Genomic DNA, 57,329 nt, shown 5'->3' on the forward strand with positions numbered 1-57,329 from the left:
TGTCGGTCGAACAAATCAGTCTCTAGGTCTTGACTTCATATAGCTGGTCTCCGTTTCCCCTTCGCGTGGCCTCACGTCGCTAGCGTCCACAGTATATGTGGTCACAGAGGTTACCGTTGACCGAGGAGGGAAACGCCTTGCCGTCCCCCTGCCCGCGCAGGCCGTCGTCGCCGACCCTCCGAACCTCAAAACGTGTACATCTATATTCATGTGGCAGAGGGCTCCCGCATACCGGGGCATTCCAGCATGTCCAATCCCACCGCGCTCATGGCGCTCCCGGATAAGCTTGGGAGCGATTATCCCGTTGCCCGCGTCATGGGCACGGTCGTTTGTGTGTGTCGCGCGTCTTGCTTGCGGCCTCGGGGGCCTTGCTTGGGGACAAGGCGTATCCTCTTCATCGACTTGGCGCAGGTAAGGCTGGGGATGGGGGAGAGGACGTTGGCGCTTCTCGGTGCGATGATGAACGGCCTTCCGGGCATCCGTGTGGTCGAAGTGACCGAGTCGACAAACGATGACGCCATGCACCTTGGCCGTGCGGGCGCGCCGCACGGCTCCACCGTGGTCGCACGCCGCCAGACTCTGGGGCGAGGCCGTCGCGGACACGTATGGGTCTCCCCTGCAGGAGGGCTGTACCTCTCCGTGCTCGTGCGGCCACAGGTCCCCAGGGAGGCGCTCGCGGCCATCTCGGTGGCGACGGCTTTGGGGGCATTCGACGCCTGCTTGAGCCTGGGCGCCTCGGGCGTCGCGCTCAAATGGCCAAACGACCTCGTAGTCCCTATGGGGGCCAAGAACCCCTTTGGCGCTAAACTCGCCGGTATTCTCGTGGAGGTGGGGGAGGGCCCGGAGGGTGCCTTCGCCGTCTGCGGCATAGGGGTGAATCTCGTCCGGGGCGATCGTGGGGCCATATGCCCTCCTGCGGTCCGCGACGGAATGGCGGCGCCCCTGCCACCCGCCTACCTTGAGGACCTGCTGCCGGAGGCAGCCCGCCACAGGCTGCGGGATGGCCTGTGCGCCACAGCCACCGTATTCCGAGACGCTATGGTCTCGCGCGTGGACGCCTGGGCGTGCGCCCTTGGTCAGGAGCCCCCATGCGCGGGGCCGCTGTCCCCCCTTCTGCCTGACTACCTCTCCCACCTGGCCGCGCGGGGCCGTTCCGTCCTGGCCGTGTCCGCAGATGGCACCCCCATCTGCCAGGGCACGCTCGTCTCTGTTGATGCCTTCGGCAAGGCACACGTGATTGGCGGGGACGGCCATGTCACCGTACTCTCCAGCGAGCTCTGCTCCCTAAGGCCGGCGGTTCCGGGGGCGTAGGGAGGGGAACGTGCAGATTCTCTGAGTGTGCGCTTGTCGTGACAATTGCCGGCGACTTCGCTACACTGTCATTAGTTAGTTAGCCTAACTAATGACAGGTTCTGCGTCGCCTGACAGGGCGGGCCTGACAGGGCGGGCCTGACAGGGCGGCTCGCCACGACACTGCGGGGGGAGGCTTGTGTCTAAGTCGTACGAGAGACATGCGCAAGACCTGGGCCCCAGCCTCGAGGCCGGCGGTTCGAGCGTCTCTGGCGTCGACGTGAGCGACAGCGTCGCCTTCGTGTCAGAGATCTCGCGCCTCCTGAGCAACACCTACGACTCAATCGACCGCTTGGAGGAGCTCACTCGTCGCTCGCACGGCATCGACCTCTCGGTGAGCGAGCTCAACCTCATCGAAGTCGTGGGGAGGAGAACCCTCCACAGGGACGAGACAATCGGCATGTCTGACATCGCGCGGGCCCTCGACATCAAGGTGCCTTCCGCGACCTCTTCGGTGAGCAGGCTCGTGCGCAAGGGCTATGTCGAGAGACACCGCGACTCCTCGGACGCCCGCCGCGTCAACGTGGCTCTCACGCGCCGCGGCGAGAAGGTCTACCGCCTTCATGCCGTTTTCAACTGCCGCATGGCACAGGAGGTCTCGGGCGGTCTCACCATCTCGGAGCGTGAGGTGCTCCTCGATGGCATCAGGCGACTGGAGCACTTCTACGCCGAGGCGCAGCGGGCGCAGCTCGACTACCTGAACGACGTCTTCGCAAAGAGGGGTGGCGAGCGCTAGTGCCCTACACCATCATCGGGACCGGGTCGGCCCTGCCCGAGTGCGTGGTCACCAACGACGAGCTCTCGCAGTTCCTCGACACGAGCGACGAGTGGATCCGCGTGCGCACAGGCATCCGCGAGCGCCGCATATGCACCACTGAGTCGCTCGATGACCTCGCCGAGCAGGCCTCGCTCCGCGCGCTCGCCTCCGCAGGGATCGATGCCGCCGACCTCGACCTCATCGTCTGCTCCACCACCACGGGCGACCATCTCATGCCCGCCGAGGCATGCGCGGTCGCCGAGCGCTTGGGGGCCAGCTGCCCCGCGTTCGACGTCTCCGCCGCGTGCTCCGGGTTCGTCTTCGCGCTCGACGTCGCCGACGGGTACCTCGCCCGCGGCCGCGCCAGGCGCGCGCTCGTGCTCTCCGCCGAGAAGTGCTCGCGCATCATGGACTGGACCGACCGCTCGACCTGCGTGCTCTTCGGGGACGCCGCCGCGGCAGTCGTCGTGGAGTCGGGTGGTGCAAGCCCGCTCTGGACGCGTCTGCGCACCATCCCCAACGTCGCCGCGCTGGACGTTTCGGGCATCGTGGGGACGAGCCCCTTCGACCGCACGCACGACGCCGCCGGGCCCAGCGCGCTCTCGATGAGGGGCAGGAGCGTCTATCGCTTCGCCGTCACCGAGGTCTCGCGCGAACTGCGCGACATGGCGGGCGAGACGGGCGTCGCCCTCTCGGGCATCGATCACTTTGTGCTCCACCAGGCCAACGAGCGCATCATCGACGCGGTCTGCGCGCGCCTCGGACTCGACCGCTCTCGCGTGGCCGTGAACATGGCCACCACCGGCAACGTCTCGAGTGCCTGCATCCCGCTCGCGCTCGACGGCATGAGCCGCAGGGGCGAGCTGGCCCCCGGCGAGCTCGTGGCCCTCGTGGGCTTTGGCGCCGGCCTCGACGTCGCCTCGACCCTCGTGCGCTGGGAGGCCAGCCCAAGCTAGCTCCCCTCGCCAGTCCCGCGCCGCATCCCGCGGCGGCCCAAGGTATTCCGGGCGCCACCAGGCGCCCTCGTCCGCGCCGGCAGTCCCGGTGCCAGAAGAAGGAGAAGAACCATGGCAGAGTCCACCTTCGATCGCGTCGTCGCCATCCTCAAGGACCAGGAGGGCCTCGATGACGTCGAGCTTGCCCGTGACACCAACCTCGCGAGCGTCGGCCTCGACTCCATGGCCACCGTCGAGGCGGTCATGGCCTGTGAGGACGAGTTCGGCATCGAAATCGACCCCGAGGCCAACCCCAAGACCGTGGGCGAGTTCGTCGACCTCGTCGACGGGCTGCTCGCCAAGTAGCGCGGGCGCGAGCGCGGGAGAAACGCAGGAGAGCCGGGAGCAGCCGGAGCCAAGACTAAGGATCAACCTCACATGATCAAGACACCCCTCTGCGACCTGGTGGGCATTGAGAGGCCCATCTTCCAGGGCGGCATGGCGTGGATCGCAGACGCAAGCCTCGCCGCCGCCGTCTCCGAGGCAGGCGGCCTCGGCATCATCTCGGCCATGAACGCCGGTCCCGACTGGGTCCGGGACCAGATCCGTGAGTGCCGCGGACGCACGGAGAGGCCCTTCGGCGTCAACGTGATGCTCCAGAGCCCCTTCGCGGCGGACGTCGCGAAGGTCGTGGCCGAGGAGCGCGTGCCCGTCGTGGTCACGGGAGCGGGCAACCCCAGCAGGTACATGGCGGACTGGAAGGCCGCGGGCGTCAAGGTCATCCCTGTGGTCTCGTCCGTCGCGCTCGCCCGCCTGCTTGAGCGTGCCGGGGCCGATGCACTCGTCGCCGAGGGAGGGGAGTCCGGGGGCCACATCGGCGACCTCTCGACGATGGTCCTCGTGCCGCAGGTCGTGGATGCCGTCACGGTTCCGGTCCTCGCCGCCGGCGGCATCGCTGACGGCCGCCAGGTCGCTGCCGCCCTCATGCTGGGCGCGCAGGGCGTCCAGGTGGGGACGCGCTTCCTCGTCGCCCGCGAGTGCACCGTGAGCCAGGAGTACAAGGACCGCATCATCAAGGCCAAGGACCTCTCGACCATCGTGACGGGGCGCACCCTGAACGGCGCGGTGCGCTGCCTCAAGACGCCCTTCTCGCAGGAGTTCGCCCGCCGCGAGCGCGCTGGCGCGACCCCAGAGGAGCTGGGCAGGTTCGGCGCGGGGTCGCTTCGCAAGGCCGCCAAGGACGGCAACTACGAGGAGGGCTCCTTCATGGCCGGCGAGGTCGCCGCGATGGTCCACGAGGAGCAGACGGCCCGGGAGATCGTCGATGACCTCATGGGCGGTGCCGAGAGGTGCCTGGGGGAGGCCACGAGATGGATCGCGTAGACACCGCCGGCGCGCCCGCGCGCCCAAACATCGCCTTCCTCTTCGCCGGCCAAGGCTCCCAGAGACCCGGCATGGGGCAGGCGCTCTACGAGGCCAGTCCCGCCGCCCGCGTCATCCTCGACGCCGTGGAGGCGGTCCGCCCCGGCACGCGCGAGCAGTGCTTCACGGGCACCGGGGAGGAGCTCTCCCTCACCGAGAACACGCAGCCCTGCGTCTTTGCCGTCGACCTCGCCTGCGCCTGCGCGCTGCGCGAGCGCGGCATCGTGCCGGCGACCGTGGCGGGCCACTCGCTCGGCGAGGTCGCGGCCCTCGCCTTCGCGGGCGCGTTCGACGTCGCCGCGGCCACGCGCCTCGTCTGCGAGCGGGCACGCCTCATGACCGCCTGCTGCGAGGAGCACCCCGGGGCCATGCGCGCCGTCCTCAAGCTCGAGCCTGCAAAGGTCGAGGAGCTTGCGGCCAAGGCCGGCGAGGCGTGGCCCGTGAACTACAACAGCCCGCTCCAGACCGTGGTCGCCGGCTCGCCCGTCGCCTGCGAGGCCCTTGACGTCCTCGTACGTGACGCCCGAGGACGCTCTATGAAGGTTGCCGTCTCCGGTGCCTTCCACAGCCCCTACATGGCAGATGCGTCCACAGGTCTGGAGGGCTTCCTCCAGAGGGTGCCGCCCAGCGCGCCCGCGATCACCTGCTGGGCAAACCTCACGGGCGCGTCCTACGGCACTACTGCCGAGGAGGTCTCCCACACCTTGGCCGAGCAGGTCTCCCATCCGGTGCGTTGGGTGGACGAGCTTCGCGGGATGCGCGCGGCAGGCATCGACACCTTCGTGGAGGTGGGGCCGGGCCATACGCTCACGGGGCTCGTGGGTCGCACGCTCGAGGGCGTCACCACCTATAACGTCGAGAGCCCCAGCCAGCTCGAAGAGGCCGTGCGGGCGCTTGGGGGAGAGGAGTAGCCATGGCAGGGGAAAACGCTGCGAGGCGCGTGGCCATCGTCACCGGGGGGTCGCGCGGCATCGGACGGGCCTGCGCCGAGAGGCTCGCCAGAGACGGCTTCGACGTCGCCATCGTCTATGCCGGCAACCGGGGGGCGGCCGAGGAGTGCGTGGCCGCGCTCGAGGGGCTCGGCGCCCGCGCCGCCTGCTACTGCTGCGACGTATCTGATGCCGAGGCCGTGAAGGCCACGGTTGGGCAGGTGACTGACGACTTTGGTCCCGTCTGGGCCCTCGTGAACGACGCCGGCATCACCCGCGACGGCCTCTTCGCCCGCATGCGCGACGAGGACTTCGACCGCGTAATCGACGTCAACCTCAAGGGCACGTTCAACATGGTGCGCGCCCTGGCAAGGAACTTCGTGCGCCAGAGGGGCGGACGCATTGTGAACGTGAGCTCCGTCGTGGGACTCCACGGCAATGTCGGCCAGGTCAACTATGCCGCCTCCAAGGCCGGCGTCGTGGGCCTCACCAAGTCCGTGGCCCAGGAGCTCGCCGGCCGCGGCGTCACCGCGAACGCCGTCGCCCCCGGCTTCATAGAGACCGACATGACGAGAGGGCTCTCCCAGGAGGCGCGTGACAGCTATGCCGCGCGCATCCCCCTGGGCAGGCTCGGGACGACCGAGGAGGTCGCCAGCGTGGTGGCGTTTCTCGTCTCCGACGCCGCGGGCTACGTTACGGGCGAGGTCATCCAAGTAGACGGCGGGCTCTGCATGTAGGTGCCCGGCAGCCACGCCACGAGAGGGGATTAGATGAATCGCAGAGTTGTCATCACGGGCATGGGGGCCATCACCCCCGTGGGGAACACCGCACCCCAGAGCTGGGATGCGCTCGTCCACGGCAAAAGCGGCATCGGCAAGATCTCGGCCTTCGACACCACGGGCTTCCGCGTGAGCGTAGCCGCTGAGGTCAAGGGCTTCGACGCCGCCCAGGCCTTGGGCAAGTCCGAGGCGCTGCACAACGACCGCAACGTCCAGTTTGCCCTCGTGGCCTCCGACGAGGCCATGGCGTCTTCTGGCCTTGACGCCGAGGGCGCCATCGATCCGGAGCGCTTGGGCGTCTACGTGGGCTCGGGCGTGGGGGGGATTGGCACCGCCGAGGCACAGGTGGGCCGTCTCGACGCAGGCGGGGCTCGCAAGGTCTCGCCCTTCTTCGTGCCCATGATGATTGCGAACATGGCCACAGGGCAGATCTCCATTCGCCACCATGCCCTTGGTCCCACGCTTCCCATTGTCACCGCCTGTGCCACAAGCACCAACGCCATAGGCGAGGCCTATCGTGCCATCCGTCACGGCTATGCAGACGCCATCCTCGCTGGAGGTACCGAGGCGGCTATCGTGCCCGTCTCCATTGCCGGCTTCACCAACTGCCGCGCCCTCACCACCAACCCCGATCCCGCCTGCGCCTGCCGTCCCTTCGACGCCAACCGCGACGGCTTTGTCATGGGCGAGGGTGCCTGCGTCCTCGTCCTGGAGGAGCTTGGTCATGCCCTTGCCCGCGGCGCGAGCATCGTGGCCGAGGTTAGGGGCTACGGCAACACTGCTGACGCCTACCACATCACGAGCCCGGATCCAACGGCCGCAGGCATCACGCGTGCCATCAGGCGGGCCGTGGAGGAGTCCGGGCTCGACGCCGCTCAGGGTCTCTATGTGAACGCCCATGGCACGTCTACCAAGCTCAACGACAAGACCGAGACCCAGGGCCTGAAGCAGGCGTTGGGCGATGCCACCGCTCATGCCGCGCACATCTCGTCCACCAAGTCCATGACCGGCCACATGCTGGGCGCCACCGGCGCCGTCGAGGCTATGGCCTGCGCCTGCGCCCTGCGCGACTCCGTCGTGCCGCCCACGATTGGCCTTGCGACTCCGGATGTGGACTGCGACCTCGACTACACGCCTGGTCACTCCGTGCCCTTCGACGGGGCTTGGGCCATGTCGACGTCCCTCGGCTTCGGCGGCCACAACGCTGTGATTGTGCTTCGTCGCTTCGAGGGGGAGTAGCCATGGACACCACAAGCAGCCGCATAGATGCACTGGCCAAGGTCATGCAGGAGCGCGGGCTTGCCCGCGTGAGGGTCGAGGAGGGTGGCGACTCCATCGAGATGGAGCGCCCCGAAGCCTTCCCGGTGGCAGCACCGCTCGCAGCCCCCGTGGCCCCTGCGGCTCCCGCGCCCTCCCGTCCGGAGGAGGTCCCATCCGCGCCAGACGCCAAGCCTCCGGAGGCACCGGTGGAGGCCTCCGAAGCCACAGGCCCTGCCGAGAGGCCCCTTGACATGACCAGGGTCATCGCGGTGAAGGCACCCATGGTCGGCGTCTTCTATGCTGCGCCCGCGCCCGGTGCCGAGCCCTTCGTGCACGTGGGCTCAAAGGTCAAGAAGGGTGACACGCTCTGCGTCATCGAGGCCATGAAGGCCATGAACGAGGTCACGTCCGAGGCCGATGGCGAGATCGTGGACATCTGCGTGAGCGACGGCGAGCTCGTCGAGTTTGGCTGCGTGCTCATGAAGGTCTACTAGGGGGGCTCATGAACCGAGAAGATATCGAGGCCATCCTGCCGCACCGCCCGCCCATGCTCCTCGTCGACGACTGCGAGCTCGTGGGTGGCCATGCCATTGGCCACACCCATGTCACGGGCGACGAGTTCTTCGTCCGGGGGCACTTCCCCGGAAACCCCGTTGTCCCTGGCGTCATCCTCTGCGAGATGCTTGCCCAGAACTGCTGCGTCCTTCTCGCCCAAGACGGCTCTACCCAGGGTGCCACGCCCTATTACACGAGCCTCGACAAGGTGCGCTTCAAGCACCCCGTGTGCCCTGGCGACACCGTGGAGCTCGACTGCACGGTCACGCGCTCGCACGGCATGTTCCACTTCGCCCATGGCGAGGCTCGCGTGGGGCAGACCATCTGCTGCATCGCGGACATGTCGTTCGCGCTGGTGCCAGAGAAAGACGTGTAGGCCATGTTCCAGAAGGTCCTCATCGCAAACAGGGGAGAGGTCGCGGTCCGCGTCATCCGCGCATGCAAGGAGATGGGCGTCAGGACCGTGGCCGTCTACTCCACGGCCGACAGCGAGGCGCTGCACGCCACGCTCGCTGACGAGGCCTACTGCATAGGCGGCCCCCGCGCGAGCGAGTCCTACCTCAACACCGAGGCCATCCTCACGGTTGCTCTGGCCTCCGGGGCGTCCGCCATACACCCCGGCTATGGGTTTCTCTCGGAAAACGTCGAGTTCGCGCGAGCCTGCTGCGAGCACGGCCTTGTCTTCGTGGGCCCCAGCCCCGAGGTCATGCAGCTCATGGGCGACAAGGACGAGGCGCGCCGCACCGCGCGGGCCGCGGGCGTTCCGGTAGTCCCCGGCTGCGACCTTCTGGAGTCTGCTGAGCAGGCCGAGAAGGAGGCGTGCCGCATTGGCTGCCCCGTGCTGGTGAAGGCGCGCGCGGGTGGCGGCGGGCGCGGCATCCGCAAGGTCGAGCGCCCCGAGGAGGCGCGAGCCGCCTTCGAGACCGCAAGCGCAGAGGCAAAGGCTGCCTTCGGCGACGGTATGTGCTACATGGAGAGGTTCGTCTCGCCCTCCCACCACGTCGAGGTGCAGGTTATTGCCGACAAGTACGGCCACGTGCTCTCCCTGGGCGAGCGCGAGTGCTCCGTTCAGCGCAGGAACCAGAAGCTCCTCGAGGAGAGCCCGAGCCCCTGCCCCGCGCTCACAGACGACGTGCGCCTGCGCATGGAGAAGTGCGCCCGCGACCTCGCCCGCTTGGTGGGCTACGAGGGCCTGGGCACCATCGAGTTCCTCCTGGAGGATGACGGCAGCTTCTGGTTCATGGAGATGAACACCCGCCTGCAGGTGGAGCACCCCGTGACGGAGTTCGTGACCGGCGCGGACCTCGTGAAGTGGCAGCTCCGCGTGGCTGCGGGTGTCCCCCTGGACGCCACCCAGGAGGACGTCGGCGTGACGGGGCACGCCATCGAGTGCCGCATCAACGCCGAGACGGCGGACTTCCTGCCCTCCTGCGGCGGCATCACGATGCTCCATGTGCCCAACGGCCCCTGGGTGCGCTTCGACTCCGCGCTCTACGTGGGCTGCGTCGTGCCCCCCTACTATGACTCGCTCTTGGGCAAGCTCATCGTGTACAGCCCCACGCGCGAGGAGGCCATCCGCAAGATGCGCTCGGCCCTGGGCGAGCTTGTGATCGACGGCGTCGAGTGCAACGCGGACCTCCAGCTTGACATCCTTTCCAACGAGGAGTTCCTCTCGGGGAACTACCACACGAGCCTGATGGAGCATCTCTATGACTAACCCGCGCGAGAAGAGCGCAAACGAGCTCGAGGGGCCCGTCACCGAGGTCCCCATAGACGTACCGCCCCGCATGGTGCTCGTGCGTTGCCCCCACTGCCGCCACGTGGTCGAGGCGGAGCTGCTCTCCCAGAACCTCGACGTGTGTCCGCGCTGCGGCCACCACATGCGCCTCTCTGCGCGCCAGCGCATCAAGATCACCGTGGACGACGACAGCTTCGTCGAGTGGGACGCCGAGCTTGCCCCCCATGACCCCCTTGCGTTTCCCGGCTACCGGGAAAAGATAGATGAGGCGCACGCAAAGTCGCACGAGCGCGAGGCTGTGGTATGCGGCGAGTGCGCGATTGGCGGCGAGCGCTGCGCCATCTTCGTCATGGACTCCGGCTTCATGATGGGCTCCATGGGAAGCGCCGTGGGCGAGAAGATCTGTCGCTGCTTCGAGCGGGCCGCCGAACGCGGCCTGCCGGTTGCGGGCTTCACCGTCTCCGGCGGCGCCCGCATGCAGGAGGGTGTGACCTCGCTCATGCAGATGGCCAAGATCTCTGCAGCGGTAAGGCGCCATGGCGAGAGGGGCCTCCTCTACGTGGCCGTCCTCACCGACCCAACCACGGGCGGCGTTACGGCGAGCTTTGCCATGGAGGCCGACATCTGCCTTGCCGAGCCGGACGCGCTCGTTGCTTTCGCGGGCCCGCGCGTGGTGGAGCAGACCACGCACAAGCGGCTGCCCGCCGGCTTCCAGCGGGCCGAGTTCCTTCTCGCACACGGCTTCCTCGACATGGTGGTGGAGCGCAAAGACGTCCCTTCAGCCCTTGCCTACCTGCTCTTCCTTCACAACCGTGATGCCTGGGGAGATCCCTCTCACGAGGTCCCGCGCTGCAGTGCGGCCTTCCCCGAGACCCCGCGCTGGCCGGTGCCCAAGCACCTGCAGAAGCCTCTGCCCCAGGATGGCGTCACGCCCTATGACCTTGTGCGGCGAGTGCGCGACACAAATCGTGCCAGCGTGCCCGCCGTGGCCGAGCAGGCCTTCTACGGCCTCGTCGAGCTCCATGGCGACCACGCCTTTGGCGACGACCCCGCCATTGTAGGCGGCATCGCGCTTCTGGGCGGACGCCCCGTGACCGTCATCTGCACGGACCGTGGCCGCACCACGAAAGAGCGCGTGGCCAGGAACTTCGGGTCGCCGGAGCCCGAGGGCTACCGCAAGGCCCTGCGCCTCATGCGCCAGGCCGAGAAGTTCGGACGACCCGTGGTATGTCTCGTCGACACCTCCGGGGCATTCCCGGGCATGGAGGCTGAGGAGCGCGGGCAGGGCGCGGCCATCGCCGACGACATCGTGGCCATGAGCGGCCTTGCCGTCCCCGAGGTGAGCGTCATCATGGGGGAGGGTGGCTCCGGCGGTGCCATCGCACTTGCGACTGCCGACTGCGTGCTCATGCTCTCTGACGCGGTCTACTCCGTGGTGAGCCCGGAGGGTTGCGCTACCATACTGTGGAAGACGGCTCGCCGCGCCCCCGAGGCTGCGGAGGCCTTGGGCATTACGGCGCCAACGCTCGAGCGCCTGGGCATCGTGGACGGCTCGATAGACGCCCAGGGCCTGGGGACGCCGGAGTTCGCCTTCCGGCTCGCCGAGCGTCTCCAGACGGAGCTTGAGCCGCTCGTGCAGATGGATGCCAAGGAACTTGTGGAGAGCCGCTACGAGAGGTTCAGGAGGATGGGGAGGTTCGATGCATGAGCGAGGCCAACGCTATGAGTTCCAACGAGTGCAAGGTCAGGCCCATAGGCATCGTCTGTGACTCCACTGCGCCGCTCACGCGCAAGGAGGCCGCTGCCCTGGGCTGTGCGCTCGTCTCGATGCACTACCTTGTGGACGGCGTAAGGCGCGCCGAGGTCTACGAGGGGGAGAACGGCGACTATGATACCCTCTACAAGAACGCGAAGGTCTTGGGCACGGAGGCTGTCTTCCCCTCAGTCTTCGTGGGGGAGTTCAGGCGCCTTCTGGACGGGGGCTCGGACGTCTTGTGCATCACGATGTCCTCGCGCCTCTCGGGTACGTACAGGAGCGCCGTCGAGGCCAAGACCCAGCTCGTTGCCGAGGGTGTTGATCCCGGGAGGATTGCCGTCATCGACTCCTGGACCACCTCTGGCGGGCTTGACTTCCTCATCAGCCGCGCACGCCGCCTCATCGTGGGCGGCTCCACGCTTGCCGAGGTCGTCTCGCAGCTGGAGGGAGCCCGCGCGCGCCAGGGCATCGTGTTCACCGTACCCCGGCTTGACGTGCTGCGCCGCTCTGGCAGGCTCGGCGCCACGAGGAGGGCGGTCGCCGGCAAGCTCGATCGCTACCTCATCATGATCCTCGACCAGGGCGGCATTCGTGACGTGGACGTGGCACACGGTACCGTTGCCGTTGCCCGCTCGCTCGTGAGGCAGGTCCCGGAGGGCGCGCGCACGGGACCTCTCATTGTGACGGGCTACGGGAGCTCGGACGCGACGCGGGCCGTGGTCGGCTGCATCCACCGGCGCCTTCCCAAGGCCGAGGTCACCGTGCGCGACGGTGGGCCGGTGGTCTCGCTCCATCTGGGCGTGGGCTCCGTGAGCCTGGCGTGGGACGTGCCGGCCGAGTAGGGTGCCTGGCGCTTTGCGCCGGGCGGTGGCGGATGGTACCGCCCCTATGTGGAGTTTGGCGAGAGTTCGGGAAGTGGTCCCGCGCCTGCCCAGTCGGCAGAAGTCTCACCTGCAAGAACCTGCTAGGCTACGACGGGTGCTGGCCAGGGGAGGCTGGGCTACACCGTAGGCAGGCATCGCAGGAAACAGGGGTGGCGCATGGACTTCTATAACCTCGATTACATCGTATCGCACCAGTCGGCAGACTCGGCCGTTCGCGTGGTGATGATTCTCGTCCTGCTTCTGGCTGGCGTCATCTCCAACGTGCTCTACCTGCGTGGCAGGATGCGGACTCGCTGGAGGGACGCGGGGATAGGCGCCCTCGTCCTCTCACTGGTCCTGGTGGGCGTTCAGGTCGAGCAGTACCTCCAGGTGAGCGACCAGATGTCCCAGTCCCAGCTACTGGTGAGCTTCATCGAGGGGGTTGCCGTAGACCAGGGCGTTTCGGTAGACGAGGTGCTGGTCAATTCGACATCCCTGCGTGACGGCATCATCGTGCGCTTCAACGAGGAGGACTACCTCGTCCACCTCAATGATGACGACAACTCCTACACGCTCGAGCGGACGCACATCATCGACCACAACGTCTACGTGAACGGGAGGCGCTGACATGGGCTTCTACACGCTGACGGCCGTCAAGTTCGCGCTTGGCATGCTCGTGATGATTCTTCAGATAAACATCCTCGGGAAGCACGAGTTCTCGCTCAACACCCCGCTCAACCAGGTGCAGAACTATGTGCTGGGCGGCATCATAGGTGGCGTGATCTACAACACGTCGGTCTCGGTGCTTCAGTTCCTGATCGTGCTTCTCATATGGTCGCTTGTCGTGGTGGTGGCGAAGCTTCTCTTCGAGAGCAGCAAGGCGCTCAGACACGTCGTCGCCTTCCAGCCCGAACTCCTCGTCTGCGACGGGAAGGTGGATGTCTCGCGCTGCGAGAAGGTGGGCCTCGCGGCGGAGCAGCTCAGCCGGAGGCTACGCGAGGAGGGCATCCCCCGCATAAGAGATGTGGAGGCGGCCGTCATGGAGACCGACGGCAGGCTCACCGTCCGCGCGCGCGGTACGCAGAGCAGGGGGCCGCTGCTGCCCCTGGTGAGCGACGGCTGGTTGGTGGATGACGGGCTTCGGCTCGCAGGCAAGGACGAGGCCTGGGTGATGGGGCAGCTCAGGGCACAGGGGTATGTCTCGGTGCGGCAGGTCTTCTTGGGCGAGCTCGTGGACGGGAACCTTGAGGTGGTGCCATTCGCAAAGGCCAGGGGCCGCAGGGGGTAGTAGTGCCGGACGTGGGCCAGGTGGGTCCTATGTCGACAACAATTTCGAGGTTCTGGCGGTTTCCAGTTGATGTGCCGTCGGCCCCGTGTTAGAGTATCTACTCGTGTGGGAGATGGCTCGCACGAAACGGGTGGTGGCGCAGCTTGGTAGCGCACTTGACTGGGGGTCAAGGGGTCGCTGGTTCGAATCCAGTCCACCCGACCACGAGACAGCAGGTCAGACGGGGTGTTTTCCGCCTGGCCTTTTCTTTTGCACCACCTCAACCTGTGGGCAATCTCCAAATGCCGCATGCCAGTACACCAAACGCGATTCAGCGAGCGGCAGTTCGAATTAACGTGCGCCTTGCAGTTATACGAACCTCACATTCGAGTGTGAACCGTACGTCACCGATTGCCGCGATGCCACTTACCGCGGCTTGAACGGAAGGTCGGAATGGCTCTTCGTTCAGTCGATGGAAAGAAGAAGGAGTCACTTTGCACGAAATGGCCCTATCGCCGGGAAATCTGGACTCCGCTGCACAAAACGGACCTACCGCTGGGTGCTTTTTGCGCATCGGTTTCGATATTGATGGAATGTATCCATATATTTGATAGTTTTAGCTAAGATATACATAACCATGAAAATGTAGTTGCGTAATTTATATTAATCCCATTAAACGCCCCGCGATAGCGCGGTTTTGTGCAGTGGTATCACAATCTCCCAGCGATAGCACCGTTTTATGCGTCCCATGAGTCCTCTAGAGCAACTTGCGGACACCCCACAGCAACGACCTTTCCCAGTACCGCTTGCCCCCATTGTTACCGCAGCAAAATCTATGTGCCGGCGCAAAGCCCATCGAGACAGACGCCAGCCCGGGAACTGGCTGTTCAGGCATCTCATCCCCGAGCCAAATACCAGGATGGGCATCAGGTCGTACGAGCAGAGCTTCCTAAGCTTGTGAGGTGCGCTCTTCTTTTGCTCTGGTATTGCCGTGAACGGTACTTCGAACGTGACTCCGATGGGCCATTACTCCTCAAAACCTTCAACATAGTATTGACATTACCGTATATATACGATATATACGGTAATAACAGTAGAGTGGAGATGAGCCCATGGTAGACATTCTGCTTTCGAACACATCGGGAAAGCCCATTTATGAGCAGGTCGCCGATGGAATCAGGGCTCAGATCATGTCAGGGGACTTAAAGGCGGGGGAGCAGCTACCATCCATCCGCCAGCTCGCGGCGAATCTGAGAATATCGGCAATCACGACAAAGCGAGCCTACTCGGACCTCGAAGCCCAGGGCTTTATTGCAACGGTACCCGGCAAGGGCTCCTTCGTAGCGGAGGACACCCTTGGCCTCATCCGCGAAGAGCAGCTGCGGCTCGTTGAGACAAACCTTGCGACGGCCGTAAAAGAGGCGCACACGATAGGGCTTTCCCTGGAAGAGCTCCGTGACATGCTCAATTTGGAATGGGAGGAATCATGAGTACGACGTCTGCATCCTTGGCATTCGACAGACTCGTGAAGCGCTACTCCGGCTTCACGGCCGGCCCCATTACACTGGACGTGCCCAAAGGCACTGTCTGCGGCCTTATCGGCCAGAATGGCGCCGGCAAGACGACCCTCATTCGATCTGCGCTCGGCCTCGTGAGGCCCGACTCTGGACGTATCTTCCTGTTCGGCAGAAATCCGGCAGAAGCGCCTTCGCAAGAGACGCTCGCTCTGAAGCAGAGGGTCGCCTCCGTCGCAGCCGTTTGCCCCTATCCCGGCGAGTACACGACGGAAGACATTGTGCGCGTCGAATGTGGTCTCTACCCTTGCTTCGACATCGCCTATTTCGATGCGCTTCTCGGCCGCTTTGGGCTTGCTGAGAAAGACAGGGATTTCCGGCATGCCAGCATCAAGACCTTCTCGCGCGGACAGGGCATGAAGCTCCAGATTGCGCTTGCCCTGGCCACGGGGGCAGAGCTCCTTCTCCTCGATGAGCCGACGGCCGGACTCGATCCCGTCGTGCGCGAGGAGGTGCTGTGCGCCTTGCGCGAGCACCTGGCCCAGGCCCCGGAGACCTCGGTTCTCATCTCCTCTCACATCACGTCTGACCTCGAGTCCCTTGCCGACCGCATCCTCCTTATGGACAAAGGCCTGATCTGCTTTGCCGAGGACACCGACGTTCTCGAGGAACGTTTCGCCACGCTTGCTATGAGAACTGCCGACTTCGAGCAGGAGCGGGGTGCGCTGAGAGAGGCGGGGGTCACTCGCTGCCTTGCGGAAGGCGGGCATGTGCTTCTCCTGGTAGAGGACCGTAGGCGTCTTGAGCGCGCCTTCCCGAGTCTTTCCCTCGACACGCTTTCCCTCGACGTTCTTCTTCGCCTTGCCGTGAAAGGAGAGGATCTGTGATGATGAAAAGTCTGCTTCTCAACGAATGGTTCTCGTTTCGCCACTCCCTGAAGGCCCTCGCCACCATGCTTATGTTTGCTGCGGTGATTTTCATCCCTAGCTTTATGGAGGGAAGCGCGACGCAGCTCATTGTTCCTGTCTGCCTCGTCTCTTCCCTCCTCGGAGGCACGATTCCGTTCTATTTTTGCATCCAGGTCTTTGCGGCTGACGAGAAGAGCCAATGGAGGGAGGCCCTGCTTGCACTTCCCACCACGCCTCAAGGTGTGGTGCTAGCCCGCTATCTTTTCTGCCTCATGCTGCTTGCCATCTGCCTTTCTCTTTCGCTCGTGGTAGATGCTGTGGTATTGGCCGCCTCTGGGAGTGGGCCTGACCTCTTCATATCGGAGCAGCTCTTCCTGATTCCCATGTCCATTCTCTTCATTTTCCTCGCAATCCTCGCCCTTCTTGTACCCCTGCTCTATGCCTTTGGCCAGAGAGGGTACGTGGCGGTTCTCGTCTTTCCTCTTGCCCTTGGTGTTGCCGCTCCCATGTTGAAGCCCAGTATCGAGCCCGTCGTGATCTATTTGGTTCAGGAGAACCTGTCGGGTCTGCTTGTTGCCATCCTCGTCGTCATAGGCCTTGTGCTCTACGTAATCTCCTACCTCATCTCAACCCGAATCATGAAGCGCCGCTCGTTCTAAGCGCCATTGCAGGCGTGGGCGCGTGGTTGCCTTTTTGGTCAGAATTGGCGGTTGGTGGCAGTTTTCGGGGATACCCCGAGTACAAAGAGATTTAGTAATTGATAAAATGCAGGTCAGAGATTTGCGCCTGTGTCTATGTCATATAAGGTGTTGTACAAATTCTGCCACCAACCGTCAAAGTAGGTTTTGGCCTTCGACACCGGCCTTTGTCAACTGCGGGGTTCTCGGCCGTTACGCCGTCTCGCCCACAGCCATGCAGTGGAACCGACGAAAACCGCAGCCACCCATAATGATGATAGCGACAACCAGGCCGGCAGACGGTACCCATTTCCTAGATTGACGGTTGGTGGCAGCTTCGAGCAAATTCTTGATATGTTATGTTTTTAGTCATAATTTGTCTACCTGGTATTTATCAGAAATGCAATTAGTTAATACTCAGGGGCATCCCCTAAAACTGCCACCAACCGTCAACTCATGCCATCAGCTACGCTTGAAGCGACGGGCGCAGGCAACCAGGCCGCCTCGACTACCCCTGGAGCGACGCCTCGCCCCACTCCCTGAGTTCCATGAGGATGGGAATCAACGATTGGGCGCGCGGCGTGAGGCTGTACTCCACGCGAACGGGCATTTCCGGGTACTGCCTGCGCTTGACGAGGCCGTCGGTCTCGAGCTCCTTGAGCGATGAGGCTAGCATGGTGTTGGTAATCCCATGGACAAGTCTCTTGAGTTCGCCGTAGCGTAGCTCCTCGGACTGCGAGAGGGCAACCAGCAGTAAGATCTTCCACTTGCCGCCGATGGCGTCTAACACGCGACGTAGTGCGCATCCGGATCCCGTGATGCTGGGGTCGGCGCTGCCCAGGCAAGGGGAGACTGCCTTCTGCTGGTCTGTGGTCATGGTCAGATATTCCTTACCACCTAAATATAAATTGCGTACTTGCTCAGCATTTTATACCACCTATGCTGGTACTCAAGAAACGGATGCGTCCCCAAGGGGCGCTCACGTGGCCAGCGCCGCAAAGCCAGGGCGGTCACGTGACAGCGGAGAAGGAGTTTTGTCATGGAGTACCAGTTCACGTCCAGAAACTTCCAGCAGGAGGTTCTCGACAGCAAACGGCCCGTCCTCGTCGACTTCTACGCAAACTGGTGCGGTCCGTGCCGCTCGATGATGCCTACGATTGCCCAGCTTGCAGACGAGTACAACGGCCGCGTGAAGGTCGGCAAGGTCAACTCCGACGAGGAGCCGGAGCTTGCGCGGCAGTTTGGGGTCATGAGCATCCCCGCGTTCTTCATCCTGAAGGACGGCAAGATCGTTGACCAGATGGTTGGCGCCATGCCCAAGCCTGCGCTTGAACAGCGCCTCAACGCGCAGCTCTAAACGATGTGGCTGCATTCGGGGGAATCCCGAGTGCATGATGCTGGGGAAGCGAGCATTGCCAGCCCGTCCACGGCCGCATCAACCGCACGCTGGAATGGGACGCTGTCCAGCCCTGTCTCGACGGTCACGCGAAGCGCTCCGCCGCCGCCCTCGACCTGTCTCACACGGGAGAGGGGCATGCCGTCTATTGCTGCAATGACCTGCTGCCTGCTTGCGCTGGCGGCAAGGGAGAGTGGAAGCGTGACGGTGGAGCTCCAGGGCTCGGAGGCAGCCCAGAACCCATCTAGGGCCTGAGCCATGCCGGCAACGTCGTGGACGCGCAGGATGCGTGCCCCGCGAGCGACCGCCGCAAGCGAGATTCCAATGGTTGCATCGTCACGATCTGCTGCCGCGACAACGCCGCTTACGGTGCCAACGAAGCGCTTGCGCGAAACAGCGCACATGAGGGGGTATCCAAGGCTTGCCAGCTCACTGGTGGCGCGGAGAATGACGATGTTGTCCTCGGGGCTCTTGCCAAAGCCCACGCCCGGGTCAAGGCAGATGCGAGATGCCGCGACGCCATGTGCCTCGAGGTCGTGAGCGCGGTCGAGAAGATACCCCCCAAGTAGCTTCATGACGTGGGCGGAGTCGGGGAGAAGCGGACTGCCCTTCTCGGCCTCCCAAGATCTATCGCCCGCGGAGGCGCCACCCATGAGGGCGGACAGATCGTCCTTGTCGGCTGATGCCATGACCGCGGAGCTGCTGGTGGCCGCACCAGACACGGGACCCGAGTGCATGACCACGCATCCGCAGCCGGAGCTTGCGGCAACGTTGGACATCCTGGGGTCCGAGAAGCCCGTCACGTCGTTGATGATTTGGGCGCCAAGGTCAACGCATCGGCGCGCGACCTCGGGATGGCGCGTGTCAATCGAGACGAGCGCACCCTCCTTCACAAGCCAGCGCACCGTGGGCTCCAGGCGGCGGAGCTCCTCGTCTGGCTCAACGGGAGTGAATCCCGGGCGCGTGGACTCGCCCCCGACGTCGATAAGGTCCGCACCATCTGCCAACATGCGCTCGGCCGTCGCGATTGCCGCCTCGGGGGCGTTATGCGTCCCTCCGTCGGAGAAAGAATCGGGGGTCACGTTGAGGACCCCCATCACGCGGGGGCGTGACAGGTCGAGAGTAACGTCCGAGCAGTTCCAGATCGGTGAAATCGGCATAACGGTCTCCCTGGGCACATGGTCGGACCGCCCCGAGCCAGCGTTGTTCGGCGTCGCTGCCGGTTGGGCGCGGTAGGCCCAACGATTGAAATGATACAGAACATCAGTAGTGGGGTGAAGCGGGAGTCGGCTGGGTGGGGTATTGGTGCCGTTGGGGAGTGCCGTTCGCATCTGGTCGCGAGAAAAAAGTTCAAAATGACGGTTGCATCCCTCGAGGCAACCCGTATACTTATTTCTCACATTGAACATTCCCCGGTGGCGCAGTGGTAGCGCAGCTGACTGTTAATCAGCGTGTCGCAGGTTCGAATCCTGCCCGGGGAGCCAGAATTTGATGAGTGGGGCGGCATCAGCCGCCCCACTTTTTGCATCGCTTGGCCTTGGGCGCTGCCTGCTAAGCCCTCTGCCGTTTATGTGACAGCTGAGCCCCTGTGCTAGCATTTTTGCAAACACATGGCACCCGGGGGGCACATATGCCCCAATAATTCCTTCGACGGGAGGAACCTTGGCATCAGACATCGAGTCCGCGGAGAGGGACGCGAATCAGGCAGCAGTGACAGCTCCTGTCGCCGCGGTCCCAGTGCATGTAACCTCCGCGCGCGACGCGTGGTATCCTGCGGGTAAACGCGACCTCTTCATCCTGCGCGAACTTGTCTCGAAGGACTTCAAGCTCAAGTATCGCCGCAGCGTCCTCGGCGTCATCTGGAGCGTGCTCAACCCACTCTTGATGATGCTTGTGATGTCGCTGGTCTTCTCGTTCTTCCTTCGCTACGACAACATCGAGCACTACCCGCTATACCTCATCGTGGCCAACATCACGTGGCAGGTCTTCTCGGATTCAACCAATTCCGGCATGATGTCAATCATCGATGCGGCGCCGCTGCTCAAAAAGGTGCGTGTCAAGAAGGCCGTCTTCCCGGTCGAGAAGGTCCTGTTCTCTCTGGTCAACTTCCTCTTCTCGCTTATCGCCGTCTTTGTCGTCATGTTATGGGAGGGCGTGGCGCCTACGCCCCTGATCCTTTTGGCCCCCGTCTGCATCGCACTGCTCATGCTGTTCTGCGTGGGACTCTCGCTTCTCCTCTCGGCACTCGCCGTCTTCTTCCGTGACCTCGTGCACCTGTGGGGCGTTCTTCTCATGGCGTGGATGTATGCGACGCCGCTCTTCTGGCCCGTCTCGATGATCGAGCAGGTCCCTTACCATGCCGTTCGCGTTCTCATGTACGCAAACCCCATGTACAACTTCGTCACCTTCATGCGTGACACGGTGATTTACGCGACCATACCTCCCACCGAGGTGATTGTGAGCTGCGTTGTGTGGGCGCTGGTCTCGCTTGCCTTGGGCTACCTGGTATTTCGCACCAAGGAGCATCGCTTCATCCTCTTCATCTAGCATCCAGGCCGGGCGGTCGCTTCAAGCGACCGCCCACAGGCCCAAACCGTAAGGTCAGGTGGCACAAAGTGCAGGACACGCTCAAACTGGACGGCGGCGGAAGCGTCTTTCTCGGCCTCTCCTCCACATCCATCCGCGTGGGTGACACGCTCCAGGTCACACCGCATTTTCGTGGGGTCGAGAGGGAGAGCTACCTCTGCAACTACGTCTGGAACCTGGACGGCAGCTGGGAGAAGGGCGACTTCGATTCCACCATTGAGCGCATGGGGCATACCATTCCCCAGTACACCTGGGAGTTTGTGCCAAAGCGACCTGGACGCTACCGCATCGCCGTGGACATCGAGGACTCCAACAGGCGCTTCCTCGGTAACGTCGAGCGTTGGATCATTGTGGCGGGCAAGAACAGCTTCATGCGTCCGTCCGTCCCGTCACCAGACGCCCCCACGGCGGTTCTCGCTGACGATGTCTCGATGATCTTCAACATCGCTTCCGAGCAGTACAACTCCCTCAAGGAGTACTTCATTGCGGCCGCCAGGCACGAGCTCACGTTCAAGGAGTTCCGCGCGCTTGACCACGTTTCTTTCGAGGTCAAGCGTGGCGAGGCGTTTGGCCTGGTAGGGACCAACGGCTCCGGCAAGTCGACCATGCTCAAGATCATCGCGGGAGTGCTCGAGCCCTCGTCCGGCAAGGTCAACGTGGCGGGCACCATCGCGCCCCTCATCGAACTTGGCGCAGGCTTTGACATGGAGCTTACCGCCAAGGAGAACATCTATCTCAACGGCGCACTCCTCGGCTACCGGAAGGACTTCATCGAGGAGCACTTCCAGGACATCGTCGACTTTGCCGAGCTCGATGGCTTCATGGACATGCCCCTCAAGAACTACTCCTCGGGCATGGTCGCGCGCATCGCCTTTGCCATCGCCACGGTGACCGAGCCCGACATCCTCATCGTGGACGAGACCCTCTCTGTGGGCGACTTCCTCTTCCAGCAGAAGTGCGAGTGCCGCATTAAGGAGCTGGTCGAGTCCAACAACGTGACCGTGCTTCTCGTGAGCCACGACATCAGTCTTGTTGAGCGCATCTGCGACCGCGTGTGCTGGATCGAGAAGGGCCACATGCGCATGCTGGGCGAGACGGACGAGGTCTGCGAGGCGTATCGCTCACTCGAACGGGAGTAGGGGCTGGGCCTTTGCGAGTCCGGGCCCCGCTGTGCGCAATTTCGGCGGTCCGGCTCCAACGCCTGTCAACAATCCGCGGTCGTGCGTACGCACGATGGTGGGAATTTGACGATTTCGACCTTCTGAAGAGGCCATTAGGCAGAATTGCTCGGTCATGCGTACGCACAATCGACGCTTTCTGACATTGCGCTGACATTTGTCCAGTTGGCTGAGAAGGGCATGGCAGCAGGCGGTCATCGTGCGTACGCACGATAATGGTTTTCTGCCCTGTGGCCTCCCGTGCCAGAACTTCGTGGTAAAGTGTCCACGACCTTTAAGCGCGCACGAGATGCCCGCAAGGCTCAGGGGAGTTCGCATCGCCATTCGTATGCGAGCAAACCAGACACATGGCCTTCCATCATGGGATGTCTCGTGCCGGCTTGCGTCGGTTCGGGCATCTTTTTTGAAGGGAGTCCCATGGGAGAGCCAAGGCTCAAGGCCGTCATCATGGATGGGCAGGCCATGGAGCGCGCAATAACGCGCATCGCTCACGAAATCATCGAGCACAACGAAGGCTCAGCAAACATCCAGGTGATTGGCATCATCCGTCGCGGGGAGACCCTTGCCAACCGTCTCGCTGACGAGATCGAGAAGATCGAGGGCATACGTCCCCCCGTCGGTTCGCTCGACATCAGCTTCTACCGCGATGACGTCATGCGCCACATCCAGCCCGTCGTCCACGGCACCCACATCCCCTTCGAGATCGACGGCAAGGACATCGTCCTCGTCGACGACGTCCTCTATACGGGTCGTACCGTGCGCTCCGCGCTCGACGCCCTCATGGATTACGGCAGGCCCAAATCCGTCCAGCTTGCCGTGATGGTCGACCGCGGCCATCGCGAGCTGCCCATACGTGCCGATTATGTCGGAAAGAACGTCCCCTCCTCGCACGAGGAGGATGTGCGCGTCTGCGCGCGTCCGCTCGACGACCACAACGGCGTCGAGATCTGGGGCATCGAGGGAGGGGAGAGGTAATGCTCTCGGTCAAGAACCTCATTGACACCTACAGCCTCACGGCAGATGACATCACCCAGATTCTGGATACCGCCGCGTCGTTCGAGTCGGTAAACAACCGCGCCATCAAGAAGGTCCCCGCGTTGCGTGGCCGTACCGTCGTGAACCTGTTCCTCGAGCCCTCCACGCGCACGAAGAGCTCCTTCGAGCTGGCCGAGAAGCGCCTCTCGGCAGACTCGCTTTCCATGGGTGGCAACACGTCATCCGTCGTTAAGGGCGAGAGCCTCGCCGATACCATCCAGACCATCTCGGCCATGAACGTTGACATGTTCGTCTGCCGCGCAAAGCTCGCCGGCACGCCGCAGCGCATCACCGAGAACACCGACGCGGTGGTCATCAACGCCGGAGACGGCAAGCACCAGCACCCCACCCAGGCCATGCTTGACCTCTACACCATCCGCAAGAACTTCGGCCACCTGGACGGCCTCAAGGTCGCCGTCGTGGGCGACCTCGCGCATAGCCGCGTGTGCGGCTCGCTGGCACCAGCGCTCAAGACCATGGGTGCCGAGGTCACGCTCGTGGGCCCCCCTACCTTCCAGGTGGATGACCCGGACTGGTTTGGCTGCCCCCAGACGGCAAGCCTCGACGACGTGATCGAGGACATGGACGTGGTCTACATGCTCCGCGTGCAGCTCGAGCGCATGGAGGGCGCGGCCATCCCGTCTCGCCGTGAGTACAACCGCCTTTACGGCCTCGACGTGACCCGCGTGAACCGCATGAAGCCTTCCGCCATCATCTGCCACCCGGGCCCCATGAACCGTGGCATGGAGATTAACGCCGACGTGGCCGACTGCGCCCACTCGCGCATCCTGGACCAGGTCAACGCGGGCGTCCTCACGCGTATGGCCGAGATGTACCTGCTTTTGGGAGGAGAGAACAATGGCCTTTCTGCTTAGGGGTGCGCACGCGGTCGATCCTCAGATCGACCTCGATGACGCCTGTGACGTGCTCGTCGATGACGGCAAGGTCGCTGCCGTGGGGGAGGGCCTCGAGCCTCCCGAGGGCTGTGAGGTTATCGACGCCCGCGGCAAGTACCTCGTACCTGGCCTTGTGGACATGCACGTGCACTTCCGCGATCCCGGCTTTGAGTACAAGGAGACCATCGAGACCGGTGCCCGCGCGGCAACGCATGGTGGCTTCACCGACGTCGCGACCATGCCCAATACCGATCCCGTGACCGACACCGGCGCCGAGATTCGCTACCAGCTCGACCACGCCCGTCAGGCGGGCCTCTGCCACGTGCGTCCCATCGGTGCGCTTACGGTCGGCGAGAAGGGCGAGCAGCTCGCCGAGATTGGCGACATGGTCATGGAGGGCGCCTGCGCCTTCTCCGATGACGGCCACGGCGTCCAGAGCGCCGGCATGATGCGTACCTGCATGGAGTACGTCTCCCAGTTCGACCGCGTGGTCTCGGCACACTGCGAGATCGAGACGCTCACCACGCACGGCGTTATCAACGAGGGCAAGGCCTCCACGCGCCTGGGTATGTTTGGCTGGCCCGCGCTTGGCGAGGAGCTCGAGATCTACCGCGACATCGAGCTGTGCCGACTCACCGGCTGCCCCCTGCACATCGCCCACATCTCCACGGCTAAGGGCTTGGGCCTCGTGCGCAAGGCAAAGGCCGAGGGCCTGCCGGTGACCTGCGAGGTCACCCCGCACCACCTCTTCTTGAACGAGGGCGACATCACCCCCGCCTACAACACCAACCTCAAGATGAATCCGCCCCTACGTACCCCCAAGGACATGGCGGCGCTCGTCGAGGGCGTCCTCGATGGCTCCATCGACTGCGTGGTCACCGACCACGCACCGCATGCGCCGCACGAGAAGGACTGCGAGTGGGAGATCGCCTTCTTTGGCACCGTTGGCCTCGAGACCTCGCTGCCGCTCATGCTCACCAAGCTCGTGAACACGGGCCGCATGAGCTGGAAGCGCCTGGTCGAGGTCATGGCCGTGAACCCCAGGCAGATTCTGCGCCTTGCGCCCGTGTGCATCGAGCGCGGATCGGCCGCAGACCTCACCCTTGTCGACCCCACTGCCGAGTTCGAGGTCACGCCCGATTATCTGGTGGGCAAGTCCAAGAACTCCGCCTTCATGGGCTGGCACCTCACCGGCCAGGTCTCTGACGTCTTCGTGGACGGCCGTCGCACACTGGCCAACGGCGTGGTGGCCTAGGTGAAGGCGGCAAGGGACAGCGCACGTGCGCGGCTCTTCGACTTCGAGGTTGTCTCGAACGAGAGGGTTGCCGAGGACGCGTGGTGCATGGTCTTTACCAGCGGGGTCGCGGGGCTTCTCGCCCCCGGCCAGTTCGTCGAGGTTTCCGTTCCCGGCGATGCCTCGCAGGTCCTGAGGGTGCCGCTGTCATTTTCCAAGGCAGATGCGGCTGCGGATGCCGTGCGCATCGAGTATGCCGTCGTGGGCGACGGCACGCGCCGGCTCTCCCTCATGCGTCGCGGTGACGCATCCACGCTGGTGGGCCCCTGTGGGAACGGCTGGTGGCTGCCTGGTGGAGAGGGCCGCTCGCTTCTCGTGGCAGGAGGCATTGGCCTTCCACCCGTGCTCGCCGCAGCCGAGATGCTCATGCGTGCGGGGCTGCCGTTCGACGCCGTGGTGGGTGCCCAGCGTGGCTCCAAGCTGGTAGGCGTTGACGTTGACCTCCTGTGCGGGGCAGCATCCGGGGACCCGGAAGGCCGTGTGGTCGTGTGTACCGATGACGGCAGCCTGGGGCGTGCCGGCTTCACCACAGGCGCCATGGCGGACCTTCTCGCCGAGCGCATCTACGAGACCGTGTTTGCCTGTGGTCCTACGGTCATGATGGCGGGGGTTTCCCGCCTCGCCGAGGAGGCTAGTGTGGCCTGTCAGGTCTCGCTCGAACGCATGATGGGCTGCGGCTTTGGTGCCTGCAGCTGCTGCAACGTGGCGATGCGCGATGGCAGCAGCCGCTCGTGCTGCATGGACGGTCCCGTCTTCGACGCTAGGGAGGTGGCCTGGTGAGCAAGGTGAACATGGCTGTCGACCTTGGCGGCATTCGCATGAAGAACCCCGTCAACACTGCGTCGGGCACCTACGGCCACGCCTGGCAGTTCGAGGGATTCTACGACGTGGCGCGCCTTGGGGCCGTGACCTGCAAGGGCGTGGCAGCCGAGCCCTGGCCCGGCAATCCCGCGCCCCGCGTGTGCGAGGTCTCCTCTGGCATACTCAACTCCGTGGGCCTCGAGAATCCCGGTGCGCGCGCCTTTGCCGAGCAGTACGGCGCCTACCTTGCCGAGCTTGCGTCTCGCGGCTGTGCGGTTATCGTGCAGGCCGTGGGTCACTCCGTTGACGAGTGCCGCCGCTCGGTGGAGCTTCTCGACGAGGTGGCCCCATGGGCCGCGGGCATTGAGGTCAACGTCTCGTGCCCCAATCTTTCACGCGGCGGGCGCCTCCTCGGCGGCACGCCAGCCGACGCGGCCGAGGTCGTGTCAGCCGTGCGTCCGTTGACGAGAAGGCCACTGCTCGTCAAGCTGGCCCCCGTGCGTGTGGCCGAGATAGCTCGCGCCTGCGAGGCTTCCGGCGCAGACGCGCTCTCGCTGGTGAACACTGTGAACGCCATGTCCATTGACGTCCACACCCGTCGCTCGAGGCTCTCGCGACCCACGGGTGGCCTTTCCGGTCCCGCGATACACCCCATCGCCGTGCGGATGGTGTGGGATGCGGCGCAGGCCGTGAGCATCCCCATCAACGGCATCGGCGGCATTGCCACGGCCGAGGACGCGGCTGAGATGATTCTTGCGGGAGCCACCACGGTATCGGTGGGAACTGCTAGCCTGTACGACCCTGCCGCTGCTTCCCGTGTTGTCGACGAGCTTGAGGCCTGGGCTGTCGAGCAGGGTGTACCTGATATCAACGAGCTGATAGGAGCCTTCGAATGCTAAGCGAGAACGAAGCGCGCGACGCCGTTATCGTCGCACTGGACTGCGACCACGACCGTGCCATCGAGCTTGCGGACGCCCTCTCTGGCATTGCCTCGTGGGTCAAGGTCGGGATGATGCTCTTCTTCCGAGAGGGACCCTCCATCGTGCATGCGATGCAGGAGCGCGGTCTCTCAGTCTTTCTCGATCTCAAGGTGTTCGACATCCCGTTCCAGGTGAGAGGTGCTGTTGAGTCTGCGTCGCTCTCCGGTGCGGACATCCTGTCCATCCACGCCCTGGGCTCTTCTGCCATGGTCGCTGCTGCCCGTGAGGGGGTAGAGGCTGCGGCCAAGGGACGAGGCGGAAAGCGCACCCAGCTCGTCTCCATCTCGGTCCTTACGAGCATGGACCAGTCCCTGCTCGAGGAGATCGGCATCGAGCGCCCGCTTGAGGAGGAGGTCGCCCGTCTCGCAAGCCTTGCCGTAGGTGCGGGCTCCGATGGCATTGTGTGCTCCCCGCAGGAGGCTGCCGAGATGCGCACGCTTCTCGGTCCGGAGGCCCTGATCGTGACGCCCGGTGTGCGCCCTGCCGGTGCTGTCGCAGGCGACCAGCGCCGCATCGCCACACCTGCTGCCGCCATTGCCGCCGGTGCCTCGAAGCTCGTGGTGGGCAGGCCCATCACGCAGGCAGGGGACCCCGCTGCCGCGATGGAGGCCATCGTAGGCGAACTCTGCCACTAGCAGGGGCGTTTCTGTGCATCCCAGATGTGCAATTTGTGCCTTTGGATGTGCGCTCATTTCGATCTGATTGTGTATACGCTGCATTCCTGCTGCTAGTAGTGATAAAAGACTTGTAAACTGGTCGAGGAATTGGCAAACTAGCTAATTGTGTCGCTGGGGCGGTCCTGTGGTTCCCTCCCAGCCCCTCATAGCAGTTTGTCTCGATGTTTGGAGGAACAATGGCTCTACCCCAGCTTACCGATGAGCAGCGCAAGGAAGCACTCGAGAAGGCCGCCAAGGCTCGTCATGAGCGTGCCGAGCTTCGCGAGAAGATCAAGAGTGGCAAGGTCACCCTCGAGGAGGTCCTCGATTCCGATGACCCCATCGCCAACCGCATGAAGGTCTCTGCGCTCATCGAGTCCCTCCCTGGCTATGGCAAGGCCAAGGCCGCCAAGATCATGGACGAGCTTGGCATCTCCGCCACCCGTCGCGTCAAGGGGCTTGGTGCCCGTCAGCGCGAACAGCTCATCGAGGCGCTTTCCAAGTAGTGGAGCGCTCCGCTAGGCTCTTCGTCGTATCTGGACCGTCAGGCGTGGGCAAGGGGACCCTGGTCGCAAAGGTTCGTGGCGACCGCCCCTCGCTTGGCCTGACGGTTTCGGCTACAACGCGACCTCCTAGGCCCGGGGAGGTTGATGGCGTCTCGTACTATTTTCTCGATGACGCCGAGTTCTCTCGCCGGGTGGGCCAGGGCGAGTTCCTTGAGTGGGCCAACGTGCACGGGCACCGCTATGGCACACTGCTCTCCGAGGTGAGGAGGAACCTCTCCGAGGGGAGGTCGCTCATCTTGGAGATTGATGTCCAGGGCGGCCTTAACGTGCGCCGCATTCATCCTGATGCGGTTCTCGTGTTTGTCGAGCCGCCATCTATGGATGAGCTCGAGCGTCGCTTGCGTGGCCGCGGTACCGAGGATGAGGCGTCCATCGAGTGCCGACTCGAGAATGCGCGGCGCGAGATGGCTATGGCTGAGTCCTACGACGAGAGGATTGTGAACGATGACCTCGAGCGTGCCGCTGGTGAGCTCGAGCGAACCATCGACCTGTACGAGTCAAATGGAGGATCTACCAAAGATGTCAGTGATTAAGCCCGAGATCGATACCCTGCTCGAGAGTACCGAGCACAACCCGTTCCTGCTCTGCTCGGTTGCTTCCAAGCGCGCATGCGACATCAACAACATGCTGCGTGGCCAGCACCTTCGCGTTACGGCCATCCAGGACTTCGACGATATCACCACCATCGCGTCTGGCAAGGACTCGGTCTCCATCGCGATGGGCGAGATCGCTGACGGCACCCTTAGCTTTGTCCAGGATGACTTCGACGAGGCCATTCGCGGCGAGAATGCGGGCATTCAGTAGGCCATGACCGAGAGACTCTGCCTGGTCCACTACCACGAGATTGGCCTCAAGGGAAAGAATCGCTCGACCTTCGAGAACCAGCTCGTGACCAACCTGCATCGCGCCCTCAAGGCGTTTCCCGTCTCGAACGTTCAGCGCATCTCTGGCTACATTGTGGTCGAGACCGAGGACCGCATGGCTACGCCAGAGATGGCCCATGCTATCGCCAAGGTGCCTGGCGTCGCACGCGTCTCGCTTGCCTATAAGTGCGGGCTTGACGAGGGGGAGTACAGCGCTGCCGCCATTCGCGCACTGCGCGAGGCGGGGGAGTTCTCCACCTTCAAGGTGCATGCGCGGCGCAGCTCGACCACCTATGCAGTGCATAGCATCGACATGAACCACATTGTGGGGTCTGCGCTTTGCGAGGCATTCCCTGGCAAGCTCGTCCAGATGCATGACCCCGACGTTACCGTGGTGGTGCATGTGGTACAGGGCTCGAGTTTTGTCTATGCGGCTTCGATGCCGGGTGTGGGCGGGCTTCCCGTGGGCACGGCAGGCAAGGTCGTGACGCTGCTCTCGAGTGGCTTTGACTCGCCTGTGGCCACGTGGATGGTCGGAAGGCGTGGCGCAACCTGCATTCCCGTGCACTTCTCGGGCAGGCCCATGACATCCGATACCAGCGAGTACCTGTGCCATGACATTGTCGAGGCACTGGCGCCCTCGGGCGTGGTGGGCCGCATGTACGTGGTGCCGTTTGGCGAGTGCCAGCGCCAGATTTCGCTTGTAGTGCCGCAGAGCCTGCGCATCATCATGTATAGACGCGTCATGTACCAGGTGTCCGAGAGGGTCGCACGGCTCGAGGGCGCAAAGGCCATCGTTACGGGCGAGTCTTTGGGACAGGTGGCCTCGCAGACGCTCGACAACATCGCTGCCGTGAACCAGGCCGTTACGATTCCCGTACTGCGGCCTCTTATCGGCTCGGATAAGCAGGAGATCATCCGGCGTGCCCAAGAGCTGGGGACTTATGACATTTCCTCGCAGACGGCTCCCGACTGCTGCACGCTGTTCATGCCGCGCCGTCCCGAGACGCACGCGCGCATGCGCGAGGTGCTCGACGCGTGGGAGCTCTTCGACCATGAGGCCATGGTGAACTCGCTGGTGGATTCCATCGAGTACGAGGACTTCTCTCAATGCCCGAGCTACCATGCACCCAAGGGGCCGCTGCGCACGCACCACTCGTCGCTTGTTCCCTGCGACGGTGAGGGGATGCGGTAGTGCGGCGGCTCTCCTCGAGCGGTGCCCGTCGCAAGGCACGTTTACGTAGATATCGCGTACGCAGCAACGCCCCTATGGTGCCAACCTGCGCCATAGGGGCGTTCTCTGCAGGTAACGCCTGCGGAATTGACGCCTGCGGCGTCATTTTGCAAGAAGCCCCTCGGCGACATCAGGGGACACTCCAGAGCGCCTCATTGCCGCTCGGGAGAAATCCTGCCATTCGCGCCTGCGAAAACGCTGCGAGCGGTTGTGCGCGATAACAGGAAAAGCATCTCTCACATACCTTTTTTCCTGCAATAACAATGCTTTCTGACAGTAACGTGCCAGCATGCTGCCAGCATCCTGCCGGGCTTTCTGAGAAGGATGGCCGGACAACTCGATTGCACCCCCATCATTGGCGTATGGAGGTGGTAGTGATGGCACAGGAATCAAGAGTGCATGAAGGCATGGGCGCACGGGCTCGGTGCAGGGCGCGCGCTCTGGCGAGAAGGGCGGGGCTCTCGCCGGCGCTGATGGCTGGGATTGCGGGAACCGTGCTCGTTGTGGCTCTTGTGGCAATTGCCGGAATCAGCTTTCTCTTGCGCCAGCCAGCGGAGTCCTTTGCCATTGAGCGAGGCGAGGCCGCTGTGGCCGAGGTTGGGCCGGTGGGGGAACCCGTCCAGGACGAGGACGGCAACGCTGCTAACGCTGCGCCCACAGATGAGACGCCCACCATAGTGGTGCACGTCGATGGCATGGTGGCAAACCCCGGGGTTTACAGCCTCCAAGGTGACGCTTTGCGCATGAACGACGCAGTTGAAGCGGCAGGTGGGCTAGCGGAAGGGTCTGATACATCGCGGCTGAACCTTGCCGAGCCTCTCACTGATGGCGAGAAGGTACATGTACCCGCCGTAGGAGAGACCGTAGCAACGGAGGGAGGCAATGGCTCGGCATCGTCCTCTGGCGTTGTGGCGTCGCCTGATGGCAGCGTCTCAAGCGCTTCGGCCGACGCCCTTGTGAACATCAACACCGCGACGGCAGCGGAGCTCACGACGCTTCCTGGCATCGGTGAGGCAACCGCCACAGAGATTATCCGTGACCGAGAGGCCAATGGAGCCTTCACCAGCACGGAAGACCTTATGCGGGTCTCGGGCATAGGCGAGAAGAAATTCGCCAAGATCAAGGACAAGATTCGTGTCTGAGATTGCGAAGCGGGCCGTCATCGAGAGACGCGACGCTCGAATGCCCGCGCGTCCGACGATTCCCATGACGCTTTGGGGCTTGGTGGCCACCATCGCTGCAGAGCGCATGGTCCTATGCTATGGAATGGCGCCGAAAGAGAACTCCACGGCCTTTCTCGTGGGTGCTCTGGTTGCACTTGGAGCGGTCGGCGTCCCTCTCGCGCTCTTCCGCGGGGCGATGCGTGGCGGCAAGCAGGTGCCACAGGTACCGGTTGCCTTCGCCTTTGTTGCCACTACGGCGCTTGCCGGCGCTCTTCTCGGGTGGCTTGCACTCGGGCGGGTCCTTGATGCCGCGCAGTCGCTCTCGACGACTCCTGTCTCTGCATGGGAGCTGCAAGTGGAGGGGGACATGACCGAGGGCGGGCACGGGTGGTGGGGACGCGCCCGCGCGAGGGGAAGCGAAGGGACGGAGGTGGGGATGGTCTGGCTCAGCTCCTCCGTCGAGCTCGAGTGTGGCTCGCGTGTGCGCTGCGTGGGGAGGTTTGAGCCCAACGGTGATGATGAATGGGGCATCTCCTCGCGCATGCAGGGCATCGCGGGTACGGTGTCGGTTATCCGCGTGACGTCTGTGCGCGGGGCGGAAGGTCCTCTGGGCACCGTGCTGTGCATGAGGCGGGCTGTGCTTGCATCCTTCTCGCCCTACTCGTGCGATGCCGCGGCCGTGCTTGCCGGCAGCGTCTGCGGCAATCGCGCTCCTATACGCTCACGGGGGTTAGACGGTGCCTTCTCCACCTGCGGGGTCTCCCACCTCGTTGCGGTCTCCGGGGGTCACCTTGCCATCCTCACGGGTGCCCTTGCCGCCATGCTTGGCAGGTCGCGGTTGAAGCCCGGGATGCGCGGGACGCTGACGCTCGGTGTGGGTGCGCTTTTCATCGCGTTCTGTGGGGCACCTGTGTCCGCCGTGCGTGCAGGCATCATGAACTGCATATCGTTTGGCGGAACTCTTGTGGGGAGAAGGTCCCACGCGCTTTCCTCGACGTGCGCAGCCGCCCTCGTCATGGCCCTGCTCGACCCCTTTGCCTCCGGTCAGCTGGGATTTCTCCTCTCGATTGCCTCGGTGGTGGGAATCTGCCTCTTTGGCAGCCATTCCAGTCACGTGCTCGATGTGCTCACGAGAAGCTCGCAGCACCACAGGGGGCGGACTCCGGGGATTACGCGCGCACTTGGCCGCCTGAGGTCAGACTCTTGCGACGTCCTTGGCGTCTCCCTGGTCGCGCAGCTCTTCACGCTACCCCTGACCTGCCCGGTATTTGGGGAGGTTTCGCTCATTGCACCACTGGCGAACCTCATGCTGGCACCGCTCTTTGCCGGTCTGGTCTCGCTGGGCTTGGGTGCAGCCCTCCTCACGCCGCTGCCGGCTTTGCAAGCGCCGGCTCTTGGCGCTGCGAAGGAGGTGTCTGCCGTGTTCTGCACGCTGCTCTCCGCCCTGGCGAGGCTTCCGCTTGCCTGCATTCCTGTAGAGGTGGGAGGCATCGTCTTGCCGGCGGTGCTTTGTGCTCTGTGGGTCGCGCTCTATGTGGTGTGGCCCGTTCCCAGGCGCCGGCATCTTGCGGGGGCTGTGGCGGTGCTCGTCACAGTTGCGTCGGTGGCTCTGCTCGGCCTTCGCTTCCTGCAACCCACCAGGGTCACGGTTCTGGACGTGGGCCAGGGTGACGCCATTCTCGTGGCGGATGGCGGTGCGGCCGTGCTTATTGATGCGGGACCGGACGAGGTGGTAGCCCAAGAGCTTGCAAGGCAGGGCATCATCCACCTGGATGCCATCGTACTGACCCACCTCCACGACGACCACGTGGGAGGCATCGATGACCTGGCGGGTCGCGTTGGCTGTGAACGCGTGCTTGTCGCCCAGGGTGTAGCAGACAATATGCCGGCCTCGCTTGGTGAGAGCGTCATCAAGCTCACGGGCCACGATGCGGAGGAGCTTTCCTATGGGGATTCCATCCTCGTAGGGTCGTTCCTGCTTCGCGTGGTCTCGCCGGTCGGGGAGGTCACAGGGAACGACAATGCGGACTCCGTGATGCTCTCGCTTTCTTGCGAGCGGGGAGGTCGCACGCTTTCGGCTCTGCTCACTGGTGACGCCGAGAAGGACGAGACGGGTGCCTGCCTTGCCCGTGGCGATGTGGGCGACATCGACTTTCTCAAGGTGGGACACCATGGCTCCGAGATCTCTGTGACGGCTGATGAAGCGGCCCGCCTCGATCCCGAGGTCTCTGTGGCAAGTGCTGGGGAGGGGAACAGGTACGGTCACCCACGCGCGGAGTGCGTGGATGCTCTCGAGGGCGCGGGTTCGCTATTTCTCTGTACAAAGGATGTTGGGTGCGTCACCGTCCGGCCAGGAGTCGAGGGGCCAATCGTCTCCACGGAGTGCCCGCTGGGAAGAGAGGCGGGAGAAGCGCTTGTGTCTGGCCTGTAACGATGCTCGGGTTGTGGCAAAGTAGGGAGGTCTACTTGATGAGGGGGACGCATGGCAAAGACGGCAAAGCTGCTGCCGGCATATCTGGTGGTGGGCGCAGACGAACTCAAGCGCAAAAGCGCGGTCACGCGCCTTAAGGGCTATCTGGACAAAGGCCTTGCGGCGTTCAATCTTGATGAAATTACGCCTTCGGCAGATATGGACCCTATTGGCGTGATTTCGTCTCTCAACACGATGCCTGTGGGCAACTCGCCGCGCATCGTAATCATCGAACCTGCCGACAAGCTCCCCAAGCCCGTCTCAGAAGCCATCGTGAGCTACCTCAAAGACCCCAACCCCGTCTGCACGTTGCTTCTCTCGGCAACCACCCTCGCAAAGTCAACCCGCCTCTACAAGGCGGTGGCGAAGGTTGGCGCCAAGGCGATTATCGACTGCACGCCAGCTACGAAAAGGGACCTTCCCGCATACGTGCAGAAGCTCGCTCGCTCTCACGACCTCTCGATAGACCAGAAGGCGGCGCGGGCGCTTGTGGACCGCGTGGGCGAGTCGACCACCATGCTCGACACCCAGCTGCGCACGCTCTCCGCACTCAAGGGCGGACAAGGTCAGGTGACGCTCTCGGACGTCGAGAGAAACGTTGCCCGCATCGCCGAGGTGAAGCCGTGGGAGTTTCTGGACCGCCTGAGCGAGCGAGATGCCCGCAGGTCGTTGGAGCTCTTCGCGCTGCTCAGGGGCTCCTCTCAGGTGGGGCTGCTTACACTTGCAACCATTCGCATCCGCGAGTTGATTTGTGCGCGTGCACTCGACGCCCGTGGTGAGGGCGCAGACGTTGCGAGGGCGTTGGGCAAGCAGGACTGGCAGGTGAGGAACTACGTCCGCTGGGCCCGTCGCTTTGGGCCGGATGAGCTCGAGCATGATCTGGCCGCATGTGCCGCGTGCGAACGTGCCCTCAAGGGGTCGGCAGACTCCGAATCAGCGTTTCTCTCGCTTATTGCGACCATCTGTGGGGTGTGCGCCTAGCAGTCGCCTGACCGGGCGCGAGGAGGGGGGTGGACCTTTTCTCGCCAAAAAAAGGAGCCCGGCATGCACCGGGCTCCCGAAGGTTCGTGCCATCTCAGGGGGGCGGCTCTACTTCATGGAGTTGACAAGCTTCTGGACGCCGGACTTGCGGTCGGCGGCCTGGTTCTTGTGGATGATGCCCTTCGCAGCGGCCCTGTCGAGCTTGCGGCATGCAGCGTTGGCTGCGGCCTGGGCGGCCTCGACGTCGCCGGCCTCGACGGCGGCGTGGACCTTCTTGACGTAGGTCTTCAGCTCGGAGCGGACTGCCCTGTTGCGCATGCGGGCCTTCTCAGCAGTGATGATGCGCTTCTTCTGAGACTTGATGTTTGCCACGGTGCGGATCCTTTCAAATGCTTGTTCCTAGGGGCCTCTTAAGAGCTAGTAGGTGGGAAGTGGGGGTTCCGCACCAGACACGGCGAGGTCAACTAGAGCAGTATAGCAGAGCCATCAGCATTGGTTCCCTCTATTCGGGGCGATTCTTGGGCTTTGGGCATTCATCGGGCAAACTTCACATGTCGGGAGTCGTTGGGGCTTGGCATCTGCACCTGTTGGCGGTGCCTTTTCGCGAAGCAGGCAATCGCGACCGCGGGCCAGTAGGACCTGAATTCGAGAGAAAGCGATGAACTCCGGCCTCCAGCGGTTGGCTCAGGCGAGACGTGCGGGGCATGCGCTATGATGTCTCGCATGAAGACGACACACACCTCACACATCCGCAACTTCTCGATTGTTGCGCACATAGACCACGGCAAGTCGACCATCTCGGACCGCATCCTGGAGCTCACCCACACGGTGGACGAGCGCGACATGGCCGACCAGCTCCTCGATACCATGGACATCGAGCGCGAGCGCGGCATCACCATCAAGTCGAATGCCGTGCGCATAGTCTACGATGCCGATGACGGGGAGTCCTACCAGCTCAACCTCATCGACACGCCGGGACACGTCGACTTTACCTACGAGGTCTCCCGTTCGCTTGCCGCCTGCGAGGGCGCGGTTCTCGTCGTCGATGCCACGCAGGGCGTGGAGGCGCAGACCGTCTCCAACGCGACGCTGGCCATGAATGCCAACCTCGACATCGTGCCTGCCATCAACAAGATCGACCTACCATCGGCCCATCCCGAGGAGGTCAAGAAGGAGATCGAGGAGGACCTGGCCATCCCAGCAGAGGATGCCGTGCTTGTATCGGGCAAGACCGGCGAGGGCATCCATGACCTGCTCGAGGCCATCGTCTATCTCGTCTCACCTCCCAAGGGCGATGCTACGGCGCCGCTCAAGGCCCTTATCCTGGACTCGTATTTCGACGAGTACAGGGGCGTCGTAGCCACGGTGCGCGTCTTTGATGGCAGCATCAGGAGGGGCGACCGCCTGCGCATGATGGCGCTCGGTGACACGTTTCTCTGTGATGGCGTGGGTTGCAAGCGCCCCGTCGAGACGCCGCTTGACGAGCTGGGCGTGGGCGAGGTGGGCTACGTGGTCACGGGCCTCAAGGACCCTGCGCTGGTCAAGACCGGTGACACGATCACCTCTGAGGAGCGCCCCTGTGCCGAGGCATGCCCCGGCTACCACGAGGCAAAGCCCATGGTCTTCACGGGCCTTTTCCCCATCGACAACAAGCAGTACGAGAACCTTCGGGACGCCCTCGAGAAGCTCAAGGTGAACGACCCCTCGCTCATCTGGTCGCCCGAGACGAGCGTTGCCCTTGGCTTTGGCTTCCGTGTGGGATTCCTCGGCCTTCTCCACATGGAGGTCGTGAAGGAGCGCCTTGAGCGCGAGTTTGGCCTCGACCTTATCGCCACGTCACCCTCCGTCGACTATCACGTGTTCAAGACCGATGGCGAGATGATCGACATCACGAGCCCTCAGGACCTTCCGGACGTAACCCGCATAGGCCACATCGAGGAGCCCTACCTCAAGGCAAAGGTCATTGTCCCACCAGATTACATGGGTGCCGTGATGCAGCTTGTGGTCGACCATCGTGGCGAGACGAGCGACATGGTCTACCTCTCGGAGAAGTCCGTCGAGATCCACTTTGACATCCCGCTGGCCGAGCTGATCTTGGACCTCTTTGATCAGCTCAAGAGCCGTACCAAGGGTTACGCGTCACTCGACTACGAGATTGGCGACTACCGCACCAGCGACCTCGTGAAGCTCGACATTCTCCTTTCGGGCGAGCAAGTCGACACCCTCTCGTTCATCGTCCCACGAGACCGTGCCTACGATATGGCGCGCAGCCTGTGCGACAAGCTCAAGGAGATCATCCCGCGCCAGCAGTTCGAGGTGCCCATTCAGGGGGCCATTGGCAACAAGATCATCGCGCGCTCCACGGTCAAGGCGGTGCGCAAGGACGTTCTCGCCAAATGCTACGGTGGCGACATCTCGCGCAAGCGCAAGCTTCTCGAGAAGCAGAAGGAAGGCAAGAGGCGCATGAAGTCCATCGGCTCCGTCGAGGTGCCGCAGGAGGCCTTTCTTGCCGTCCTCAAGGTGGACGACGAATGACGCCTTCCCAAGTTCTGGCCGAATGGGGGCCGACAGCTGGGCTTTTGGGCGAGTTGCCGCCTGCCCCCATGGCAGCGGGTGGACTCGGCCTCAAGTTGAGGTTGGGGAACAACCCCCTTCTCATGGCTCCCATGGCAGGCGTGTCTGACGCGGCATACCGAACCATGGCACGCGCGGGCGGAGCGGGCCTTGCCTACACAGAGATGGTTTCATGCGCAGGGCTGCACTTCGGTGGCGAGAAGACCTGGGAACTCGTGGACCCTGCCGAGACGGAATCCGACGTTGCGGTGCAGCTGTTTGGATCAAAGCCGGAGTTCTTCCGCGAGGCAGCTGCGAGTGTCGTCGAGCGCCTGGGGGACCGCCTTGCCCTCATTGATGTCAACATGGCCTGTCCCGTCCCCAAGGTGACCAAGAAGGGCGAAGGGTCCGCCCTCCTGGATGACCTCGGGCTGTCAGGCAGGCTTGTGCGCGCCTGCATCGAAGGGACGGGCGGAGCCGTGCCGGTGACGGTGAAGATTCGTCGTGGCAGGCGTATGGGCGAGGAGGTCGCTCCGGACTTCGCCCGTGCCATGGAGGACGCTGGGGCCTCTGCCATCGCCGTCCACGGCCGCTTTGCCAATCAGCTCTACCACGGCGAGGCCGATTGGGACTGCGTTCGTCGCGTGGCCGACGCGGTGAGCGTGCCCGTCATTGGATCGGGAGACGTCTCGTCTGCCTCGGCTGCGGCGCGAATGCTCTCCGAGACCGGTGTGGGGGCTGTGATGATTGCCCGGGGAAGCTACGGCAACCCGTGGATCTTTGGGGATGCGGCAGCAATTCTCGCAGGAGAGGGGCCGCGTGTCCACGACTCACGCGAGAAGATCGCCGCGTTTCGCTGCCATGTGCGCCTTCTTGCTGCAACGGGCGCACATCTCAAGCGTGCGCGAAGCCTCGCTGGGTGGTACCTGCGCGGCATGCCGGAGGCGGCACGGGTCCGCGGCATGGCAGTAACCTGCCGGACCCTTGACGACTACCTTGCCGTGGCAGATGCCGCGGAACGGATGCTCCAAGATGCCTGACGGATACGGGCTCGGGCGGAGTGTCGGCTGGTCCGAGCGCCTTCACGTCACAGGTGCAGATGCCCTCTACCTGCATGTGCCTTTCTGTGCCAAGAAGTGCGCATACTGTGACTTTGCCTCCTGGGCGACGCCACGTGGTGGCGGCTTGTCGCAGCCCTATGCCCAAGCGCTGGCAGAGCAAGTGGAGCAGGTTGCGTCTCTCGGCTTTCTCGAAAGGTGCGAGACTGCCTACATTGGCGGCGGCACGCCCACGTTCCTAGGCAAGGGGCTGGGGGGCCTTGTTCGACGCGTCACCGCCGACGCTCGCGGGCTTTGCGAGCTTACGTGCGAGGCAAACCCAGACTCCCTGACCGATGGGGTTCTCGCTGACATTGCGTCGGCCGGAGCCACTAGGATTTCCATGGGCGTACAGAGCCTTTGCGATGCCGAGCTTGTCGAGCTTGGCAGAATCCACGATGCAGAACAGGCCCGCAACCGCGTCCGGGCTGCCGTCTTGAGCGGGCTTGACGTCTCCTGCGACCTCATGTGCGCCATACCGCGCCAGACGCCTGCCTCGTGGCGGACCACTCTCGAGGGGGCTGCCTCGCTGGGCGTTGGGCACGTGAGCATCTACCCCCTCCAAATAGAGGGGGGCACCACTCTTGCGAGAAGAGTCGGTGATGAGCAACCCATATGGAACTCTCCAGACGTGCAAGCCTCCAGGATGAAACAAGCTCAAGTTGAGCTTGAGGATTATGGTTTTCACAGGTACGAAGTGGCAAGCTATGCCCGTTCGGCTGACAAGGAGTGCCTGCATAACCAGGTGTACTGGACAGGCAGGCCCTATTTGGGTCTGGGTACCGGGGCTGCATCGATGCTCACTGCCGAGGGTTATCTCAGGCTTCTTGAGGTCTGCCCCCAACTTGGGCCTCTACCTGACGGAATGACTCGCGTACGGCTCAAGGTTCTTTCCGGAAGAGATGAGATTTCCAATAACCGTGGCCTCGCGTCTCTCTCGTTTGAAGAGGAGTTCCTCACCGAACGTCAGGCGGTGGCCGAGGACCTCATGCTCGGCGCGCGCCTTGCGCGTGACCTTGACGCGGGACTCGTCTCGTATGCTCGCAGCATCCTCGGCCCATCTCTTGATGAGAGGCTGGAGCGCCTTGTGGGGGAGGGGCGTCTTGATGACTCGCTCGCCCCAACTGAAAAGGGCTGGCTTTTGGGCAACGAGCTCTACGGCGGGCTGTGGGACCTGGCGGGGGATACCGAGACGCTGGTGAGACGCAGCCCCTAGGCATTGCGGGTGGAATGGCCCTCGCAGGCGGACTTCCAGTTACCACGACCCACCGTCGGAACGTAAACATCTTGATTTGTCGGCTCCCTCACGGCATGCTAGGCCAAATTGCAATCTACGTCCTCTCCTTTGGGGCGACCGAACTAGAAGGGAACACCATGGCTGGCGAGCGAACAGACGTTATCTCTTGGGATGAGTTCTTCATGCGGGTTGCCATTGCGGCGAGCCTGAGGAGCAAAGATCCCAACACGCAGGTAGGGGCCTGCATCGCGGACACGAACCACAGGATCCTCTCCGTGGGCTACAACGGGACGCCCTCGGCGCTTGCCGACGCAGACTTCCCCTGGGGCACTTCGAGCGACCCCTTGCACGATAAGCACAGCTACGTTATCCACGCTGAGGCAAACGCCATTCTCAACTATCGAGGTTCGCTCAAGGACATGGCCGGAGCCACCGTCTACGTGACGCTCTTCCCATGCCACGAGTGCGCCAAGACACTCGTCCAGGCGGGTGTCGGCGAGGTCGTCTACCTGGATGACAAGTACGATGGCACCGAGGACAACCTCATCTCCAAGCACGTGCTCGACGAGTGTGGAGTGACCTATCGTCCCATCGGCATCGACCTCTCCGCGGCCTCGCGCCGGTAGTGGGACATGGGGACAGTCCCCTTGCCTCATGGTAAATGCGTTGGGCTGTGTCCCCGCCCTGTATAGAAATACCGCCTTCCGGCTACAATCGTGCGAAGTCGGACCCATCGAGGGCCCGCCCCAATCTCGGCAGGAGACTTCGCATGGCTTCGATGAACGACAAGGACTACTACGCAATCCTCGGCGTCGACAAGGACGCCTCGACGGAGGACATCCGTAAGGCCTTCCAGCAGAAGGCCCGCAAGCTTCACCCTGACGTCAACAAGGCTCCCGACGCCGAGGAGAAGTTCAAGGAGGTCTCGGAGGCATACGCCGTTCTCTCCGATTCCGAGAAGCGCTCCCGCTACGATGCCATGCGCTCGGGCTCACCGTTTTCGGGTCCCACGGGTTCTACGGGCTCGCCCTATGCTGGCGGTTACGGCGGGGGAGACCCCTTTGGCTGGGGCTTCCCGTTTGGCACCAACGGGTATGCCCGTCGCTCCTCCACGCGTGGCCGATCTCGCTCCTACAACCCGCGCGTGGGTTCGGATGTGGTCTTTGACCTCACGGTTGATGCCGCCACGGCCCAGAAGGGCGCCAGCCGCGGCGTCACCTACCAGCGCTATGCCGCGTGCGAGGTCTGCCAGGGTAAGGGCTCCGTCCAGACCGAGCATTCGGAGACCTGCCCCACCTGCCACGGTACGGGACGCATCTCGGTGGATCTCACCGGCCTCTTCGGTTTTGGCGTCATGGACATGGAGTGCCCGGAGTGCGAGGGTACCGGCCGCGTGGTCGCAGACCCCTGCGAGGCCTGTGGTGGCTCGGGGCGCGTCCTCACGGCGAGCGAGGTCGTGGTGAACGTCCCTGCGGGCTCCCACGATGGCGACCTCATCCGCGTAAAGGGCATGGGCAACGCGGGAACCAACGGCTCGGCGTCGGGCGACTTTGTCTGCAGGGTCGTGGTCCCGGAGGAGCGCCTCAATCCCTACCAGGCCATGGGCTTCCAGATTCTCGGCTTTGACGTGCCGTTCCTCGTCTTTGGCGCGCTTGCAAACACGCTTTCGGGGCTTCTTGCGTTCATCATTGTCATTGCGGTGGTGGGTGCCGTCTTCGTGGTGCGTGGCGGCGGCTTCAAGAGCAATTCGCACTGGTGGAGAAACGCTCTTGCCTCCTTGGGCAACGGAGCTACCACTGGCCTGCTCATCGCCCTGCTCATGGTGTCGATGTTCTCGTGCACGGCGGCAAGTCCAGGCACGAGGTACTACGGCTTTCTCTGGTAGGTCAAGGCAACTTGCGCCCCCGGCTTTTTCTCGCGTTCGTCGGGCGTGCCTTTGGGTAGAGAAGACCCTTGTACGCGCTGCTACGGCGGTGCCATGTCTGCAGGTTTTGGCCCCGGGGTTGGGGTGGCATCGGGAGTTTGGTGAGATTGGATTCGAAGAAGGACTACTACGAGGTCCTCGGCGTGCCTCGTGATGCGGACGCAAAGACGATAAAGAGGGCTTTTCTCAAGAAGGCACGGGTGCTCCATCCCGACGTCTCCGACGACCCCGATGCCGAGGAGAAGTTCAAGGAGGTCAACCAGGCCTATTCGGTCCTCTCCGACGAGCGCAGGCGCGCGAACTACGACCGCTATGGCGACGAGAACGGCCCTGCCGGCTTTGGCTCGGACTATGTCGACATGTCCGACATCTTCAACGGGTCGGGCTTTGGCATCAACGACATCTTCGACTCCTTCTTTGGCGGCGGCGCCTCGGGCGGCACTTCTCGTGTGTCTCGTACGCGCGGCCGCGACATGGGAATCCGTCTCACGGTGACGCTTGCCGAGGCGGCAGCCGGTGTGACCAAGACCATTGCCTATGACCGTTTGGCCCCGTGCGACGACTGCGGCGGTACGGGTGTTGCCGAGGGCGGACGCGAGCGCACCTGCGACCGCTGCCACGGCACCGGCCGTGTCATCGAGGTCCAACGTACCATCTTTGGCCAGATGCAAACCCAGACCACCTGCCCCGTGTGCCATGGATCCGGCAAGGTCGTCGACAAGCCCTGCGAGACGTGCGAGGGCCAAGGCCGCACCCCGTCGCGCGAGGCCGTCGAGGTCAAGGTACCCGCAGGCGTCCACTCCGGCCAGACCATCCGCGTTGCGGGCAAGGGTGAGGCGGGCGTTCGTGGTGACGTCTCCGGTGACCTTGTCGTGAGCATCGAGGTTGCCCAGGACGAGCGTTTCGAGCGCCAGGGAGACGACCTCTACACCACCGTGCGCGTGGATGCCCTTGAGGCCATCGTAGGCACTACGGTGACGGTCGACGGCATCATGAGGGGCGAGCGCGTCAAGGTCGAGATTCCCGCAGGATGCCAGTATGGCCAACAGATCAGGGTCGAGCGCCGTGGCATGCCGCGTCAGGGCATGATCTCTCGCGGGAGCCTTATCGCCGTGGTCCAGGTCATTGTCCCCACCGGCCTCGATAAGCGCCAGCTATTCGACATAGCTGGCATAGTCGCCGAGCGCACCCTCGGGGACGAGGGCGGCGTTGCCAGGGAGGGGGCGCGCGCCGAGGGGGAAGGTGACTCTCCCGCCAAGGACGAGGAGGCCGAGCACCTTGCCGATGAGCGCTGGGCTGCCCCCAAGAACCCCTTCAAGGATGCCAAGCGAAAGTCTCGCCAGCGCGACAGGGGCGGGCACAAGTGAGCGACGGGTCGAGCGCCACGCAGCCATCCCGGGCATCGAGCACTCCTGCCCAGGTATCGGGTGTTGCATACGTAAACCTGGGCTGCCGTGTCAACCGCGTCGAGACGGACCTCATCGCCGACGAGCTCTCGCGCGCAGGTCTCGTGATGCTTCCCGAGGAGGAGGCCCAGGCCGTCGTAATCAACACCTGCGCCGTCACCGCCGAGGCGGAGGCCAAGGCCAGGAAGGCCGTGCGCCACGCGGCGTCGCTTCCCCAGGCACCTCTCATCGTGGCTACCGGCTGCGTTGCCAGCCTCTTTGCCGACGAGCTTTCCGCCCTTGCGCCAAACGTTACGGTCGAGCGGGACAAGTCGCGCGTGCCCGCCGCCGTCCTCGAGGGTCTGGGCTCCGGTGCGCTTGCCGTGGGGGATGATGGGGAACTTCTCGTCACGCGTGTCCCTGGCTCTGCCTCGGCGCCAACGCCTACCGGTCGCGCGCGTCCAGGCATAAAGATCCAGGATGGTTGCGACAACCGCTGCAGCTTCTGCATTGTGTGGAAGGCGCGAGGGGGCTCGCGCTCTGTGGGGGCGGCACGCGTGCGCGAGCTTGTGCTTCGCTCTCTCGAGCGTGGTGCCACAGAGGTCGTGCTTACGGGCATCAACCTAGGCGTCTATCGCGCCAATCTTCCGGATGGCTCTGAGGTGGGGCTGCCGGGGCTTCTCTCGTGGCTTCTTTCGGTTACGGACGTGGGCCGCATCAGACTCTCGTCCATCGAGCCTCCCGATGTCACGCCCGAGCTTCTTGCTGCCATGGCTGCCTCGGAAGGCCGTGTTGCGCCCTTCCTGCACATATGCCTTCAGTCCGGGTGCGACGCAACGCTCCGCCGCATGGCGCGCATCTATGACACGGCCCTCTTTCGCACCGCCGTTGAGCAGGTCCGCACGCTGTTGCCCCAGGTCTCGTTGGGGACGGACCTCATCGTGGGCTTTCCGGGCGAGACGGACGAGGAGTTCGAGCAGTCCCTTGCCTTCTGCCGTGAGATGGGCTTCTCTCGCATGCACGTATTCAGGTACTCGAAGCGCCCGGGTACCCCGGCCGCAACTGCGGAAGGCCAGGTAGATCCCCGCGTGATGGCCGAGAGAAGCGCTCGTGCGCGTTCCCTTGCCCGAGAGATGCGCATCGAGGCGGCCCAGCGCCTCGTGGGGGCACGTGACCTTGTCTGCGTGCAGGCTCCCTTCAGGGGCGTCTCTGGCGGCCTTTTCGATGTCATCCTCGATGCCGAGGCGCCCATCGACGCGATCGTTCCCGTGTGCGTGACAGGCACCTTGCCGGACGGCATCACGCTGCTCGGGCATGCGCTCTCTGGAAACGAGAGTCCCCTGTGACGTGCCCCACGTCATCCGTTTGGCTATGATTGGTTTCTGCGGCCTGTCCCAGCGAGGGCGTCAACTGCGCGAGGCCGTTCTCACACACACGTCCGCATTTCGCCCGGAGGAGCATGGAACCCACCCGCGTCCGTCTTACGATACCCGACACCGTCGACCTTGCTGCCCTCATGGGCCCTGCTGACGGCCATCTGCGCCGCATCGAGGGCGCCTTTGACGAAGCCATGGTCGTGGTGCGCAGCAACCAGGTCCTCATCGTGGGCCCCGCGGAGCAGGTCGAGCAGGTGACTTCGGTCTTCTCGCAGCTCATCAAGGTTGTCGAAGGGGGAGATGTTCCCACCTCGGATGAGGTGGACATCCTTCTTGGCCAGGTGACGCATGGCGCGCGGGCAGACCACGGGCGCTCGGGCGACGTCATCCTCAGCCATCACGGGCGCCCGGTGGGGCCTAAGACCGCAGGGCAGCGGCGCTACGTGGAGGCCATCCGCTCGAACGCGATCACCTTTGGCGTGGGGCCCGCCGGTACGGGCAAGACGTATCTTGCCATGGCCATGGCGGTGGCCGCCCTCAAGCGTCACGAGGTGAGCCGCATCGTCCTCACACGCCCGGTTGTGGAGGCGGGGGAGTCGCTGGGGTTTCTTCCGGGTACGCTTGAGGAGAAGCTTGACCCCTACGTGCGACCGCTCTACGACGCCCTTCTCGACATGGCAGATGCCGAGAAGGTCGCCGCCTACATGGAGCAGGGCACCATCGAGATCGCGCCGCTTGCCTTCATGCGCGGCCGCACCTTTAGCGATGCCTTCGTGATTCTCGACGAGGCGCAGAACACCACGCCCCAGCAGATGAAGATGTTCCTCACCCGCATGGGCTTCTCATCGAAGTTTGTGGTCACGGGCGATGCCACGCAGCGCGACCTCGTGGGGCCGGGTGGCCTTGACCATGCGCGCGAGGTACTCTTGGGCATCGACGGCATCGAGCTTGTGGACCTCGACCGCAATGACATCGTGAGAAACGCACTGGTCGCGCGCATCGTTGACGCCTATGATCGCATGGCGGCCGGGTGCGGATCGAAGGCATCCGACAAGGGAGACGGCCATGGCAAACGAGTTTGACATCACGGCAGAGGAGGGCGTGAGCGCCCCCGTCACCGATGACGAGATCTGCGCGGACCTCAACTGCGTGCTGGCCGAGGAGGGCGTGGGTCGCGACTGCCTGGTCTCCGTCTCCATCGTGGGCGACGAGCGCATCCGCGAACTCAATGCGGAGTGGCGTGGGCGCGATGCCGCCACAGATGTCATATCACTCGAGTGCGAGCGCCCCGACGACCCCGACCTTACCTTAGACGAGCCCTGCGAGCTTGGTGACATCGTCCTCGCGCCAGACTACATCGCCCGCCAGGCAGCTCGCTTTGGGACCACGGCGGCAGACGAGTTCAGGCTGCTCTTGGTCCACGGAACCCTCCATCTCCTGGGCTACGACCACCTTGAGGACGATGAGGCCGAGGCCATGGAGGCGCGCGAGGATGCGCTTCTCGCCCTGCTCCCGCATGATGGCGCCATGCGGCCCGTCACGCTCACCAGGCATCGTGAGGAGGTAGGCGAGTGATTCCAGGGTCGAACAGCGACCACCCGTCGTTTCGCAAGAGCTTCCTCTTTGCCATTCAGGGCTTTAGGACGGCGGTGCGCACCGAGCGCAACATCAAGGTGATGATCGCCGGGGGCATCGCTGCCATTGTCGCTGGTCTCATTGTTGGCCTCGATGCCGTGAGCTGGGCAGTAGTGCTCGTATGCTGCGGGGTCGTGATTTCGGCGGAGCTTCTCAACACCGCCGTTGAGACCGTTGTCGACCTCGTGTCACCCGAGTTCCACCCGCTTGCCGGACGCGCCAAGGATATCGCTGCGGCAGCCGTGTGGATTCTCTCGATGCTCGTTGCCGTGGTGGGCATCATCGTCTTCGCAAACGCAATCTTCTTTAGGTGAGATGGACGGGGCCTAGCCCAATCCAGCAAGGGAGCAGCAATGGAGAGCAGTGCCGGGAATGCCCCGTTTAGAAGTGGCTTCGTGGCTCTTGTGGGCAGGCCAAACGTGGGTAAGTCAACGCTGGTCAACGCCTGCATGGGCGAGAAGGTCGCCATCACGAGCCCGGTGGCGCAGACCACCCGCAAACGCCTTCGTGCGGTGGTGAACACGCCTTCCTCGCAGCTGGTCATCATTGATACGCCAGGTCTCCACAAGCCCAAGGACAGCCTTGGCAAGGAGCTTAACCAGGCGGCTCTCGTCGAGCTGGCAGATGCGGATGCCGTGGCGTTTCTCGTCGATGCCACCAAGCCCGTGGGCACGGGAGACGCTTGGGTGGCACGTCACGTCGACAGATCCGAGGCAGCGTTCAAGCTCCTCGTGATTACGAAGGCCGATAAGGCTACGCCCGAGCAGGTGACCTCGCAGCTCGCCGCTGCCCGCGAGCTTGCCCGCTTCGACGACGAATTGGTCATCTCCGCCCGCGAGGGCTTCAACGTCGATTCGTTCGTGAAGCTCGTCTCGGCCCATCTTCCCGAGGGCCCCAAGTGGTTCCCCGATGACATGGATACCGATGCCACACCCGAGGACTTGGTGGCAGAGTTCATCCGCGAGAAGCTCTTCCTCAACCTGCGCCAGGAGGTGCCCCACTCGATTGGCGTCATCTGCGACGACATTGAGTATGCCAAGGACGGGCACGCCTCTGTCACGGCGACGGTGCTTGTGGAGCGCGAGGGTCAGAAGGGGATCGTGGTTGGCAAGGGCGGCTCGATGGTCAAGCTCGTGGGCACCGAGGCCCGTCATGACATCGAGCGCCTCCTTGGCTGCAAAGTCTACCTTGACCTCTCTGTGAGCGTTCATCCACAGTGGCGCCGCGATGCCAGCGAGATCCGTCGTCTCGGCTATAGCGCCGAGGGCTAGGGGAGCAGCACCCATGGCTGGCCGCCGGACCCAACGTACGCGCGGAATTGTGCTCGACCATGTCAAGCTGGGTGAGCAGGACCTCATCGTGACGCTGCTCACCGCCGGCGGTGAGCAGGCGCGTGCCGTGGCAAAGGGGGCGAGAAAACCGGGGGGCCGCCTTGCCGCCCGCGTGGAGCTGTTCTCCGAGGCGGACTTTCTTCTGGTCTCGGGAAGAAACCTGGACATCGTGTCCGAGGCCGCCCTCGTGGACCCGCACGAGCGGCTACGCGGGGACCTGGAGCGCGTGAGTGCGGCGTCGGCTGCGTGCGAGGTGGCCCGCCTCACGTCCTTCGAGGACGCCGAGGACCCCTTCGTCTACCCGCTTCTCTCCCGGTCTCTCAAGGCTTTCGAGGAGACGGCCGACCAGCCCCATCTCGACATGGCCGTCGCCGCCTACGCCTTCAAGGTGCTTGCCCATGAGGGGTGGCGGCCCGAGCTCGACCACTGCATCGCCTGCGGAGACCCTGCGCCGCTGTGGTTCTCGGCTGGTGCTGGCGGTGCGCTCTGCGAGAGCTGTGCGCGAGAGGTTCCAGGCGCCGAGCCCGTCTCGCCCTCGCAGCTTGCTTGGGTGCGGGCCCTTGTCGGATCAACCTTCGACCAGCTCCTTGCGGCAGACGTTTCCGCCGAGGGCGCGCTCTGGCTTCTGGGGACAGCACACACCTGGGCGGCCACCCACCTTGACGCGCGCCTCCGGGCATTCGAGTTCATGCTTGCGCTGTGAGGGCGGCTGTGGTGCACGTACAATCAAGATGAATGCCATCGTCAGGAAGGTTCGAGATGCCACTTGTCTCAATTGTGGTTCCCGCGTATAACGTCGAAGATTACATTGGAGCTTGTTTGAGAAGTCTTCTGTCTCAAACGCTCCGTGACATTGAAGTCATTTGCGTGGATGACGCCTCGACAGATGGCACATCGAGAATCGTCCAAGAGCTAGCCAAAAGCGACTCTCGCCTTCACTATGTTCGGAACGAGCGCAACCTCAACCTGTTCGCGACGCGACACGTTGGTGTCGCGCGAACGACCGGCACGTACGTGACGTTCGTCGATGCAGACGACGAGCTTGTGCCGGAAGCTTGCGAGAGGCTCGTCGACCAGATGTCCCGCGATGAGGTGGATATACTCCACTTTGGCGTGCGCGTGGTTGCCGAACCCCGGTGTGACGAGAAGACTGTCGCTGGAATAGAGAGGACGATGAATCCCACGGAGCGCAAGCTCGAGGGAAAAGCCATTCTCTCGACGTGTTTTCTCGACTGGTCCTACGACTACAACCTCAACCACAAGCTCTACAGGGGCGACTTGGTCAGGAGGGTCCTCGGCGGCCTTGGACTTACTCCCGGGATTTCGGCAGCGGAGGACGTGGTCGAGTACTTCGCCGTGGCGCGTGAGGCCCAGACGTACCGAGCGGTCTCGCCGTCTGCGTATTATGTCTACCATGTCGGGCGTGGGCAGACGGGCGCGGAGGGCATCTCGCCTGCGGGCTTCTCCAGGTCCAGCAAGCTAAAGCGCAGGTGCTGCGACATCCTTTCCGATTATCTGATGAAGACCGGGGCGTTGGCCGACGCAACCGTCTCACGCTGCCTGGAATCCGTGTCTCGCCATGAGCTCGAGCACACCATGAACGTATGGCAGGACGAGGTCCCGCTTGAGGTGCGGCGCGAGACCCTGGAGACCGTCCTCGGCCTCTGGGATGAGCACGATGTTGCTAGGGAGCTCTATCGCTTCCTCCGCGACGACGCCTATGGCGTTGCGCATGGCGAGATGGACCAGGCCCGCCGGGCGCGCTTCCGCGAGCGTCTCGAGGCGAACAAGGTCTGCCTTGAGGAGTCCGTGCCCCAGTCTCAGCTCTGGGAAGACGCTGGGGAGCTTGACGCGATGCGCCAAAGCGCCCGTATCCATTACGACGAGTTCCTCGACGCCGTTTTGGCCGAGGAGAGCGGCTTTGCCGAATCTGCAAGTCAGATCATGGCAGCCGGGAGCCAGGAGGAACGCTGTGCGCGTCTGGATGCCGTCCTTTCTCATGGTCGGCCAGACCAGGTCTTCTCTGCGATTTTTGGCCGAATCTTCGAAGATGGGCGATTCGAGGCGATCTCTACACTCCAAGGCGCTCGCTCCCTTGCCGTGTCGCGTCGTTCCGTCCACACCATTGCGCTCTACTACTTCCAGCTTGCCGGTGGGGGAGCGGAGGCCGTCACCATCTCGCTTGCCAGGATGTTTCTCTCCGAGGGCTACCAAGTCGTGCTCCTCTGCGACGTGCTGCCTTCCGAAGGGACAATCCCTGCTGGTGCGGCCCTTGTCCGGCTGCCCGACTTCAGGTCCTCGGGACCGTCAAACTATCTCCGGCGCGCCCATGTGCTCGAGGAGGCCCTTGTCCGCCATGGGGTCGATGTTCTCGTCTACTCGCAGTGGCTGAGCCACTGCCTGGAGTGGGACCAGTTCGTGACCAAGGCGCTTGGCATCGCGTTCGTCGTTCACACGCACGGCTCGTTCACCAACCTTGTGGACCAATCCTCCGAGGACGAGTTCGCCCTTCCGGTGAACTACCGGCTCTCCGATGCGGTCGTCTGTCTCGACCAGCTCAATGCCGAGTTCTGGCGCCAGTTCAACCCACGGGTCTTCACAACCGTCAACCAGTGCTCCATATCGACCAAGGCCACGCCTCAGGCGGCGCTTTCGTCCCATGACGTCATCTGGGTTGGCCGACTCAGTGCGGAAGAGAAGCGACCTGAAGATGCCATACGCATCATCGCCAGGGTGAGAGAGACCGTACCCGATGCCCGCCTGCTGTTCGTTGGCCCCGGCGAGGAGAGCGAGGTACGCCTTCTCCACGCGCTCGCAGAGAGCGAAGGAGTCAGCGACGCCATCGAGTTTCTCGGAGCCCGTAAGGACGTGCCAGAGCTCATGCTGCGGTCCTCCGTCCACCTCATGACATCACCAAGTGAGGGATTTCCCCTGGCGGTGGCCGAGTCGAAGGCCTGTGGCGTCCCCTGCGTCATGTACGAGCTGCCCATCCGATTCTCTCGGGAGGCGCGCGGACTGGTAAGCGTGCCACAGGGAGGCGTCGACGCCGCTGCTCAGAAGACCTCTCAGCTGCTTCGTGATGACGCCCTTCGCAAGGCGATGGGAGACGAGGCGCGTAGAAGTGCGGAGGAATTGGAGGCATTTGACATCGACGGCCTCTGGAAACGGATCCTCGAGGCGTCTGTGTCCGACCATCCCGTACTTGCTGGCTCCAATGGGCTTCGACGGGAAATGCAGGAGGTTCTCTGCGGGGTCGCCTACGCCAAGGTGCTCGCTCGCAATAGGGAGCTGCATGAGAGGGGCGAGAAGATCGACGAGCTCGAGCGGAGGGTTTCTGAGCTTGAATCCGAGCTTTCCTCGCTTCAATCCTCGAGGACATATCGGGCCGGAGAGGCGATTGCCGGACCCATTCGCGCCTTCAGAAGGATTGTGGGGGAAGGCGGCAAGTAGGGGCGCCTATACTTTCTTTCAGCCTAATGCGTGGCCTGGTCATCGGCGACCCCGGAGATAGCATCCATGAGATTCGTGACGGGATGTAGGAATGCGCTGCTCGTAATGGCGCTCAGCTTGGTATGCTCCCTGGGGGTCCCTCCATGGTGCTCGCCGCCGATTCCGCAGACACCTCGGGAAGCGAGGCCGCGGCTTCTGCGCCTGCAAGTACCGAGGTCGGGCCTGCCTACGCAAACGACGGGGAAAGCAGGGCCACTGCCTCCGATGCTGCCAGTACGGCTGTGCCCATCTGGGAGTTCTCCGGCGTATCGCTCTCCGTCTCGCGCGTGACCTCCGGCCAGACCGTGACCGTGACGCCGCAGGTTTCCGGCGACCTCGACGGCGCCACGTACAACTACGTGTGGTCATACGGGGGTGGCTGGGACCTCTGGGGCTCGACCGTCCACGACACGGGGAAGGCGACCGCGGAGGCCACTGGCACGCTCTCGCTCTACCGCCCCGGCCGCTACGTGGTCTACGTTGACGTCATTGACCGCTCGGGCCAGAAGCGCACGATGTCCGCGGAACTTGAGGCCTACGACGACTCCTGGTCGCTCGACGGCGTCGTCGCCACCCCCTCCTCGGTCGTAGCCGGCGACGAGGTGACCTATGCCCCCAAGGTCTCGGGCGACACCTCTGGCTTGACCTACAACTACGTCTGGCAGTGGGAAGGCTCCTGGGCCGAGGGCGACTGGGGCTCGACCGAGCTCTACACGGGCCGACACCACGGAGGCCTCCCACACGGGCGCACTCGGCGCCCCGGGCCGCTACACCCTCTACGTGGACGTGGTCTCCGCCCGTGGCGAGAGACGCACAGCATCGGCCGAGGTCGTGGCGTGGGGTGTGACGGGCGTCTCCGTCTCCGGATCGGCTGCCTCCGGCTGGACGGCGCGGGCCGACCTCTTCGATGGCCGCGAAGTCTCGGGTGCGCTCTACCGCTTCCGCTGGATCTCTGCAGACGGCTCGGCCTCGGGCACGCTCAACGACTGGTCGAGCACAACTTCGGTGAGCTTTTCGTGCGACACCCTTAACTCCAGCGCAACGACCTATGAAATCTATCTCGATGTGAAGTGCCCCAACGGCAAGCAGTCGACCTTCTCTGCCGAGGTCCACAAGTCTGGTTGGTATACCTCTGGCGGGTCCTGGCATTATGCGTATGACTCCGGTTCCGACGCCACGGGTTGGGCTAGCATCAACGGCTCCTGGTACTACTTCAACGGCTACGGAGTCATGCAGACCGGTTGGCTCAACCAGGGCGGGAAGACGTACTACCTCGACCCCTCTACGGGCACAATGGCAACCGGTTTCGCCGCTGGAAGCTACTTCGACCCCGACGGCGTCTGGCTGTGCTACTCGGGCGAGGCCAGCTCTGCCGTGAACATTGCCAGGTCCGCCGGCAGCCCCACCAATTACCTTTTACTCATCGACAACTCGAACTGCACGACCTGGGTCTTCAAGTGGGTCAACGGCGATTGGTGTGCCATTTACAAGTGGATTTGCTCGCCTGGAAGAGCATCGACTCCCACGGTCCGCGGCACGTATTCCATTGGGTCTCGTGGCTACAGCTTTGGCAACGGATTCACCTGCTACTACTGGACTCAGTTCTATGGCAACTACCTGTTCCACTCCGTCCTGTACTATCAGGGCACCCGCTCTGTGATGGACGGGACGCTTGGGGTTCCGGCTTCGCACGGATGCGTGCGTCTCGACATCAACAACGCGTACTGGATTAACCGGAACATCCCAACTGGGACCAGGGTCTACAGCTACTAGCTGCATCAGCTAGGCACCTCGTATGCGGCGATTGTGTGGGTGCGATTGCAGCTGCGAGGTGCGTGCTATCATACCTAGGTCATTACCCCGCACCTAGCGGCCCGCCAACTGCCTGGCGACCGACCCAGTCCGGGGCGAATACGCAGAGCGAAAGGGGTTCCACATGGCAGTTACCAAGGAGCGCAAGGCCGAGCTCGTCAAGCAGTATGGCAAGGACGAGAAGGATTCCGGTTCCGCAGCCGTTCAGGTTGCACTGCTCACCGAGCGCATCAAGGGCCTCACCGAGCACATGAAGTCTCACAAGAAGGACTTCCATACCCGTCGTGGCCTGCTCATGCTCGTCGGCAAGCGTCGTCGCCTGCTCTCCTATATCAAGGCCCAGGACATTGAGGAGTACCGTTCCCTCATCAAGAGCCTCGGCATCCGCGATAACATCCAGTAAGTGTCTTACGGGGCGCCTTCGGGCGCCCCTTGTATGTGCGCCCGAGAGAAGCGAGGGCGTGCCGCGGGCGTGCGATGCGTCGCACACGGTTTTTGTTCTCCGCGCATGGTGCGGAGGCTCGCTAGACGGCCCGCCTGCAATGGGGCAGGCGGAGATAAGAGGAAACGTATGACAAAGGTTACACACGAGTTCGACCTCTATGGAAAGCACTACGCTCTCGAGGCAGGCGAACTCGCGAAGCAGGCCACGGGTGCCTGTCTGGTGAAGAGCGGGGACTCCACCGTCCTCGTCACCGCCGTCGTCTCGAAGGAGCGCAAGGACTACGACTTCTTCCCCCTGACGGTCGACTTCATCGAGAAGATGTACGCCGTGGGCCGCATTCCCGGGGGCTACCTCAAGCGTGAGGCAAGACCCTCCGAGAAGGCCACCCTCACGGCCCGCATGATTGACCGCCCGCTGCGTCCGTCCTTCCCCGACGGCTTCCGCAACGAGGTCCAGGTCGTGGCCACCCCGCTCGTGGCCAATCAGACCCACTCCGTCGACACCATCTGCGTGATGGGCGCCTCCGCCGCCCTCACGATCGGCGGCGTGCCCTTCGAGGGGCCGCTCGCATGCGTGCGCATTGGTCGCAACCCCGAGACCGGTGAGTTTCTCGTGAACCCCACCTACGAGGAGCGGGATGCCTCCGATCTTGACCTTGAGCTTGCCGGCTCTTCCACCTTCATCTCGATGCTCGAGGCGGGTGCCAAGGAGATCAGCGAGGAGGACATGCTCGCTGCCATGGCCTTTGGTCAGGAGGCCATCGCCGCCTTCTGCGAGGAGGAGAAGAAGTTCTTCGCCAAGTGGGAGGAGGCCAACGGTGCGATCGTCAGGAAGGAGTACGTGCTCGACGAGCCCATCCCCGAGGTCCACGACCGCATCTTTGCTCACTTTGACGAGATGAGCGCCGCCCTGAAGGATGCAGACAAGCTCTCCCGCATGAGCAAGGTCGAGGCACTCAAGGGCTCCATCAAGGCCGAGTTCACCGAGGACGAGCAGGCTCAGTGGAGCCGTTCTATTGCCGTAGAGCTCAAGGGGCTCGAGAAGCACGCCATGCGCAAGATGGTCGTGGAGACTGGCGAGCGCGTCGATGGCCGTGCTCCCACCGAGATTCGTCCGATCATGGTCAAGCCCGACTATCTACCGCTGGTCCACGGCTCTGGCCTCTTCCAGCGCGGCCAGACCCAGGTCCTCTCCATCTGCACCCTGGGGATGCTCAACGAATGGCAGCGTCTTGACACCATCGAGCCCGTCGACGGCAAGCGCTACATCCACCACTACAACTTCCCACCCTTCTGCACCGGCGAGACCGGTCGCATGGGCAGCCCCAAGCGCCGCGAGATTGGCCACGGCGCGCTTGCCGAGCGCGCCCTGCTCCCGGTGATTCCCACCGAGGAGGAGTTCCCCTATACCATCCGCGTGGTCTCCGAGGTCATGGAGTCCAACGGCTCCAGCTCGATGGCTTCCACCTGCGGCTCCACACTTGCGCTCATGGATGCGGGCGTGCCCATCAAGCGCCCGGTCTCAGGTGTTGCCATGGGCCTTATCCAGGAGGAGGGCAAGACCGTTGTCCTCACCGACATCCAGGGCCTCGAGGACTTCCTCGGCGACATGGACTTCAAGGTGACGGGCACCACCAAGGGCATCACGGCAATGCAGATGGACAACAAGGCCACCGGCCTCACGCCCGAGATTCTTCGCAAGGCGCTCATGCAGGCGCACGAGGGCCGCATGTTCATCCTCGACAAGATGCTCGAGCAGATTCCTGCACCGCGCGAGCACGCCAAGGACACTGCGCCCCAGATCATCAGCCTCCAGATCCCCACGGACAAGATCCGCGACGTCATTGGCTCCGGCGGCAAGGTCATCCGCGGTATCCAGGAGGACACGGGTGCCACGGTTGACATCCAGGAGGACGGCACGGTCTTCATCGCCGGTACCAACGGCGCGGGCGAGGCTGCCGCAGAGCGCATCAAGGCCATCGTCAAGGTTCCCGAGGCGGGGGAGGAGTACACCGGTCGCGTTGTGGGCATCCAGCCCTTTGGTGCCTTTGTCGAGCTCTTGCCTGGCAAGGACGGCCTGCTCCACATCTCTCGCGTCGCGAAGGGCCGTGTCGACAAGGTCGAGGACGTGCTCAACATCGGTGACGAGGTCAAGGTCACGGTTCTTGAGGTCGACGAGAAGGGCAAGATTTCCCTCGACCGTCTCGACAAGCCCGAGGCTCCTGCCGGCTCTGGTCACGCGGGACACGGCGAGAGCAACGGCGGCGAGCGTTCCAGCGAGCATCGCACCCGCGCGCGTCGTCACCCTGGTGATCGCGGCGAGCGCTCTGGTCGCCCCAACAATGGTGGCGAGTTCGGCGAGAAGCGCCAGCCGCGCCGTCACCACGAGGCGTAGGTCCTGGCAGCGTCTCTCGGCAATTCTCGGCAGCACGGCTTGCGAGGCCGACTGGGCATCCCGGTCGGCCTTTTCTTTATGTGATGCGGGTGCCGTTGCTTCTCATGCCAACTCTTGTCCTTGCGATTGTGCGGCCCGTACAATCGTCAGTTCCACACAATCATTCTGCCCTGGCGTCGCCCTCCAGTCCCTCTCCGCAATCATGATGGAGCCTCAGCACGCTTCCCCTGGCTTGGTTACAATGGAGAAGCCGCTGTCCCGGCGCGTCGGCCCTCGACCGTCGGAACACCAAAACCGTAGCTATTGCGGCTGGCAGCACTCGGTTGCCAGGACCGCTCACTAGATAACGGCGCAAAGCCGTGCGTATAGACCTCGACGAAAGGATTTCTCCAGCAATGCCAAAGAAAGAAACCCCCCTCAAGATCATCCCGCTTGGTGGTCTTGACGGGATTGGCAAGAACATGACCGTGTTCGAGTACGGAGACGACATGGTCATGATTGACGCCGGCCTCATGTTTCCCGATGACGAGCAGCCGGGCATCGACCTCATCCTCCCTGACTACACGTATGTCTTGGAGAATGAGGACAAGCTGCGCGGCATTATCATCACCCACGGCCACGAGGACCACACGGGCGCCCTGCCCTACCTCCTGCAGGACCTCACGCACAAGGTCCCTGTCTACTCCAGCAAGCTCACCCTTGGCATCATCGAGGGCAAGCTCGCCGAGCACAACATCAAGAGCCCCAAGTTCCGCGAGGTGCAGGACGGCTCAACCATCACGCTTGGCTCCTTCAACATCACGTTTTTCGCGATGACGCACTCCATTCCCGCCGCGTTTGGCGTCTTCATGAACACGCCTGCCGGAAACGTCATGCACACTGGCGACTTCAAGCTCGACCAGACGCCCATCGACGGCGTACGCCCCAACTACGCGGCTATCAACCGATTTGCGGCCGAGGGCGTCGACGTCCTTCTCTCCGATTCCACCAACGCCACGCGTCCTGGCTTCACGCCCTCCGAGGCAGCTGTTGGCCCCGCGCTGCGCCACATCATCAAGAATGCGCCCGGACGTGTCTTTGTGGCCTCGTTCTCGAGCCACATCCACCGCCTGCAGCAGATCTGTGACGCCTCGGTGGCCGTTGGCCGAAAGGTCGTCGTGACGGGTCGCTCGATGGTCACGAACACCAAGGTGGCCCGTGGGCTTGGCTACCTGCGCATTGCCGACGAGAACATCATTGACGCCTACGACCTCGAGAAGATTCCAGACGAGAAGATCGTTGTCCTCTGCACCGGCAGTCAGGGCGAGCCCCTCTCGGCGCTTGCGCGCATGGCAAACGGCGAGCACAAGAGCCTCTCGATCCATGAGGGAGACGCAGTCATCATCTCGGCAAACCCCATCCCGGGCAACGAGAAGAGCGTCCAGGCCATCGTCAACTCGCTCTCCAAGCTCGGCTGCGACATCTACGACAAGAGCCAGGCGCTGGTCCACGTCTCGGGTCACGGCTCCCAGGAGGAGCTCAAGCTCATGCTTGCCATGGTCAAGCCGCGCTGCTTCATGCCGGTCCACGGCGAGGCCCAGCACCTGCGTGCCCACGCAAAGATCGCCCAGCAGGTGGGTGTCCCCGAGCGCAACATATTCATTCTCGACAATGGAGACTCCCTCGAGGTGCGCCACGGCAAGGCGCGCCGTGGTCCCTCGGTCGACTCCGGTGTGGTCTACGTTGACGGGCTTTCCATCACCGACGCCAATCCGGTGGTCCTGCGCGACCGCCAGCGCCTCGCGCAGGATGGCGTCATCACGTGCGTGGTGGCCATCAGGTCGAGAAACCATTCTGTCGACA

At 63.5% G+C, this 57,329-nt stretch carries 55 protein-coding genes and 2 tRNA genes (1 of these 57 running past the window's edge); 54 read left to right on the forward strand and 3 right to left on the reverse strand.

Annotated features, from left to right (window positions below; translation table 11 throughout):
- Positions 1–423: 423 nt before the first annotated feature.
- From ACO59D_RS02515 to ACO59D_RS02605, 19 genes are all read left to right on the forward strand, one after another.
- Positions 424–1,311, forward strand: a complete 888-nt coding sequence (locus ACO59D_RS02515) for a biotin--[acetyl-CoA-carboxylase] ligase (RefSeq protein ID WP_485125635.1) — start codon at positions 424–426, stop codon at positions 1,309–1,311.
- Between the two features lie 178 nt (positions 1,312–1,489).
- The gene (locus tag ACO59D_RS02520; protein ID WP_130811982.1) at positions 1,490–2,086 is read left to right on the forward strand and encodes a MarR family winged helix-turn-helix transcriptional regulator; all 597 of its coding nucleotides are present in this window, start codon (positions 1,490–1,492) and stop codon (positions 2,084–2,086) included.
- On the forward strand, positions 2,086–3,063 hold the full coding sequence (locus ACO59D_RS02525) for a beta-ketoacyl-ACP synthase III (RefSeq protein WP_130811983.1): 978 nt from the start codon (positions 2,086–2,088) through the stop codon (positions 3,061–3,063). Before ACO59D_RS02520 ends, ACO59D_RS02525 begins: the two co-directional genes overlap by 1 nt.
- A 111-nt stretch (positions 3,064–3,174) precedes the next feature.
- Positions 3,175–3,408, forward strand: coding sequence for a phosphopantetheine-binding protein (locus tag ACO59D_RS02530; RefSeq protein ID WP_130811984.1), 234 nt, complete (start codon positions 3,175–3,177; stop codon positions 3,406–3,408).
- A 72-nt stretch (positions 3,409–3,480) separates the two neighbouring features.
- Positions 3,481–4,425 (forward strand): nitronate monooxygenase, encoded by a 945-nt coding sequence (locus ACO59D_RS02535; RefSeq protein ID WP_130811985.1) that lies wholly within the window; start codon positions 3,481–3,483, stop codon positions 4,423–4,425.
- The gene (locus ACO59D_RS02540) at positions 4,413–5,375 is read left to right on the forward strand and encodes an ACP S-malonyltransferase (RefSeq protein ID WP_485125636.1); all 963 of its coding nucleotides are present in this window, start codon (positions 4,413–4,415) and stop codon (positions 5,373–5,375) included. The genes ACO59D_RS02535 and ACO59D_RS02540 overlap by 13 nt, the downstream gene beginning before the upstream one ends.
- A gap of 2 nt (positions 5,376–5,377) precedes the next feature.
- Positions 5,378–6,130 carry a 3-oxoacyl-[acyl-carrier-protein] reductase gene (gene fabG / locus ACO59D_RS02545; protein WP_485125637.1) on the forward strand — a complete coding sequence of 251 codons (753 nt, stop codon included), beginning with the start codon at positions 5,378–5,380 and terminating at the stop codon, positions 6,128–6,130.
- 33 nt (positions 6,131–6,163) lie between these two features.
- Positions 6,164–7,411 (forward strand): beta-ketoacyl-ACP synthase II, encoded by a 1,248-nt coding sequence (fabF, locus tag ACO59D_RS02550; protein ID WP_130811988.1) that lies wholly within the window; start codon positions 6,164–6,166, stop codon positions 7,409–7,411.
- 2 nt (positions 7,412–7,413) lie between these two features.
- On the forward strand, positions 7,414–7,926 hold the full coding sequence (gene accB, locus ACO59D_RS02555) for an acetyl-CoA carboxylase biotin carboxyl carrier protein (protein ID WP_485125638.1): 513 nt from the start codon (positions 7,414–7,416) through the stop codon (positions 7,924–7,926).
- 8 nt (positions 7,927–7,934) lie between these two features.
- Positions 7,935–8,363 (forward strand): 3-hydroxyacyl-ACP dehydratase FabZ, encoded by a 429-nt coding sequence (fabZ, locus tag ACO59D_RS02560; protein ID WP_130811990.1) that lies wholly within the window; start codon positions 7,935–7,937, stop codon positions 8,361–8,363.
- Between the two features lie 3 nt (positions 8,364–8,366).
- Positions 8,367–9,704 carry an acetyl-CoA carboxylase biotin carboxylase subunit gene (locus ACO59D_RS02565; protein WP_485125639.1) on the forward strand — a complete coding sequence of 446 codons (1,338 nt, stop codon included), beginning with the start codon at positions 8,367–8,369 and terminating at the stop codon, positions 9,702–9,704.
- Positions 9,697–11,433, forward strand: a complete 1,737-nt coding sequence (gene accD / locus ACO59D_RS02570) for an acetyl-CoA carboxylase, carboxyltransferase subunit beta (RefSeq protein ID WP_485125640.1) — start codon at positions 9,697–9,699, stop codon at positions 11,431–11,433. Before ACO59D_RS02565 ends, accD begins: the two co-directional genes overlap by 8 nt.
- The gene (locus ACO59D_RS02575; RefSeq protein ID WP_485125641.1) at positions 11,430–12,323 is read left to right on the forward strand and encodes a DegV family protein; all 894 of its coding nucleotides are present in this window, start codon (positions 11,430–11,432) and stop codon (positions 12,321–12,323) included. Before accD ends, ACO59D_RS02575 begins: the two co-directional genes overlap by 4 nt.
- A 198-nt stretch (positions 12,324–12,521) precedes the next feature.
- Entirely contained in the window at positions 12,522–12,971 is a 450-nt protein-coding gene (locus tag ACO59D_RS02580; protein ID WP_130811994.1) for a DUF3290 domain-containing protein, read from the forward strand.
- Position 12,972: 1 nt separating this feature from the next.
- Positions 12,973–13,632 (forward strand): DUF421 domain-containing protein, encoded by a 660-nt coding sequence (locus ACO59D_RS02585; RefSeq protein ID WP_130811995.1) that lies wholly within the window; start codon positions 12,973–12,975, stop codon positions 13,630–13,632.
- 127 nt (positions 13,633–13,759) lie between these two features.
- Positions 13,760–13,836, forward strand: a tRNA-Pro gene (locus ACO59D_RS02590).
- A gap of 887 nt (positions 13,837–14,723) precedes the next feature.
- On the forward strand, positions 14,724–15,101 hold the full coding sequence (locus tag ACO59D_RS02595) for a GntR family transcriptional regulator (RefSeq protein ID WP_485125642.1): 378 nt from the start codon (positions 14,724–14,726) through the stop codon (positions 15,099–15,101).
- Entirely contained in the window at positions 15,098–16,012 is a 915-nt protein-coding gene (locus ACO59D_RS02600) for an ABC transporter ATP-binding protein (RefSeq protein WP_485125643.1), read from the forward strand. Before ACO59D_RS02595 ends, ACO59D_RS02600 begins: the two co-directional genes overlap by 4 nt.
- The gene (locus ACO59D_RS02605; protein ID WP_485125644.1) at positions 16,012–16,692 is read left to right on the forward strand and encodes an ABC-2 transporter permease; all 681 of its coding nucleotides are present in this window, start codon (positions 16,012–16,014) and stop codon (positions 16,690–16,692) included. Before ACO59D_RS02600 ends, ACO59D_RS02605 begins: the two co-directional genes overlap by 1 nt.
- Positions 16,693–17,218: 526 nt before the next feature.
- Here ACO59D_RS02605 and ACO59D_RS02610 read toward each other — a convergent pair.
- On the reverse strand, positions 17,219–17,587 hold the full coding sequence (locus tag ACO59D_RS02610; RefSeq protein ID WP_485125645.1) for a winged helix-turn-helix transcriptional regulator: 369 nt from the start codon (positions 17,585–17,587) through the stop codon (positions 17,219–17,221).
- 162 nt (positions 17,588–17,749) lie between these two features.
- Between ACO59D_RS02610 and trxA the strand changes: the two genes are divergently transcribed.
- Entirely contained in the window at positions 17,750–18,067 is a 318-nt protein-coding gene (gene trxA, locus ACO59D_RS02615; RefSeq protein ID WP_485125646.1) for a thioredoxin, read from the forward strand.
- Here the strand turns inward: trxA and folP are convergent.
- On the reverse strand, positions 18,064–19,266 hold the full coding sequence (gene folP, locus ACO59D_RS02620; RefSeq protein WP_485125647.1) for a dihydropteroate synthase: 1,203 nt from the start codon (positions 19,264–19,266) through the stop codon (positions 18,064–18,066). The two genes, trxA and folP, sit on opposite strands and share 4 nt — an antisense overlap.
- A 249-nt stretch (positions 19,267–19,515) precedes the next feature.
- Between folP and ACO59D_RS02625 the strand changes: the two genes are divergently transcribed.
- The 16 genes from ACO59D_RS02625 (at position 19,516) to holA (ending at position 34,809) form a co-directional block, all read left to right on the forward strand.
- Positions 19,516–19,590: transfer RNA gene (locus ACO59D_RS02625), tRNA-Asn, on the forward strand.
- A gap of 178 nt (positions 19,591–19,768) precedes the next feature.
- Positions 19,769–20,653 carry an ABC transporter permease gene (locus ACO59D_RS02630; protein WP_371683387.1) on the forward strand — a complete coding sequence of 295 codons (885 nt, stop codon included), beginning with the start codon at positions 19,769–19,771 and terminating at the stop codon, positions 20,651–20,653.
- A gap of 68 nt (positions 20,654–20,721) precedes the next feature.
- Positions 20,722–21,831: an ABC transporter ATP-binding protein gene (locus tag ACO59D_RS02635; RefSeq protein ID WP_485125648.1), complete on the forward strand. Its 1,110-nt coding sequence runs from the start codon at positions 20,722–20,724 to the stop codon at positions 21,829–21,831.
- Positions 21,832–22,287: 456 nt separating this feature from the next.
- Positions 22,288–22,845: a bifunctional pyr operon transcriptional regulator/uracil phosphoribosyltransferase PyrR gene (gene pyrR / locus ACO59D_RS02640; protein ID WP_485125649.1), complete on the forward strand. Its 558-nt coding sequence runs from the start codon at positions 22,288–22,290 to the stop codon at positions 22,843–22,845.
- Complete coding sequence (locus ACO59D_RS02645) at positions 22,845–23,780, forward strand: aspartate carbamoyltransferase catalytic subunit (protein WP_130812004.1); 936 nt, start codon at positions 22,845–22,847, stop codon at positions 23,778–23,780. The genes pyrR and ACO59D_RS02645 overlap by 1 nt, the downstream gene beginning before the upstream one ends.
- Positions 23,764–25,056 (forward strand): dihydroorotase, encoded by a 1,293-nt coding sequence (locus ACO59D_RS02650; RefSeq protein ID WP_130812005.1) that lies wholly within the window; start codon positions 23,764–23,766, stop codon positions 25,054–25,056. Before ACO59D_RS02645 ends, ACO59D_RS02650 begins: the two co-directional genes overlap by 17 nt.
- Entirely contained in the window at positions 25,057–25,875 is an 819-nt protein-coding gene (locus ACO59D_RS02655; protein ID WP_485125650.1) for a dihydroorotate dehydrogenase electron transfer subunit, read from the forward strand.
- On the forward strand, positions 25,869–26,795 hold the full coding sequence (locus ACO59D_RS02660) for a dihydroorotate dehydrogenase (RefSeq protein WP_485125706.1): 927 nt from the start codon (positions 25,869–25,871) through the stop codon (positions 26,793–26,795). The genes ACO59D_RS02655 and ACO59D_RS02660 overlap by 7 nt, the downstream gene beginning before the upstream one ends.
- The gene (gene pyrF, locus ACO59D_RS02665; protein WP_130812007.1) at positions 26,789–27,511 is read left to right on the forward strand and encodes an orotidine-5'-phosphate decarboxylase; all 723 of its coding nucleotides are present in this window, start codon (positions 26,789–26,791) and stop codon (positions 27,509–27,511) included. The genes ACO59D_RS02660 and pyrF overlap by 7 nt, the downstream gene beginning before the upstream one ends.
- A 218-nt stretch (positions 27,512–27,729) precedes the next feature.
- Positions 27,730–28,038 carry an integration host factor, actinobacterial type gene (gene mihF, locus ACO59D_RS02670; protein ID WP_130812008.1) on the forward strand — a complete coding sequence of 103 codons (309 nt, stop codon included), beginning with the start codon at positions 27,730–27,732 and terminating at the stop codon, positions 28,036–28,038.
- Entirely contained in the window at positions 28,038–28,631 is a 594-nt protein-coding gene (gene gmk / locus ACO59D_RS02675) for a guanylate kinase (RefSeq protein WP_130812009.1), read from the forward strand. Before mihF ends, gmk begins: the two co-directional genes overlap by 1 nt.
- Positions 28,618–28,902 (forward strand): DNA-directed RNA polymerase subunit omega, encoded by a 285-nt coding sequence (locus tag ACO59D_RS02680; RefSeq protein WP_130812010.1) that lies wholly within the window; start codon positions 28,618–28,620, stop codon positions 28,900–28,902. The genes gmk and ACO59D_RS02680 overlap by 14 nt, the downstream gene beginning before the upstream one ends.
- 3 nt (positions 28,903–28,905) lie before the next feature.
- On the forward strand, positions 28,906–30,156 hold the full coding sequence (thiI, locus tag ACO59D_RS02685) for a tRNA uracil 4-sulfurtransferase ThiI (protein WP_485125651.1): 1,251 nt from the start codon (positions 28,906–28,908) through the stop codon (positions 30,154–30,156).
- A 416-nt stretch (positions 30,157–30,572) separates the two neighbouring features.
- Positions 30,573–31,337: a helix-hairpin-helix domain-containing protein gene (locus ACO59D_RS02690; protein WP_485125652.1), complete on the forward strand. Its 765-nt coding sequence runs from the start codon at positions 30,573–30,575 to the stop codon at positions 31,335–31,337.
- Complete coding sequence (locus tag ACO59D_RS02695; RefSeq protein WP_485125653.1) at positions 31,330–33,789, forward strand: ComEC/Rec2 family competence protein; 2,460 nt, start codon at positions 31,330–31,332, stop codon at positions 33,787–33,789. Before ACO59D_RS02690 ends, ACO59D_RS02695 begins: the two co-directional genes overlap by 8 nt.
- Positions 33,790–33,840: 51 nt before the next feature.
- The gene (gene holA / locus ACO59D_RS02700; protein WP_485125654.1) at positions 33,841–34,809 is read left to right on the forward strand and encodes a DNA polymerase III subunit delta; all 969 of its coding nucleotides are present in this window, start codon (positions 33,841–33,843) and stop codon (positions 34,807–34,809) included.
- 108 nt (positions 34,810–34,917) lie between these two features.
- On the opposite strand, the gene rpsT is transcribed toward holA, so the two are convergent.
- Positions 34,918–35,181: a 30S ribosomal protein S20 gene (gene rpsT / locus ACO59D_RS02705; RefSeq protein WP_130812015.1), complete on the reverse strand. Its 264-nt coding sequence runs from the start codon at positions 35,179–35,181 to the stop codon at positions 34,918–34,920.
- Positions 35,182–35,532: 351 nt separating this feature from the next.
- Here rpsT and lepA point away from each other — a divergent pair, with 351 nt between their 5' ends.
- The 18 genes from lepA to ACO59D_RS02795 all read left to right on the forward strand — a co-directional run.
- A complete protein-coding gene (lepA, locus tag ACO59D_RS02710) occupies positions 35,533–37,344 on the forward strand; it encodes a translation elongation factor 4 (RefSeq protein WP_485125655.1) in 1,812 nt (603 codons plus the stop codon).
- A 68-nt stretch (positions 37,345–37,412) separates the two neighbouring features.
- On the forward strand, positions 37,413–38,402 hold the full coding sequence (locus tag ACO59D_RS02715; RefSeq protein WP_485125656.1) for a tRNA dihydrouridine synthase: 990 nt from the start codon (positions 37,413–37,415) through the stop codon (positions 38,400–38,402).
- Positions 38,395–39,675, forward strand: coding sequence for a coproporphyrinogen-III oxidase family protein (locus ACO59D_RS02720; RefSeq protein ID WP_485125657.1), 1,281 nt, complete (start codon positions 38,395–38,397; stop codon positions 39,673–39,675). Before ACO59D_RS02715 ends, ACO59D_RS02720 begins: the two co-directional genes overlap by 8 nt.
- 158 nt (positions 39,676–39,833) lie before the next feature.
- Positions 39,834–40,322, forward strand: coding sequence for a deoxycytidylate deaminase (locus ACO59D_RS02725; RefSeq protein ID WP_485125658.1), 489 nt, complete (start codon positions 39,834–39,836; stop codon positions 40,320–40,322).
- A 143-nt stretch (positions 40,323–40,465) separates the two neighbouring features.
- Entirely contained in the window at positions 40,466–41,581 is a 1,116-nt protein-coding gene (locus ACO59D_RS02730; RefSeq protein ID WP_485125659.1) for a DnaJ domain-containing protein, read from the forward strand.
- Positions 41,582–41,727: 146 nt separating this feature from the next.
- Complete coding sequence (dnaJ, locus tag ACO59D_RS02735) at positions 41,728–42,987, forward strand: molecular chaperone DnaJ (protein ID WP_485125660.1); 1,260 nt, start codon at positions 41,728–41,730, stop codon at positions 42,985–42,987.
- Positions 42,984–44,351 carry a MiaB/RimO family radical SAM methylthiotransferase gene (locus ACO59D_RS02740; RefSeq protein ID WP_485125661.1) on the forward strand — a complete coding sequence of 456 codons (1,368 nt, stop codon included), beginning with the start codon at positions 42,984–42,986 and terminating at the stop codon, positions 44,349–44,351. The genes dnaJ and ACO59D_RS02740 overlap by 4 nt, the downstream gene beginning before the upstream one ends.
- Before the next feature lie 113 nt (positions 44,352–44,464).
- Positions 44,465–45,463, forward strand: a complete 999-nt coding sequence (locus tag ACO59D_RS02745) for a PhoH family protein (protein WP_485125662.1) — start codon at positions 44,465–44,467, stop codon at positions 45,461–45,463.
- A complete protein-coding gene (ybeY, locus tag ACO59D_RS02750) occupies positions 45,447–45,956 on the forward strand; it encodes an rRNA maturation RNase YbeY (protein WP_130812024.1) in 510 nt (169 codons plus the stop codon). Before ACO59D_RS02745 ends, ybeY begins: the two co-directional genes overlap by 17 nt.
- Positions 45,953–46,330, forward strand: a complete 378-nt coding sequence (locus tag ACO59D_RS02755; RefSeq protein WP_485125663.1) for a diacylglycerol kinase family protein — start codon at positions 45,953–45,955, stop codon at positions 46,328–46,330. Before ybeY ends, ACO59D_RS02755 begins: the two co-directional genes overlap by 4 nt.
- Positions 46,331–46,369: 39 nt before the next feature.
- Positions 46,370–47,287 carry a GTPase Era gene (gene era / locus ACO59D_RS02760; protein WP_485125664.1) on the forward strand — a complete coding sequence of 306 codons (918 nt, stop codon included), beginning with the start codon at positions 46,370–46,372 and terminating at the stop codon, positions 47,285–47,287.
- A 13-nt stretch (positions 47,288–47,300) separates the two neighbouring features.
- The gene (gene recO, locus ACO59D_RS02765) at positions 47,301–48,050 is read left to right on the forward strand and encodes a DNA repair protein RecO (protein WP_485125665.1); all 750 of its coding nucleotides are present in this window, start codon (positions 47,301–47,303) and stop codon (positions 48,048–48,050) included.
- 56 nt (positions 48,051–48,106) lie between these two features.
- Positions 48,107–50,797, forward strand: coding sequence for a glycosyltransferase (locus ACO59D_RS02770; RefSeq protein WP_485125666.1), 2,691 nt, complete (start codon positions 48,107–48,109; stop codon positions 50,795–50,797).
- A 143-nt stretch (positions 50,798–50,940) separates the two neighbouring features.
- The gene (locus tag ACO59D_RS02775; RefSeq protein WP_485125667.1) at positions 50,941–51,867 is read left to right on the forward strand and encodes a hypothetical protein; all 927 of its coding nucleotides are present in this window, start codon (positions 50,941–50,943) and stop codon (positions 51,865–51,867) included.
- Positions 51,868–51,901: 34 nt separating this feature from the next.
- On the forward strand, positions 51,902–52,609 hold the full coding sequence (locus ACO59D_RS02780; protein ID WP_485125707.1) for a L,D-transpeptidase: 708 nt from the start codon (positions 51,902–51,904) through the stop codon (positions 52,607–52,609).
- 163 nt (positions 52,610–52,772) lie between these two features.
- Positions 52,773–53,051 (forward strand): 30S ribosomal protein S15, encoded by a 279-nt coding sequence (gene rpsO, locus ACO59D_RS02785; RefSeq protein WP_130812030.1) that lies wholly within the window; start codon positions 52,773–52,775, stop codon positions 53,049–53,051.
- 168 nt (positions 53,052–53,219) lie between these two features.
- Positions 53,220–55,487: a polyribonucleotide nucleotidyltransferase gene (locus ACO59D_RS02790; RefSeq protein WP_485125668.1), complete on the forward strand. Its 2,268-nt coding sequence runs from the start codon at positions 53,220–53,222 to the stop codon at positions 55,485–55,487.
- A gap of 395 nt (positions 55,488–55,882) precedes the next feature.
- A protein-coding gene (locus tag ACO59D_RS02795) for a ribonuclease J (RefSeq protein ID WP_485125669.1) crosses the window boundary here: on the forward strand, positions 55,883–57,329 show its 5' portion. It continues 218 nt past the right edge of the window; 1,447 of the gene's 1,665 nt are visible here — the first part of the coding sequence; its start codon is at positions 55,883–55,885; the stop codon falls past the right edge of the window.

The organism is Tractidigestivibacter sp., assembly GCF_057241865.1.

Coding starts and splice junctions, on each gene's coding strand:
- ACO59D_RS02610 (WP_485125645.1), bottom strand. CDS start 17,587: ATGACCACAGACCAGCAGAAGGCAGTCTCCCCTTGCCTGGGCAGCGCC.
- thiI (WP_485125651.1), top strand. CDS start 28,906: ATGACCGAGAGACTCTGCCTGGTCCACTACCACGAGATTGGCCTCAAG.
- ACO59D_RS02595 (WP_485125642.1), top strand. CDS start 14,724: ATGGTAGACATTCTGCTTTCGAACACATCGGGAAAGCCCATTTATGAG.
- recO (WP_485125665.1), top strand. CDS start 47,301: ATGGCTGGCCGCCGGACCCAACGTACGCGCGGAATTGTGCTCGACCAT.
- pyrF (WP_130812007.1), top strand. CDS start 26,789: ATGCTAAGCGAGAACGAAGCGCGCGACGCCGTTATCGTCGCACTGGAC.
- era (WP_485125664.1), top strand. CDS start 46,370: ATGGAGAGCAGTGCCGGGAATGCCCCGTTTAGAAGTGGCTTCGTGGCT.
- fabG (WP_485125637.1), top strand. CDS start 5,378: ATGGCAGGGGAAAACGCTGCGAGGCGCGTGGCCATCGTCACCGGGGGG.
- ACO59D_RS02720 (WP_485125657.1), top strand. CDS start 38,395: ATGCCTGACGGATACGGGCTCGGGCGGAGTGTCGGCTGGTCCGAGCGC.
- fabZ (WP_130811990.1), top strand. CDS start 7,935: ATGAACCGAGAAGATATCGAGGCCATCCTGCCGCACCGCCCGCCCATG.
- ACO59D_RS02585 (WP_130811995.1), top strand. CDS start 12,973: ATGGGCTTCTACACGCTGACGGCCGTCAAGTTCGCGCTTGGCATGCTC.
- mihF (WP_130812008.1), top strand. CDS start 27,730: ATGGCTCTACCCCAGCTTACCGATGAGCAGCGCAAGGAAGCACTCGAG.
- ACO59D_RS02605 (WP_485125644.1), top strand. CDS start 16,012: ATGATGAAAAGTCTGCTTCTCAACGAATGGTTCTCGTTTCGCCACTCC.
- ACO59D_RS02575 (WP_485125641.1), top strand. CDS start 11,430: ATGAGCGAGGCCAACGCTATGAGTTCCAACGAGTGCAAGGTCAGGCCC.
- lepA (WP_485125655.1), top strand. CDS start 35,533: ATGAAGACGACACACACCTCACACATCCGCAACTTCTCGATTGTTGCG.
- ACO59D_RS02770 (WP_485125666.1), top strand. CDS start 48,107: ATGCCACTTGTCTCAATTGTGGTTCCCGCGTATAACGTCGAAGATTAC.
- ACO59D_RS02540 (WP_485125636.1), top strand. CDS start 4,413: ATGGATCGCGTAGACACCGCCGGCGCGCCCGCGCGCCCAAACATCGCC.
- ACO59D_RS02730 (WP_485125659.1), top strand. CDS start 40,466: ATGGCTTCGATGAACGACAAGGACTACTACGCAATCCTCGGCGTCGAC.
- ACO59D_RS02580 (WP_130811994.1), top strand. CDS start 12,522: ATGGACTTCTATAACCTCGATTACATCGTATCGCACCAGTCGGCAGAC.
- ACO59D_RS02600 (WP_485125643.1), top strand. CDS start 15,098: ATGAGTACGACGTCTGCATCCTTGGCATTCGACAGACTCGTGAAGCGC.
- trxA (WP_485125646.1), top strand. CDS start 17,750: ATGGAGTACCAGTTCACGTCCAGAAACTTCCAGCAGGAGGTTCTCGAC.
- pyrR (WP_485125649.1), top strand. CDS start 22,288: ATGGGAGAGCCAAGGCTCAAGGCCGTCATCATGGATGGGCAGGCCATG.
- fabF (WP_130811988.1), top strand. CDS start 6,164: ATGAATCGCAGAGTTGTCATCACGGGCATGGGGGCCATCACCCCCGTG.
- ybeY (WP_130812024.1), top strand. CDS start 45,447: ATGGCAAACGAGTTTGACATCACGGCAGAGGAGGGCGTGAGCGCCCCC.
- ACO59D_RS02690 (WP_485125652.1), top strand. CDS start 30,573: ATGGCACAGGAATCAAGAGTGCATGAAGGCATGGGCGCACGGGCTCGG.
- ACO59D_RS02645 (WP_130812004.1), top strand. CDS start 22,845: ATGCTCTCGGTCAAGAACCTCATTGACACCTACAGCCTCACGGCAGAT.
- ACO59D_RS02725 (WP_485125658.1), top strand. CDS start 39,834: ATGGCTGGCGAGCGAACAGACGTTATCTCTTGGGATGAGTTCTTCATG.
- ACO59D_RS02715 (WP_485125656.1), top strand. CDS start 37,413: ATGGCAGCGGGTGGACTCGGCCTCAAGTTGAGGTTGGGGAACAACCCC.
- ACO59D_RS02775 (WP_485125667.1), top strand. CDS start 50,941: ATGGTGCTCGCCGCCGATTCCGCAGACACCTCGGGAAGCGAGGCCGCG.
- folP (WP_485125647.1), bottom strand. CDS start 19,266: ATGCCGATTTCACCGATCTGGAACTGCTCGGACGTTACTCTCGACCTG.
- ACO59D_RS02680 (WP_130812010.1), top strand. CDS start 28,618: ATGTCAGTGATTAAGCCCGAGATCGATACCCTGCTCGAGAGTACCGAG.
- ACO59D_RS02530 (WP_130811984.1), top strand. CDS start 3,175: ATGGCAGAGTCCACCTTCGATCGCGTCGTCGCCATCCTCAAGGACCAG.
- ACO59D_RS02535 (WP_130811985.1), top strand. CDS start 3,481: ATGATCAAGACACCCCTCTGCGACCTGGTGGGCATTGAGAGGCCCATC.
- rpsO (WP_130812030.1), top strand. CDS start 52,773: ATGGCAGTTACCAAGGAGCGCAAGGCCGAGCTCGTCAAGCAGTATGGC.
- ACO59D_RS02650 (WP_130812005.1), top strand. CDS start 23,764: ATGGCCTTTCTGCTTAGGGGTGCGCACGCGGTCGATCCTCAGATCGAC.
- holA (WP_485125654.1), top strand. CDS start 33,841: ATGGCAAAGACGGCAAAGCTGCTGCCGGCATATCTGGTGGTGGGCGCA.
- ACO59D_RS02515 (WP_485125635.1), top strand. CDS start 424: ATGGGGGAGAGGACGTTGGCGCTTCTCGGTGCGATGATGAACGGCCTT.
- accB (WP_485125638.1), top strand. CDS start 7,414: ATGGACACCACAAGCAGCCGCATAGATGCACTGGCCAAGGTCATGCAG.
- ACO59D_RS02790 (WP_485125668.1), top strand. CDS start 53,220: ATGACAAAGGTTACACACGAGTTCGACCTCTATGGAAAGCACTACGCT.
- accD (WP_485125640.1), top strand. CDS start 9,697: ATGACTAACCCGCGCGAGAAGAGCGCAAACGAGCTCGAGGGGCCCGTC.
- ACO59D_RS02745 (WP_485125662.1), top strand. CDS start 44,465: ATGGAACCCACCCGCGTCCGTCTTACGATACCCGACACCGTCGACCTT.
- ACO59D_RS02565 (WP_485125639.1), top strand. CDS start 8,367: ATGTTCCAGAAGGTCCTCATCGCAAACAGGGGAGAGGTCGCGGTCCGC.